Raw genomic sequence first — 57,671 nt, 5'->3', positions numbered from 1 at the left:
CTGTCCTACCGGGGCGATTCACTTCGGCACCAAAGCGGCGATGCATGATATTGCGGCTGAACGTGTTCAGGAGCTGAAAACTCGCGGCTTCGAGAATGCGGGCCTGTACGATCCTCAAGGGGTTGGCGGCACGCATGTGATGTATGTTTTGCATCACGCTGACAAGCCGCAGTTGTATCATGGCCTGCCAGAGGACCCGAGTATCAGCTCGGCGGTTAAATTCTGGAAAGGGGTATGGAAGCCGCTGGCTGCTGTCGGCTTTGCTGTTACCTTTGCCGCCAGTATCTTCCACTATGTCGGCGTAGGGCCAAACCGCGTCGAAGAGGAAGAGCCAGAGCAACCGCATGATGAGGAGACGCGCAAATGAGGAAGGAAAAGCCAATTCAGCGCTATAGTGCGCCGGAGCGGATTAACCACTGGATTGTGGCGTTCTGCTTTATTTTTGCCGCCATCAGCGGGTTGGGGTTTATGTTTCCCTCCTTTAACTGGCTGATGAATATCTTCGGTACCCCGCAGTTGGCACGGATCCTTCACCCTTTCGTCGGGGTGATTATGTTCGTGGCATTCTTGCTGATGTTCCGGCGTTACTGGCGACATAACCTGTTCAACCGGGAAGATATCGTTTGGGCAAAAAACATCCACAAAATCGCGATGAATGAGGAAGTGGGTGATGTCGGGCGCTATAATTTCGGCCAGAAGTGTGTGTTCTGGGCAGCAATAACCTTTCTGGTGCTATTGCTGGCCACGGGAGTGGTGATCTGGCGGCCTTACTTTGCCCCATCGTTCCCTATCCCGTTGATCCGCATTGCACTGTTGGTGCATTCGCTGTCTGCTGTGGCGTTGATTATGGTCATCATGGTGCATATTTACGCCGCGCTATGGGTAAAAGGCACCATTACTGCCATGGTCGAGGGTTGGGTACCTGCCGCCTGGGCCAAGAAACATCATCCGCGCTGGTACCGTGAGGTCCGCGAAAAACAACAGGAAGATAAACCCAGATGAGTATTCGCATCGTTCCTAAAGATCAATTAGGAGCATCATGCGAGAAGTCAAAAACGGCGGAAACTATTCCGCCGTTACTTTTCGCTAATTTGAAGAGCCTTTATACTCGCCGAGCGGAGCGTTTGCGCCAACTGGCAACAGACCATCCTCTGGGCGACTATCTTAACTTTGCCGCCGGTATCGCGCAGGCGCAGCACAATGCTTGCCACGATAATCCATTGGTACTGGATCTTAACCAGGCATTGACGCAGAGCGCCAACAGCGGCAAGCCGCCATTGGATATCAGCGTTTATCCACGCAGTGAACACTGGCACCATCTCCTGACTTCGTTGATTGCCGAGTTACGTCCACAGGCGCAAGATCATGTCTTGACCGTGCTGGAGAACCTGGAAAAATCCTCATCCCATGAGTTGGAACAGATGGCCGACCACTTGCTAAAAGGGGAATTTGGCAAAGTGGGTAGTGATAAAGCGCCGTTCCTTTGGGCGGCTTTGTCGTTATACTGGGCACAAATGGCCAGCCTGATCCCGGGTAAGGCCAGAGCCGAATATGGTGAACAGCGTCAGTTCTGCCCGGTTTGCGGCAGTATGCCGGTGTCCAGTATGGTGCATATTGGTACTGTGAATGGTTTGCGTTATCTGCACTGCAACCTGTGTGAAAGTGAGTGGCATGTGGTGCGGGTGAAATGCAGTAATTGCGAGCAAACGCGCGATCTCAACTACTGGTCATTAGAGAGTGAACAGGCCGCAGTGAAAGCCGAAAGCTGTGGCGATTGTGGAACCTACCTGAAACTTCTCTATCAGGAAAAGGACCCAAAAGTAGAGGCAGTAGCTGATGATTTGGCCTCGCTGGTGCTGGATGCCAGAATGGAAGAAGAGGGGTTTGCACGTAGCAGCATCAATCCATTCCTGTTCCCAGGGGAATAAACGGCGGTTCTTCTCCCCATGCAGCAAATGTGTGGGCGAGAAGAGGATTCAAACCCTCTTGGCAAACTTAACAACCGAGTGAGCATGAGCACTGAAACCCAGCAACTCTATAGCCAGTTACCCGCTATCGATCGCTTATTACGCGATCCCGCTATTGAACCTGTTGTCGCTAAACATGGCCAGACGCTGATCAGCGAATTATTGCGCCAAATGCAAGCACAGGCGCGTGACACCATCAAGATACAACAGCAGATGCCGGCATGGTGTCAGGATTGGCCACAGGCATTACAGGTGCGCCTGAACCAACAACTGCGTTTGGCGTTGCAACCGGTGTTTAATCTCAGTGGTACCGTACTGCATACCAATCTGGGGCGCGCATTGCTCCCTCAGGTGGCGATGGATGCGGTAGTGAGCGCCATGGGGAACGCGGTGACGCTGGAGTATGATTTAGATGATGCTGGTCGTGGGCACCGTGATCGCGCTATTGCCGATTTGCTCTGCCAGCTTACCGGGGCGGAAGATGCCTGTATTGTCAATAATAACGCGGCTGCGGTGCTATTGATGTTGGCCGCAGTGGCGCCAGGGCAACAGGTGATAGTGTCGCGCGGTGAATTGGTGGAAATTGGCGGCGCGTTCCGTATCCCAGATGTGATGCGTCAGGCGGGTTGCCAACTGGTGGAAGTGGGCACCACCAATCGCACACATTTGAAAGACTATCGTGCCGCTATCAATGAGCAAACCGGTTTGCTGATGAAAGTACACACCAGTAATTACTGTATTCAAGGGTTTACTGCAGCGGTGGAGGAAAGTGAGCTGGTGGCGTTGGGGCGCGAACAGGGTATTCCTACTGCCACGGATCTGGGGAGTGGTTCGCTGATCGATATGGTGCAATATGGCTTGCCCGCCGAGCCGATGCCACAACGGTTGATTGCCGACGGCGTTGATTTGGTCTCTTTTTCTGGTGACAAGCTGTTGGGAGGGCCACAAGCTGGAATTATCATTGGTAAGAAGGCATTAATTGACCGTTTACAGCAGCATCCGCTCAAGCGTGCATTGCGCGTTGGTAAAATAACCTTGGCGGCATTGGAAGCGACGCTGCGCCTGTATCTGCAGCCGGAGTTATTGGCAGCACATCTGCCGACCTTGCGTCTGCTTACCCGCCCACAACCGGCGATACAGCAAATCGCTGAACGATTGCAGAAGCAATTGGCGCCACGGTTTGCTGGCCGTTTTGAATTACGCTGCGAACCCTGCTGGTCACAGATTGGCAGTGGCTCCTTGCCGGTGGATCGTTTGCCGAGCTATGCCTTGACCTTTACCCCACTTGATGGTCGGGGAGCAACCTTGGAAAGCCTGGCACAGCAGTGGCGCAGCCTGCCACAACCGGTGATTGGTCGCTTAAAGGATGGCAAGCTATGGCTTGATCTGCGTTGCCTGGAACAGGAAGAGGCACTACTTGAGGCCTTGAACTGATGATTATTGCTACCGCTGGTCACGTTGACCATGGCAAAACTACCCTGCTACAGGCGATCACCGGCATTAATGCCGACCGCCTGCCGGAAGAAAAACGCCGAGGTATGACAATTGACCTTGGCTACGCCTATTGGCCACAGCCAGATGGTCAGGTACTCGGTTTTATTGATGTTCCCGGCCATGAGAAGTTTCTTGCCAATATGTTGGCAGGTATTGGTGGGATTGATCATGCCCTGCTGGTGGTGGCTTGTGACGATGGCGTGATGGCGCAAACTCGCGAACACTTGGCGATCCTGCGTTTAAGCGGCAGGGTGCAATTAACGGTGGTTTTGACCAAGGCTGACCGAGTAGAACCGCAGCAAGTCGCACAAGTACAGGCCCAGGTGCAGGCTGAGCTGGCACAACAGGGCTGGCATGATACCCCGCTGTTTATTACTGCGGCGACGCAGAATGAGGGTATCGATGCCTTGCGTCAGCACCTGTTGGCACTACAACCCACCGAACATTGGCGAAGCCGCCGTTTTCGTTTGGCGGTGGATCGGGCGTTCAGTGTCAAAGGGGCCGGGTTGGTGGTCACCGGTACGGCACTGGGGGGGCGTGTCGCGTTAGGTGACAGCTTATGGTTGACCGGTGCAGAAGCGCCAGTTCGGGTGCGCGGGTTACACGCACAGAATCAAGTGGTGGAGCAGGCATTTGCTGGGCAACGTATTGCGTTGAATATCAGCGGTGATGTCAGCAAAGAGCAGCTAACGCGCGGTGATTGGTTGCTGGAACAACGCCCCACTATGCCAGCCGAGCGTATTCTGGTGGAGATTGACGCTGATGTGCCGTTACAACATTGGCAACCACTGCATATTCATCATGCTGCCAGCCATATCACGGGGCGTATTGCGCTGTTAACCGGCAATCTGGCGGAATTGATCCTTGATCGTCCACTCTGGATGGTGGAAAACGATCGTCTGGTACTGCGTGATATCGGTGCCCGGCAAACCTTGGCTGCGGCTCGGGTGTTGTTGCTCTCATCCCCGAAACGGGGCAAACGCCAGCCCGCGTATCTGGCTTGGCTGGCCGAACTGGCTCAAGCGCCAAGCGATGAGCAAGTATTGCGTTTGCATCTGCCTGGTGGGGCGTTGGATTTGGCTGCCTTCGCCTGGGCTCGGCAATTGACTGATGACGGCTTACGCGGGTTGTTGGCGAATTCAGAATTGTTGATCGCCGGTCAAATGGCATTGGCTCCTGCCATTGTGCAGGAAAAAGAACAGAAATTGCTGCAGGTATTGGCTGAATACCATCAACAACATAGTGACCAATTAGGTTTGGGGCGTGCCCGCTTGCGCCGTATGGCATTACCGACGCTGGATGAAGCGCTGGTATTTATGATTATTGATCGGTTGCTGGCTGCGGGTGCACTGCGTAATACGCGTGGTTGGTTGCATCTCCCTGAGCATGGTTTAGCGTTCAGTAGTGAGCAGCAAGCACTTTGGGCCCGAATTGTCCCCCTGCTGGGTGAAGACCCTTGGTGGGTGCGGGATTTGGCATCCTCATTGGGTGAAGATGAGAGCCAGATCCGCACTACATTACGTAAAGCGGCCCAGCTTGGCCATGTGGCCGCCGTGGTGGTGGACCGCTACTATCCAAGCCAACGTATTGAACAGTTTGCCGCCTTAATTCGTGAGCTGAATACTGCTCAAGGCGGGGCCACCGCCGCTGATTTCCGTGATCAATTGGGCGTGGGGCGTAAGCTGGCGATCCAGGTGTTGGAATTCTTCGATCGCAGTGGCTTTACGCGCCGCAAAGGGGACCAGCATTTACTGCGCGATAGCGGTTTGTTTGGCGGGTGAACCCATCCGGCAGCGAATTTAAACTGTGACCTTCTTCGCGCCTTTGATGCTAATTTCGTCATGCTCGGTGCTCTTCACCTATCCTTAAGATAGAGATCTTCTCCCAAATTCTGCTTTTTATATTTCCCTTCGTCATCCAGGTTGCAGGGTATCGGTACCTTTACTGCCTGCAACCGGAATGAACTTGGGTATGCACATTCAATTAGCGGTCAATTGGCCGTGAACGAGCTTACTGTCTGTGGGCGGTAAGGTCATTGCTGCGTATTAAGGAGATAGAAATGGCAGATACCACGAAGACAAGTCACATCACACCTGAAAATACCGGTTCCCCGCTGAAATTAAAAAAACGTTATGACAACTTTATCGGGGGGGCCTGGGTAGCACCCGTGCAGGGGGAGTATTACACCAACCTGACACCGGTCACCGGGCAGCCATTGTGTGAGGTGGCAAGCTCTTCTGCGCAAGATATTGAACTGGCACTGGATGCGGCTCACGATGCCAAAGCAGCCTGGGGCAAAATGTCGGTACAGGGGCGCGCTAATTTACTCAACCGGGTGGCTGACCGTATGGAGCAGAACCTCCATTTGCTGGCCACCGCAGAAACCTGGGACAACGGAAAACCGATTCGCGAAACCGAGAATGCCGATGTGCCGCTGGCGATTGACCATTTCCGCTATTTTGCTGCCTGTGTGCGTGCGCAGGAGGGCGGCATCAGTGAGATAGATTCTGAAACGGTCGCGTACCATTTCCATGAGCCACTTGGGGTAGTGGCGCAAATTATCCCTTGGAACTTCCCGCTGCTGATGGCTTGTTGGAAGATGGCCCCGGCGTTGGCGGCAGGTAACTGCATTGTGCTTAAACCGGCCAAACTGACCCCACTGTCGGTGCTGGTGTTAATGGAACTGATTCAGGATATTTTACCGCCGGGCGTGATCAACGTGGTTAATGGGGCCGGAGGCGAGATCGGCGAGTATCTGGCAACCTCTAAACGTATCGCCAAAGTCGCCTTTACCGGTTCCACGGAGGTGGGGCGCCAAATTATGGGCTATGCGACCCAGAATATCATCCCCGTGACGTTAGAGCTGGGGGGCAAATCCCCTAACATTTTCTTTGCCGACGTGATGGATAAAGAAGATGCCTATTTTGATAAGGCGCTGGAAGGATTCGCGCTGTTTGCCTTCAATCAGGGGGAGGTTTGTACTTGCCCGAGCCGTGCTTTGGTGCAGGAGTCGATCTATGAGCGCTTTATGGAGCGGGCGATCAAACGCGTAGAGAGCATCCGTACCGGTAATCCGCTGGATGCCGCTACTCAGATGGGGGCGCAAGTCTCTGAAGGGCAGATGAAGACCATCCTTAATTATATTGATATTGGCAAACAAGAGGGGGCGAAGGTGCTAACCGGTGGCCGCCGTAAAGTACTGGATGGCGGGCTGGGTGCCGGCTATTACCTGGAGCCAACGATTTTGTTCGGCAAAAACAGTATGCGGGTATTCCAGGAGGAGATTTTTGGCCCGGTATTGGCCGTGACCACGTTTAAGGATATGGATGAAGCGCTGGCGCTGGCAAACGATACTGACTACGGCCTGGGGGCTGGGGTATGGAGCCGTAATGGTAATATTGCCTACCATATGGGGCGCAATATCCAGGCCGGGCGTGTCTGGACTAACTGTTATCACGCCTATCCGGCCCATGCGGCGTTTGGGGGGTATAAACAGTCAGGAATTGGCCGTGAAACCCACAAGATGATGTTGGAACACTATCAGCAGACCAAATGTCTGCTAGTGAGTTACTCGGAAAAACCACTCGGTCTGTTTTAATCTCGAACACAGGGGCACCGCGTGCCCCTGTGTTCGCTTAGACAGCGGTATTACTCCCATGGTGTTTCTTGAGGAACAGCACAACCAGCAGCAACCAGCACAAACCGCTGAGCAGATTAAACAGGTTAAATAGCCCGTTCCCTCCCCAGACATAAGCGAATTTAGCCAGTTCGATGCCGATGGTGAATATCGCCATACTCAACATCCCCATCGCGGCGGACACCGACCCTTTACTGATATCGCTGGAGAAGAGCGTCAGGCGGTATAATCCGGCATTAGCCAGGCCAATACCGTATGCATAAAAGCTCAGTCCGGCGGTCATCCAGAGATAGCTATGAGCAGAAAACAGTGTCGCTGATGCGGCAATCAACAACCCTAATAACATCGGCCAAGCACCGAGTTTAATTGGCTGTTCAATACTGTATTTGCCTGCCAACCGTGCCAGGGTCAGGTTACCGAGGATCAGCGCGCCGAATATCGGGATCTGTAATAGCGCATAATTTAAGGTGGAAAGCGACTCACCACTGATCAGGATCACTGGCGACTGCGCAATCCAGGTCAACAGCGGCAAACTGGCAAAACCAATCGCCAGTGAACCGCAGAGAAAACGGCGATTCGCCAGGATTTGGCGATAATCGCGCCACAGGTTGGCGGCAGAAAAGCGTTCTCCCAGTAGGGTGGCGGTTTCCGGCATGGCTTTCCACAAGCCAACAAAGGCAATGGCCGCCAAGATGGCAAAGAGCACAAACATGCTTTGCCAAGGGGCGATATCGATCCATGCTGCACCGGCTAACGGCCCAAGTAACGGGGCTATCAAGGCCACATTGGCCATTAGCGCGGTGATTTTGATACAGACCGACTCTTCAAATGACTCCTGAATGGCGGCATAGCCGACGGCACCAATAAAGCACAGCCCAATCCCTTGCAGGAAGCGCATAATAAGAAACTGCTCGATGTTGGTGACCAGCAAAATAGCCAGGCAGGCAACGATAAAGAACGCTATCCCAGCCAACATTACCGGGCGGCGACCACGGCGATCCGATAGCGGGCCAAGCAGCCACTGCAGGAAAATACCCCCAGCCAGATAAGCGGTCATTGACGTGGGAACCCACTCAGCACTGGCATTGAGCTCGGCAACTACCGTCAACATGCCCGGTTGGATCATATCGTTGGCAATATAGGTGGTGAATTCGAACAGCACCAGACAGAGTGGGAATAACAGCGCCTGTCGGCCAAGACGCACCGCAGAAGGTAATGACTTTTTCATTTTTATTTTACTGACAACAAGGGGAAATTAGGAACTGCCAAGGCAAGGATAAGCCATCAGAGCGAGTTATGGCGGCTATTCTGCCGCCAATTATTCACCTTGGCAATAATTGTTTAAGGCGTTGTGATGCGGATTTTGTCAGTTACTGCTGACCCTTCGCTTTTTTTTTAGCGCTCGGTGAATCACTTTCCAGCGCTTTCAAGGCCTCTGCGGCCTGGTCATTAGGGGCTTCAATGGCCGCAGCCGCCCGCAACCAAAAAAGGGCCTGTTCTTTATCTTGGTTTACACCCACGCCATCACGGTACATAATTCCCAGTTGATATTGAGCATAGGGGGAAGGGTCCTCTTGCTCGGCGGCAGCAAGGAACCATTTGGCTGCTTCCACTTCCTTTTTTTCGACCCCGTTACCTTCCAGGTACATGAACGCCAAATCATATTGAGAATCGCCATCGCCCTGTTCTGCGGCCCGTTGAGTCCATATAAAACCTTGCTTATTGTCTTCTGGCACACCATCACCATGACGATACATATTGGCAAGCTTCACTTGAGCGTCGATATAATCCTGCTCTGCGGCTTTACGAAACCATACCGCCGCTTGGGCTTTATCCTGTTTTACCCCTAGGCCTTGGTAGTAGTGGTAACCTAACCGATATTGGGCCTCAACAACACCAAGTTCTGCGGCTTTATGGAACCAGATGACAGCTTGTGTATCACTTTGTGGTACGCCTAGGCCTTGTTGGTAGCGATAGGCGAGTTTAGTTTGATTGTAGACATCGCCCTCTTCTGCTGCTTTCATAAACCAGGCTGCCGCTTGTGCTTTTTCCTCTCCGATGCCTTGGGCTTCATATTCAAGCTGCTGTTTCGCTTCTGCATTACCTTTTTCCGCCGCGGCACGAAACAACGTTATGGCCCATTGATGATCTTTTTTTACCCCCTGGCCTCTTTCATATCGGTAGCCGAGTTGTAGTTGGGCCTCAGCATTACCCCTCTCCTCTGCCTTGCGCAACCACGCTAAGGAGGTTTTATCATCTTGTTCTATTTGTTCGATGAGGTCGCATTCTTCGCAGTCATATTCTAAGGCATTACCACGTTCGTATAGGTAAGCGAGTTGCAGGTAAGCATCCACATTTAATGATTCTGCGGCCATGTTAAACCACACCAACGCCTTGCCCTCATCTTGTTCTCCCCCCAGCCCTTGTAAGTACATCATACCGCGCTGGTATTGCGCATCCCCCGACCCATGGTTGGCGGCTTTTTCAAACCACTGCGCGGCTTGAGTATAATCTTTTACGCCATTCACGCCTTGTAGGTAAGTGATGCCCAATTGGTACTGAGCATCCATTAAATCCTGGTCAGCGGCTTTGCGCAGCCACTCTAGCGCCAACGCATCATTCTTTGCGACACCTTGGCCGGTTTGGTACATCAGACCCAGCTCGAACTGAGCCACTCTATCGTTCTGCTCTGCAGCCTTGCGATACCACAGGATGGCTTGCGCGGGATCTTTTGCCACCCCTTGACCGACCTTGTACAGGTCAGCTAGCTTGCCTTGGGCAAGCACATCCCCTTGCTCTGCTGCTTTTTGATACCAAGTGAGGCCTTGGGTATAATCTCCCGCTAACAAGTAGATATTACCCAGTGAGTTTTGGGCCTCGGTATGCCCTTGTTCCGCTGCTTTGCGCAACCAAGCTATGGCTTGCTGACTATCTTTTTCCACACCTTGGCCACCTGCATATGCTTGGCCTAGTTCAAACTGAGCATTCACATCCCCTTGTTCTGCGGCTTTACGAAACCACTTCGCCGCTTGCGCAAGATTTTGCTCTACCCCCAGAGCATTGCTATACATGAAACCTAGCTGGTATTGGGCTCTGGCATCGCCTTGTTGTGCTAAAGGCGACCATTGTTTCAATGCTTCGCTGTAATCGTCTCTACTGTACGCGGCAGCCCCTTCGTCATAATTGGCTAACGCCGGGGTATTCAGACACAGTAAAACAAGGCCGGTGGTGAGTGTGTAGCGCAAAGTGGTCAGCATGGTATGCCTTCTAAAACAAAGAGAAACGGTTGGCGATGGGAAAAACAACACATGAAAAGCAGAGCTCACTATAGAAAGTCAGTAAGTTTAAATCAATAAAATAAGAAATTAACATAAAAATCAATATGTTATTAAAATATAGAAACGCAATTGTGATGTGCCAGGAACGGACGGATAGGTTAATAACTTGGCGTTGTGGTGACAACGCCAAGGGTTTTAGCGGTAAGAGATTACATTAGCGGTTGCAGGCAGCGATACAACTCACGGAAGGTAGCCCGTTGCTCGGTATAGTACTGGTGTCGCTCTGCATTGGGTTTATGTACCTGCTCCAGTGGTAATTGCGGTAATAGTGCGCTTAATGGCTGCTCGGGGTTGAGGGCAATCTGGGCCAGGCGAGCGGCCCCTAACGCTGGGCCGACATCCCCCCCGGTACGGTATTCCAACTGTTGACCGCTGATATCCGCCAGCATCTGCCGCCAGAATGGGCTACGTGCCCCACCACCAATCAAGGTAATTGATGAAGGCTGCAGACCACTGGCATGCAGCACGTCCATACCGTCAGCCAGGGCAAATCCCACCCCTTCCAGCACCGCACGCGCCAAGTCATTGGGGCCATGTTGGTGAGTCAACCCCCAGAAGGCACCTTTGGCATTGGGGTTGTTATGTGGGGTACGTTCACCGGACAGATAGGGCAAGAACCACAGTGGCGCGGCCGCTGGTGTCGCCTGCTCAACGTTGCGTAGTAAAGTGGCGACACTGTCCACATTGGTGAGCTGGCAAGCCCAATCCAGACAAGCGGCGGCGCTGAGTATCACTGACATCAGATGCCAGGTTTGCGGTAAGGCATGACAAAAACTGTGTACTGCGCGCGCTGGGTTACTGAGAAAACCGTCACTAACGGCAAAATAAACCCCAGAGGTTCCCAGTGACAACATGGCTTGCCCGGCTTGATATAAACCGACACCCACAGCACCTGCCGCATTGTCACCGCCACCCGCTACCACTGGTACCGATGGTATGCCCCAACGCTGAGCCAGTTGGCAATGTACCCGGCCAGTGATCTGGTTACCTTCAAACAGTATGGGCATTTGTCTGCGGGTTAACCCACAGGCATTGAGCAGCGTATCGTCCCAGTCACGTTGGGCGACGTTCAACCACAGGGTGCCAGCCGCATCGGACATATCGCTGGCAAACTCGCCAGTGATGCACCAACGCAGATAGTCTTTCGGCAATAACACCTTGTCGATTTGGTTGAAGAGTTGTGGCTCGTTTTCTTTTACCCATAGGAGCTTTGGAGCGGTAAACCCCGGCATCATCAAATTACCGGTAATGTCGCGCGAATTAGGAACCGCTTGCTCCAGAGTTTGGCATTGGGTAAAGCTACGGCCATCGTTCCACAGGATCGCCGGACGCAGTACCTGTTGTTGCTTATCTAATAAGGTGGCGCCATGCATTTGGCCGGTCAGGCCAATGGCTTTAACTGCTTGCAGATTATGTTGCTTGCCTAATGCCAGCATGGCGCGGTCAGTGGCCTGCCACCAATCTTCAGGGGATTGTTCAGACCATAAGGGGTGAGGGCGTGAAATAGGTAAGGGTTCACTATGGCTGGCCAGCAACTGGCCTTGTTCCCCGAGCAGGATGATTTTTACGCCGGAAGTGCCGAGATCGATACCAATATACATAAGCACAAGTCCTTTAAGGCGAGGCGATTGAGGCCACCGCGCAACAGTGAATTAGCCGAACAAGTAACGGTTCACCAGGTTCTCCAGTTTTTCCTGCTGCCCACTGGCATGCTGGGGGGCCAAGGTCTGTTGTTCAGCGTACTGTGCCAACTCAGCAAGTGACAACTTACCTTGCAGGATTTGCTGGCCCAATTCGCCATTCCAACCCGCATAACGTTTTGCCACCAACTGGTGTAGCTTGCCGTCTTCGATCATCCGGGCTGCTACCTTCAATGCCAGTGCCATGGTATCCATTGCCCCAATATGACCATAGAACAGGTCATATTTATCGGTGCTTTGACGGCGTACTTTGGCATCAAAGTTGAGTCCCCCGGTGGTAAAGCCGCCCGCTTTGAGGATTTCAAACATCACCAGCGCGTTCTCTTCTACGCTATTTGGGAACTGGTCGGTGTCCCAACCCAGTTGTGCGTCGCCACGGTTGGCATCCACCGAGCCAAAAATCCCCAATGCGATGGCAGTTGCTATTTCGTGGTGGAAAGAGTGACCTGCCAGCGTGGCGTGGTTGGCTTCAATGTTCACTTTGATCTCTTTTTCCAAACCGAACTGCTTGAGGAAGCCGTAGACGGTAGCGACATCATAATCATATTGATGCTTGGTTGGTTCCTGGGGTTTAGGTTCGATCAGCAGTGTGCCTTGGAAGCCAATTTTATGCTTATGCTCAACCACCATCTGCATAAAGCGGCCAATCTGTTCACGCTCCTGGCGCAGATCGGTATTGAGCAATGTTTCATAGCCTTCACGTCCTCCCCACAGCACATAGTTTTCCCCCCCCAAACGCTGAGTGGCGTTCATGGCGGTGAATACCTGGGTCGCCGCCCAACTGAAGACTTCAGGGTCTGGATTGGTCGCGGCACCTGCACCGTAGCGCGGATGGGTGAAGCAGTTAGCGGTGCCCCAGAGGAGTTTCACCCCACTACTTTGCTGTTTCTCCGCCAACACGTCGGTCATAATGGCAAAGTTGTTCAGGTACTCTTTCAGTGTCGCCCCTTCAGGTGAAACGTCGATATCATGGAAGCAGTAGTAAGGCACATTCAGCTTATGGAAAAACTCAAAAGCGACATCAGCTTTGCGTTTGGCTAGCGCCAAGGCCTCCCCGGATTGCTGCCAAGGGCGATCAAAAGTTCCTTTACCAAACATGTCTACACCATTCCAGCAGAAAGTATGCCAGTAGCAAGCGGCAAATCGCAGATGGTCAGCCATGCGTTTACCCAAGATGATTTCGTCGGGGTTGTAGTGGCGGAATGCTAATGGATTGGTGCTATTGGTACCTTCGTAACGAACTTGTTCAAGCTGATCAAAATAGGATTGCATGAGTGACTCCTCGCTAACAATGCCCGGTGTAAAAGGGGCGGGATGCGTTAATCTTCAGAGTAATTAATGCAATGCTCAATTACGTTATTTCACACTTAAATTCACAGAATTATTAAATGTGCGCCGGATCTCATTATTGCTTCAATTGATGCTATTAACCCTTGGGGCTGGCTGCCTCGTTATTTCACCGCATAGAGCTCGATGGGTTTGTCACTGACGGCTTGTAGTTTGCATGAGTATAAAACATGATCGCTATCATAAATTTAACATTAAACCAAAAATCATAATTGGCCGATAAAAATCTGTAATTGCTGAATACACCATAAGTGATAACAATCCATGGGAAGTTTCGTAATTTATCCCGTTTCCTTTCAATTTATGTTGTCTGAAAGTGAGCGGAACACTATTTCCCTACACAACTAAAGGGTTATAAGATGAAATTCAAATCACTTCTTCTTTCTGCTTGTACACTTCTGCTGTTAGCCAGCCAAACGGGATACAGCAAAGAGATTAAAATCGGTATGTCCATTGATGATCTACGTTTAGAGCGCTGGCAAAAAGATCGCGATATTTTTGTAAAAAAAGCCGAGTCGCTGGGGGCGAATGTATTTGTCCAATCTGCCAATGGCAATGAAGAGACCCAGATGGCGCAGATCGAAAATATGATCAACCGTGGTGTCGATGTACTGGTGATTATTCCTTATAACGGCCAGGTGTTGAGTAATGTGATCAGTGAGGCAAAGCGTGAAGGGATCAAGGTTCTGGCTTATGACCGCATGATTAACAACGCGGATATCGATTTTTATATCTCGTTCGATAATGAAAAAGTGGGCGAGATGCAGGCTCAAAGTCTGGTGCAACGGGTACCGCAGGGTAACTATTTCCTGATGGGCGGTTCGCCGGTAGATAATAACGCCAAGCTGTTCCGCAAGGGGCAAATGACGGTACTACAACCTTTAATCGACAGTGGGAAAATCAAAATTGTCGGTGATCAGTGGGCCGACGGCTGGCTGCCAGAAAATGCGCTGAAGATTATGGAAAACGCCCTGACCGCCAACAACAATCATATTGATGCGGTGGTTGCTTCTAACGATGCGACGGCTGGTGGTGCTATTCAGGCTCTGGCTGCACAAGGGTTGGCAGGTAAGGTGGCTATTTCTGGTCAGGATGCTGATTTGGCGGCGGTAAAACGTATTGTGGCAGGCACACAAACGATGACGGTGTATAAACCGATCAGCAAATTGGCGAATGAGGCGGCAGATATCGCGGTACAACTGGGTAAAGGGGAACAACCTAAATCCAACGCCCAATTAAATAATGGCAATAAAGAGGTCCCAGCCTGGTTATTAACACCGGTTCAGGTGGATAAATCTAATATTGACAGCACTATTATTGCCGATGGCTTTCATAAGAAATCCGATATTAATTAGTTCCTGGCAAACTCGTCGTGGGGGGAGTAAATAATGCCCTGCCTGTTAGAAATGAGAAATATCACTAAACAATTCGGTGCAGTGAAAGCGGTAGATAATATCAGCCTGCAATTAGAGGCAGGTCAGGTATTATCTTTATGTGGTGAAAATGGCTCAGGAAAATCAACGTTGATGAAAGTGCTGTGCGGAATATATCCGCACGGCAGTTATCAAGGGGACATTTATTTTTCCGGCGACCTTATCACCGCGAAAACCATTCGTGACACCGAGCAGAAAGGGATTGCCATCATTCACCAGGAGTTGGCCTTGGTGAAACAGATGACGGTGTTGGAGAACATGTTTCTCGGTAACGAGTGGGGCCGTTTTGGGTTGATGGATTACGACGGGATGTATCTGCGTTGTCAACGTATGTTGGCACAGGTCAAGCTGGAGGTTGATCCCAATACCCGGGTGGGTGAGCTGGGGTTAGGGCAGCAGCAACTGGTGGAGATTGCCAAAGCCTTGAACAAACAGGTGCGTTTGCTGGTGCTGGATGAACCCACCGCGTCATTAACCGAAAGTGAAACCGCCACATTGCTGACGATCATTGCCGACCTGCGTGATCACGGTATTGCCTGCATTTATATCTCACACAAACTTAACGAAGTGAAAGCCATCTCCGACGCTATCTGTGTGATCCGGGATGGTAAGCATATCGGTACTCGGCAAGCGGTTGGAATGAGTGAAGACGAGATCATTGCCATGATGGTGGGCCGTGAGCTGACCGAACTCTATCCACAGGAGCCCCATACCATTGGTGAGGTGGTCCTGCAGGTGGAAAACCTGACCGCCTGGCATCCGGTTAACCGACATATTCGCCGGGTAGACAATGTGTCCTTCACTCTGCGGCGTGGTGAGATCCTCGGTGTGGCCGGGTTGGTGGGGTCTGGGCGTACTGAAACCATGCAGTGTCTGTTTGGTGTTTACCCGGGGCGTTGGCAGGGCAGCATCACCATTGAGGGGCAAGTGGCGACCATTAATCACTGCCGTCAGGCGATGGGCTATGGCATCGCGATGGTGCCGGAAGATCGCAAACGTGATGGCATTGTGCCGGTGATGGGGGTGGGAGCCAATATGACATTGGCGGCACTGGATGATTTTAGCGGGGCCTTGACGGTGCTCGATGATGCGCAGGAACAGGCCACCATTCAGCAATCATTAGCACGATTACGGGTAAAAACTTCCTCCCCGGAATTGGCCATTGCCCGGTTGAGCGGGGGCAATCAGCAAAAAGCGATTTTGGCGAAGTGCCTGTTGCTGAACCCGAAAATCCTCATTTTGGATGAGCCGACGCGTGGCATTGATATTGGTGCCAAGCAGGAAATTTATAAGTTAATCAATCAACTGGTACAACAAGGGATTGCCGTGATTGTGGTTTCTTCCGAATTACCGGAAGTATTGGGATTAAGCGATCGGGTGCTGGTGATGCACCAAGGGCAGATCAAAGCCGATTTGGTGAACCGAAATCTGACCCAGGAACAAGTCATGGAAGCGGCCTTGAGGAGTGAAACACATGTCGAAAAGCACGCAATCTGAAGCAAGTTTACCGCCGATGGTGCAGGAAAATAGGGTGCAGAAAAAGCCTTTGCTGGGGCTAAAAAGCGTCAATCTGCAAGTGTTCGTGATGTTGGCGGCGATGGTCGTCATCATGTTGTTTTTTACCTTTACCACCGAAGGGGCCTATCTCAGTGCCCGTAATATCTCTAACTTGCTACGCCAGACGGCGATCACCGGCATTCTGGCGGTGGGCATGGTATTTGTGATTATTTCGGCAGAGATTGACCTTTCCGTGGGTTCAATGATGGGGCTATTGGGCGGGGCGGCGGCGATATTCGACGTTTGGTTTGGTTGGCCATTGCCATTGACCATTGTGGTTACGCTGTTGGCTGGGGTGCTGCTGGGGGCCTGGAATGGCTGGTGGGTGGCCTATCGCAAGGTACCGTCGTTTATTGTCACGCTGGCGGGGATGCTGGCTTTTCGGGGCATCCTGATTGGGATTACCAATGGCACCACGGTCTCCCCCACCAGCAATGCCATGTCGCAGATTGGTCAGAGCTATTTACCCAATGGGGTAGGGTTTGGTATCGGTGCTGTCGGGTTGATGCTGTTTGTTACCTGGCAGTGGCGGCGGCGCAGTAAACGCGCACAGTTGGGTTTACCTGTCACCACCGTCAATGGCGATGTGACTCGGCAGAGCATCATGGCTGTATTGGTGCTAGGGGCTATCTATCTGCTAAATGATTACCGCGGTGTGCCAACGCCAGTGCTGATCCTGGTGGCTCTGATGCTGGCGGGGATTTTTATGGCAACGCGTACTGCTTTTGGCCGGCGGATTTATGCCATCGGCGGCAATATTGATGCGGCGCGGCTTTCTGGTGTTAACGTAGAGCGCACCAAACTGGCCGTATTTGCGATTAATGGCCTGATGGTGGCGATTGCTGGGTTGATCCTCAGTTCACGTTTAGGGGCAGGCTCCCCTTCTGCGGGCAACATTGCCGAATTGGACGCCATCGCCGCCTGCGTGATCGGGGGAACCAGCTTGGCCGGGGGCGTCGGCAGTGTGGCCGGTGCGGTGATGGGGGCATTTATTATGGCTTCCCTCGATAATGGTATGAGTATGCTGGATGTACCGACGTTCTGGCAGTACATCGTCAAGGGGGCAATTCTGTTACTGGCGGTCTGGATGGATTCGGCCACTAAACGTCGGGTATAGCGGCTACTTCACGACTGTGGTGGCATTTTTCCTGCTCTTTGTCAGGTTGCGCCATGCAGAGAGCGGGTATATTTCTAGGGAAGCCCATGTTCAAGAAACGCTACCGTATTACTCTGCTGTTCAATGCCAATAAAGTGTATGACCGCCAGGTAGTGGAGGGGGTTGGGGAGTATTTGCAGGCATCACAAAGTGACTGGGATATTTTTATCGAAGAGGATTTTCGTTGCCGTATCGATAATATCAAAGATTGCTTAGGGGATGGCGTCATCGCTGATTTTGATGATCGGAAGATTGAGCAATCGTTACACAACGTCAATGTGCCGATTGTCGGTGTTGGCGGGTCTTACAATCGCCAACAGGATTACCCGCCAGTGCATTACATTGCCACCGATAACTACGCCCTGGTGGAAGCGGCGTTTATGCATCTGAAAGAGAAGGGGTTGAACCGCTTCGCCTTCTATGGTTTGCCGGTCGCCGTGGGCAAACGTTGGGCACAAGAGCGTGAGTATGCCTTCCGCCAGTTGGTGGCGGCAGAGCAGTATCAAGGGGTGGTGTATCAAGGGATGGAAACGGCCCCTGAAAACTGGCAATACGCGCAGAACCGGTTGGCGGACTGGGTACAAACACTGCCTCAGCAAACCGGGATTATTGCAGTGACAGATGCACGCGCACGCCACCTGCTGCAGGTGTGTGAGCATTTGGATATACCGGTGCCAGAAAAACTCTGTGTGATTGGTATCGATAACGAAGAGTTGACCCGTTACCTCTCACGGGTGGCGCTCTCTTCGGTGGTGCAGGGAACCCGGCAGATGGGCTACCGGGCTGCCAAGTTATTGCATCAGCTCCTTGATCAGCGGCAACTGCCATTGCAACGGATCCTGGTGCCACCGGTGAAGGTTATCGCGCGGCGTTCTACCGATTTCCGCTCCTTGCGTGACCCGGCGGTGATCCAGGCGATGCACTATATTCGTTACCACGCCTGCAAAGGGATCAAGGTGGAACAGGTGCTGGATGCTGTGGGCATGTCGCGCTCTAATCTGGAAAAACGCTTCAAAGATGAAACCGGCCAAACCATCCATAATGTGATTCATGAAGAGAAACTGGATCGCGCCCGCAATTTGCTCACCGCCACCTCGTTGTCAATCAACGAAATTTCACAAATGTGCGGTTACCCTTCGCTACAGTATTTCTATTCTGTATTTAAGAAAGGCTATGACATGACGCCGAAAGAGCACCGAGATCGCTATGGTGAAGTAGGATATTGAAGGCAAGGTCTGGCGTGATAGGTTTAATAGCCACTATGACTCAAGTTGCCACTTGCCAGCAACTTGAGTGAGTCTAATGAACCTGGCCAGCATGGTACTAACCACCCTTCGTTGGTTACTCGATATCGAGCGGATCTTCAGAAAGGATGATGCCGGTATTATCAGCGTAGAGATGGTCGCCAGAGAAGAAAGTGACACCGCCAAAGTTAACGCGGATATCGCTCTCACCAATGCCATCACTGGCTGCACCTGCAGGAATAGCGGCCATGGCTTGAATACCAATGTCCAACTCGGATAAGTCGTCCACCTGGCGTACCGCACCATAAACCACGATACCTTCCCAGGCGTTCTGAACCGCCAGACGAGCCAATTCCGCATTGATTAATGCACGGCGTACTGAGCCGCCACCATCAATCAACAACACACGACCAAGACCATTTTCTTCGAGCAGTTCAAACAACAGGCCGTTATCCTCAAAGCATTTCACGGTAGTAATTTGACCGCCAAATGAAGTACGCCCGCCAAAATTAGAGAACAGAGGCTCAACTACGTTGACCTCTTCCTGGTAGATATCACAAAGTTCGGAAGTATCGTATTTCATCGTATTTTACGTCGGTTTGCCGCTGGAATAATCAGTATATCCCTTTATTCGCCCTGTTGGCAAAATCATCACGGCATTCAGGTGAATACCCGTTAACTGAGAACCACCCCGATGGCAAATAGCACATTGGCTAACAAGGCGATTTTGACTATCTGCCCCATAAGTGGGCGCATACCTGTGGTCGTAGGGTCACGTAGCACGCGTAGGCCGTGTCGGAATAGAGCCGGAATAGCAAATATAAACAGCCAGCCCCATAAGCTGTGCAAATTAAACAGAGCAAACAAAGCAAAGCACAGCATGGCACCCATTAGTAGTGAAACATAATAGTAACGTGCTTTCTGTGGGCCAAGGTGGACGGCCAGGGTATTTTTACCGTTGGCACGGTCGCTTTCGATATCCCGTAGATTATTGATGTTCAGTACCGCTGTGGCTAATAGTCCGCAGGCGGTTGCTGGCAGCATAACGATGCTGTCGAAGGTGTGCGTTTGCAGATAGTAACTGCCAGCCACACTGAGCCAGCCGAAGAATATCAATACTGAAATATCCCCCAATCCCATATAACCGTAGGGCTTGTTACCAACGGTATAGGCAATGGCAGCAATGATCGCCAACCCACCCAGGATCAGGAATCCCACTACATCACTCAGCGTATCGCAGGCAACGGCAATCAGCCAACTGCCTGAAATAACCACCATAATTACCGTCAGCACCAATGCTCGCTTCATCTGACTTTGGGTAATGATGCCTTTTTGCATACCGCGTAATGGACCAATGCGGTCTTCTTTATCACTACCCTTAATCGCATCACCATAGTCATTGGCCAGGTTGGAGAGTATCTGCAGTAGACCGGCGGTGAGTAGAGCCAACAATGCCACGACCGGTTTCAGACTATCTTGCCAAGCCGCGATAGCAGAACCAACAACGATGGAGGCAAAGGCCAAGGGTAATGTTCGTGGCCGCAAACTTTCCAGCCAGGCTTTGGCCGATGTAGTGGTTAATAAGCTCATTTTTCACTTCAGTAAGTCAACAGATGGGAGGTTAGACCTCCCACATAGATAACTAGCAGTGCAATAATACAGCAAACTGATTACAGGATAAAACGACTCAGATCTTCATCCGCGACCAGTTCATCCAGGTGACTACGCACATAATCGGCATCAATGGTAAACGATTGGCCATTACTTTCACTGGCATCGAAAGAAATATCCTCCATCAACCGCTCTAGTACCGTGTGTAGACGACGTGCGCCGATATTTTCGGTGCTTTCGTTCACCTGCCAGGCTGCTTCAGCGATACGGCGGATGCCATCGGTGGTGAACTCAATGGTGACACCTTCGGTTGCCATTAAGGCTTTATATTGTTCCGTCAGCGATGCGCTCGGTTCCGTCAGGATGCGTTCAAAATCTTCAGTGGTCAGCGCTTGCAACTCCACACGGATCGGCAGGCGCCCTTGTAATTCCGGGATCAGATCGGCAGGGCTGGCAGTTTGGAATGCACCGGAGGCAATAAACAGAATATGGTCTGTTTTCACCATACCGTGCTTGGTTGACACGGTACAACCTTCCACCAGTGGCAGCAGGTCACGTTGTACTCCTTCACGGGAGACGTCAGGGCCGGAGCTTTGGCCGCTGCGCTTACAGATTTTGTCGATCTCGTCGATAAAGACAATACCATGTTGCTCAACGGCTTCTATCGCTTGCTGTTTTAATTCTTCCGGGCTGACCAACTTGGCGGCTTCTTCTTCCACCAACAGTTTTAAAGCATCCTTGATCTTCAGCTTGCGTGGTTTTTGCTTCTGCCCACCGAGATTCTGGAACATGGATTGCAGTTGGTTGGTCATCTCTTCCATACCCGGCGGCGCCATGATTTCTACCCCGATAGGGGCGCTCGCCAGGTCAATGTCGATCTCTTTATCGTCCAACTGACCTTCACGCAGTTTCTTACGAAATACCTGGCGTGCGGCAGAGGGTTCACTTTGCTCTTCTGACTGACCCCAGTTGTTTTTCGCTGGTGGGATCAGGACATCGAGAATGCGTTCTTCAGCCAGTTCTTCGGCGCGAATGCGGTTTTTTTCGATGGATTGCAGACGTACCATTTTTACCGCAGCATCGGTGAGATCGCGGATGATAGAGTCAACTTCCTTACCCACATAGCCTACTTCAGTGAATTTGGTCGCTTCTACTTTGAGGAACGGCGCATTAGCCAATTTGGCCAGGCGACGGGCGATTTCGGTTTTACCGACACCCGTTGGGCCGATCATCAGGATATTTTTCGGGGTCACTTCATGACGCAACATTTCATTCAGTTGCATACGGCGCCAGCGATTACGCAGGGCAATGGCAACAGCACGTTTGGCTTGTTTCTGGCCAATAATGTGACTGTCCAGTTCACTGACGATCTCGCGCGGGGTCATTTCAGACATGTTATTCGATCCTTACGCTTTGGAAGGTAATTCTTCAATAGTGTGGAAATGGTTGGTGTAAATACAGATGTCTCCAGCGATACAGAGAGATTTCTCTACAATTTCGCGGGCGTTCAATTCAGTATTTTCCAACAGTGCGCGAGCAGCCGACTGGGCATAGGGGCCACCGGAACCGATTGCAATCAAATCATTTTCTGGCTGAATCACATCACCATTACCGGTAATGATCAATGAAGCATTTTCATCTGCAACCGCTAACAGCGCTTCCAGTTTGCGCAGCATACGGTCAGTACGCCAGTCTTTTGCCAGTTCAACCGCGGCTTTCACCAGATGGCCCTGGTGCATCTCCAGCTTGCGCTCGAACAGTTCGAACAGGGTGAAGGCATCAGCCGTTCCGCCAGCGAAACCAGCAATCACTTTATCGTTATATAGGCGGCGAACTTTTTTGACATTACCCTTCATCACGGTATTGCCCAGAGTGGCCTGACCATCGCCCCCGATCACTACCTGGCCATTGCGGCGTACACTTACAATTGTTGTCACGAGCAAACCCTTATTGCCGAGGGAAAAAAGCCCCCGTCGCTCTGTGGGAGCAGAAGCGACGGGGAATAATATTGAGAGTATAGACTCGCTGTCATTCAAGTGGCGGGGCCGCTGTGGTACCAGTGGGATTCTAATCCGTCTTGAACCATTGACTACCGAGTTGCCACCTGTCTACCAGTTGAATGAACCCGGCCGTACCTCTTGGTTAACCGTGCTGTTCACGGGTAATAAAGGGAGACGACCACCGAATAGAGATGGGGGATGGTTGACATTTTTCAACCCCCAACCGCAAGAGGAATACAATCTGACATTCCCATGCCTTTTAAACGAGCCAGGGCTTTGTCTGCTGCGGCACGGGTACTGTATGGCCCAAGCATCACACGGTTCCAGCCACCACCCGCAGTGATACGACTTTCGACACCGCTAAACGCTAATTGCGCTCGTACCGATTCCGCCTGCTCAGTGGCGTGGAATGAGCCACACTGTATCATCCACTTCTGCTTCGACTCAGGCTTGGTGTCCTGCTTGGCGGTTTCTTGTGGCTTGGTTTCTGGTTTCGGTTGTGGCTTCGGTTCCACCTGTCGGGTTTGAGCTGGTGGGGTAACCGGCTTAGGTTGCGTCACCACTGGTTTTGGCTGCTGCATAGGCTGTGGCTGAACCGCACTATCGCCATTGTTGAATGGGTTACGGGGTTGCTGTGTTACCTGTTGTTGTGGTGCTGACTGTTGTGGTGCTGACTGTTGTGGTGCTGACTGCGGATGTTCAGTGTTGCGCACCTGGGATGGGGCATTGTAAGGCACTTCAGACAACTGCGTTGGCCGCTGCTGCATATCAGCTTGCATTTGCTCGAGCAGTTGGCGCTGTTCATTGGTTATTTGAGTTTTGGAATTCACTTCACCACCGGCGGTTGGCTGGGTGGGTGACTGGACACCAATCTGGCGATTCTCCAGTTCTTTGATGTAACGCCAGCGCTCTTCCGGTTTTGGTGGCAGGCTATTCGCCGGGTGATTCCCATGCGAAGGAATCAGTGGTGCATCCCCTGGTTTGTTATGGGTAATAAAATAGAGGCCACCGATAAAGACAACCAGCAGGGCAACCGCCAGCGTCACCATGGTTTTAGATACTCCCGGGGAATTGCGTCTTTTACGGCTGGGGGCCTTGCGTCGCGCGGGTCCTGAGCGCCCTCGGCCTACATAGTCTCTTTGTGCCACTATAATTCCGCTGTATCCTGATTAAAGTTAAGGCCTATTGGTTTACCGTTATCTTGCAGGCTGTCGCGCGGTGACTGGGTTTATGCCCTTGACTACTCACCAGAGTAGCGGGTTCCGCGTCTGTTTGTTTACCACCGACCTGCAACTTCAATGGGCTGTGTATGTACCCGTTCTACTTCGAATTGCTTGAGTATAGGCTATTTTTCGGTCACTAAAAGGCGACATTCTGCGGGTTTGCCCCACAGGGCTGCGCTGATAAAATGACCACAACAATCATGCTTAAATCACGCTTAAATCATTCAGACGCCGGTCAGACAGGCGTCTGATTAGTCATGTTACTTAACTCAAAAATATTTGACTAGCATTTAAGAGCGGCGGTGCTGCCTCTGATGATCAATTCACTGTCTAAAAGCCGGGAACCGCTGTTAACCACCTGCCCATGCAATTGTTCCAACAGGAGCAGCATGGCCTGCTGACCAATCTGAAAACGAGGCTGTGCCACTGTCGTCAGAGGGGGGTCACAATACTGTGCCTGTTTTATATCGTCGAAGCCGATAATGGACAAGTCTTGTGGCACCCGTAGACCCATTTTTTTAGCCTGGGAGAGCGCACCAATGGCCATGACATCATTATGGCAAAAGATTGCCGTGGGTGGTTTCGGCAGTGCCATCAACGAGGCTAATGCCTGTGCACCTGCCTCATAAGTAAAATCACCACGGGTAATATAACTACTTTCGATATTAATGCCATTGCGGCGTAATGCCTGGATATAGCCCTGTAGCCGATAATGGCTGAGTGGCATCTGCTCGGGCCCGGCGATGCAAGCTATCTGCTTATGGCCCAATTGCTGTAGATAATGTACCGCTTCAAAGGCGGCGGTCAGGTTGTCGATATGAACGGTGGGCAGTTCCAGTTCCGGTGCAAATTCATTGGCCATCACCATCGGTGGGAGATTGCGCTGCTCTTCTTTGCCCGCATCAAAAGGGAGATTGGAGCCAAGCAGCAACATGCCATCAATCTGTTTGGTGATGATCAGATTGACGAAGGTTCTTTCCTGTTGGTTCTGTTGGGCACAATCGCCGATCAGTACCAGATAGCCCTGTTGCACCGCAGTCTGTTCGATTCCCTGGATCACATCGGCAAAAAACGGATCGCAGATATCAGGGACGATGACCAGAATGGTGCGGGACTCATTGCGTTTGATATTACGTGACAGAGTGTGAGGGGAGTAACCTACGGCTAACACAGCCTGTTCTACTTTCTGGCGTGTTGATGTTGAGACCTTTTCCGGGTTCATCAGCGCACGCGATACGGTTGCAGTTGAAACACCGGCCATATCGGCAACGTCCTTCATGGTGGCCATGGGCAATTCTTTCTTGTGTTGCAACGCCTCTCTCCTTGCATTATCCCTAAGTCAACGCAGTTACTTCAGCTATTTCATCAAGCAGGCGTTTGGTGGTGTGACGGTTTAGTCGAGCCATCTACGCTGGGGGCCTTCAGTGACTCATCCCCTCCTTGCATTACTGCCATAGGTTACTTGAATGAGCTTGAGTATAAACAGATTACGATCTGCTTTTATTGCTTAATTTGCATAAAAAGTGTGATACGGGAAGGTTTTCCCGTGTTAGATCGCAAATTGGTAAGATTAACCTCTGCCTTACCCCGCTCAACCAGGTTGTTTTCAACTCAACTATCGCTGGGGTCAACGTCCAACGTCCATTTCACTTTACGTGCTTGTGGCAACGTATCAATCAATGGCAAGGTGTTTTTGAACAACTGCTGTAACAGACGTCGGGAAGGGTGTTGTAACAGTAATTGCCAACGGAAACGGCCCCCACGTTTGGCTTGCAATGCAGGAACCGGGCCCATCACCCACAATGCGTTATCCTTCAGTGGGCTGGCTTCCAGCAGATTGCGTAATTGTTGCAGGAACAGTGGTGCCTGTTGATTGTCGTGATCTTCCGAACGCACGATGATGTGGTTGGTATAGGGGGGCAGGAAGACACTTTGGCGTTCAGCCAATGTTTGCTTGGCGAAAGCGTCGTAACCTTGTTGCAGCAGAGTCTGCAGTAACGGGTGTTCCGGGTGGTGGGTTTGCAGCAGCACTTCACCCTGCTTGCCTGCTCGCCCGGCGCGGCCGGAAACTTGAGTATAAAGTTGGGCGAAACGCTCGGCGGAACGGAAGTCCGCCGAGAATAGCGCACCATCAACGTCCAGCAGCGCAACCAGTGTGACATCGGGAAAGTGGTGGCCTTTTGCCAGCATTTGCGTTCCGATCAGGATGCGCGGACCACCGCGTTGAATATCCGCCAGATGCTGTTCCAGTGAGCCTTTACGGCTGGTGGTATCGCGATCAATTCGAGTGATAGCGGTTTCCGGGAACAGTGTGACCAGCTCGTGTTCCAACTGTTCCGTACCCACACCGATGGCGACCAGATGGGTTGAGCCACATTGTGGGCATTGGTGTGGTACTGGGCGCTGGCTATCGCAGTGGTGGCAGCGTAATTGGCGATGATTCTGGTGGAGGGTGTAGTAATGGTCACAGCGCTGGCATTCAGCGATCCAGCCGCATTCATGACACAATAACGCCGGGGCATATCCGCGCCGGTTAAGAAATAGCATCACCTGATTACCGTTCTTCAGATGGTGCTGCATGCTTTTCAACAGCGGTTGAGAAAGCCCGACTTTCAGTGGCAGGCCCTTCAAATCGATCAGATGCTGGTTAGCGGCTTTAGCATTACCCGCTCGCTGGGTCAATTTGAGTTGGCGATATTTGCCTAATTGTACGTTTTGCAGTGTTTCCAACGCCGGTGTTGCCGTGCCCATCACGATGGGGATGCCCTCTTCCCGAGCACGGAATACGGCGAGATCACGCGCGTGATAGCGCCAGCCCTCTTGCTGTTTATAAGAGCTGTCGTGTTCTTCGTCGATGATAACGATGCCAAGCTGAGAAAAGGGGGTGAACAACGCCGAGCGAGTGCCAATAACGATGGCGGTTTCGCCGCTGCGCGCCCTTAGCCACACCGCCAGTCGTTCGCTGTCGTTCAGCCCGGAATGCAGTACGTCCACCGGTGCTTTAAAGCGTTCACGAAAGCGGGCAATGGTTTGCGGTGTCAGGCCGATCTCAGGAACCAGTACCAGAGCCTGCCTGCCTTTCGCCAGGATGTTTTCCAACACGCTGAGGTAAACCTCCGTTTTACCGGAGCCGGTGATCCCCGCCAACAACCAGGCGGCAAATTGATCATCTTCACTGCGAATCGCCCCTACGGCGGTGGCTTGCTCGGTATTGAGCCTAAGCCGCTCCCCCAGGACTTTAAAGTTTGGCCGCCAATCTTGTTTCGGTATCACTTGCGCACGTAGCACCGCCAAGTCTTTGACCCGTAGCGCTTGAAGTGCGCTTTCTGTCAGTGCCAATTCATTGACTTGGTGGCGATATATCGGCTGTTGCAGCAGTGCCGCCAGTGCTTGTTGCTGTTTCGGAGCGCGCTTGAGGCTCTCCAGTGGTGTGGCTCGCCCTGGTTCAGTGGCGATCCATTGCCATAGCGGCTCGCTTTCTGCCGGTTTGCCCTGGCGCAGCAGAATGGGTAATGCATGGAACAGCACTTCACCAATGGGGTAATGATAGTATTCACTGGCCCAGAGTAAGATATGCCACAGGCTGGCAGAGAACAGCGAATCGTTGTCCAACAGCGTGTCGATAGACTTGAGCTTCTCCAAGGGCAGTTCGCTGCTTTCACTATAACCGGTGATAATGCCTATTGCCCGTTGTTTTCCCCAAGGGACACTGACCCGTGCGCCACAGACTGGCTGCTGGCCTGCTGGCAGCAGATAATCAAAGGTGCGGGCAAGAGGAACCGGCAGAGCAACGTGTACAACAGGCATGTGGCTATCCAGAGGGCAAAAGATGCGGGCTAGTTTACACTGTAGGCCGCCAAATGTACGGATCCGATTGCGCAGTATATTTTATTCTGTATAATTTGCCGCCTTTGATATAATTCCATATCAAATATGATGATTAACTACGTGTGGTGTCTGGCGGAACACGGCTGGATAGCGACACGGCCTTAACTGAGGTTCCCCCATGCAAAAAGGTATTCACCCAAAATACGAAGAAGTTACTGCGAACTGCTCTTGCGGTAATGTGATCAAGATCCGCTCTACTGTGGGTCATAATCTGAACCTGGACGTTTGTGGCGAATGCCACCCGTTCTATACTGGTAAGCAGCGTGATGTTGCTTCCGGTGGTCGCGTTGACCGTTTCAACAAGCGTTTCAGCGTACCAGGCAGCAAGAAGTAAGTTTTCTTGCAGTCAGACAAAAGGCGCCTTGGGCGCCTTTTGCATTTTTGTCTGTTGGCTAGGCTATCAATATTCCCAGGTATCAGGGTCCACCCCTAATTCACGCATCAGCACTTTTGCGACTTCCGGGATTTCATCACTCCGCTCTTTACGCAGATCTTCATCATCGGGTAATGGCTGACCAGTAAAAGCATGTAGAAATGCTTCGCATAGCAATTCGCTGTTTGTCGCGTGGCGCAGATTGTTGACCTGGCGGCGGGTCCGTTCATCAGTCAGGATCTTCAAGACCTTCAGCGGAATGGATACCGTGATTTTTTTTACTTGCTCGCTTTTTTTACCGTGTTCAGCGTAAGGGCTGACATACTCGCCGTTCCACTCAGCCATGGGACACCTTAAGATTTGTTTGGAAATTACAAAATTCTAAAAACCAGCCAATTATGCCCGATTTTCGTTGTTCTCACTCAATAAATATCAATTTTACACGACAAAGGTCATTGAATAGTATCGATGAAATCTCTATCCCACCGATACCCTTCATACTGCAAGGGGTCGTGGTGTTGGTTGCGTTATCTGGCTCATCCCTCGCGGGGGAGCGGCAGTACAGTTTAAAAACCGATTGCGCTTCTGTTCTGCAACCTGAATAAATCCGAATAGAAGTACAATATCCGAATAGAACTACAATGTTAGCGGGTATTTTCTTTTTGCTCAATCTATACGCAAAGAAGTTTAGATGGCTAGATGTATTGACGTCTATTTCTGCTGGGGTTAATCTTTAGGCTTCATTCTCCCACTTTCCGAGAGCCGAGATACCCTATGACACATAAACCAGCCACGATTGCCGTGCGTAGCGGCCTGAACGATGATGAGCAGTACGGTTGTGTTGTCCCACCGATCCATCTTTCAAGTACTTACAATTTCATCGACTTCAACCAACCTCGTGCTCATGATTATTCACGCCGTGGAAACCCGACCCGTGATGTGGTGCAACGTGCGCTAGCAGAACTGGAAGGGGGCGCCGGTGCGGTGATGACGGGAAGCGGTATGTCGGCGATCCATCTGGTGACGACGGTATTGCTCAAGCCTGGCGACCTGCTGGTGGCACCTCATGACTGCTATGGTGGCAGTTACCGTCTGTTTGATAGCCTCAGCAAACGTGGTGCGTATCAGGTGTTGTTTGTTGATCAGAGCAACCCCGTTGCATTGCAGCAGGCATTGGCACAAAAACCGAAAATGGTATTAATCGAAACGCCCAGTAACCCGTTATTACGTGTGGTGGATATCGCGGCAATCTGCCAAGCCGCACACCAGGTGGGGGCATTGGCGGTTGTCGACAACACTTTCCTCAGCCCTGCCTTGCAACAGCCACTGGCACTGGGGGCTGATCTGGTGGTGCATTCTTGTACCAAGTACCTGAATGGTCACTCCGATGTGGTGGCCGGCGCGGTGATTGCCAAGGATCCGGAGCTGGCGGTGGAACTGGCTTGGTGGGCGAACAATATCGGCGTGACCGGGGCGGCATTCGATAGCTATCTGTTATTGCGTGGCATAAGGACTTTATCACCACGAATCAAAGCCGCACAGCATAATGCCGAAGCAATTGTCAGTTATCTGCAACAGCAACCCTTGGTTAAAAAGTTGTATCATCCTTCCTTGCCGGAAAACCCAGGCCATGAGATTGCCTGCCGCCAGCAGCGCGGGTTTGGTGCCATGCTCAGCTTTGAGCTTGATGGTGATGAGGCGTTGTTACGCCGTTTTCTCTCTGCGCTGCAACTGTTTACTTTGGCGGAATCACTGGGTGGGGTAGAAAGCCTGATCTCACATGCGGCGACCATGACCCATGCCGGGATGGCGCCAGAAGCGCGCGCCGCTGCTGGCATTTCTGACAGTTTGTTACGTGTTTCTGTGGGTATTGAAGACAGCGAAGATTTGATTAGTGATCTGGAACAAGCCTTCCAGGCAGCGGCAACGAGGTAAGCATGAATGCAATTGCGGTAGCAGGACCGGTGAGTGGGCGGCAGCTACATAAATTTGGTGGCAGTAGTCTGGCTGATGTGAAGTGTTATTCACGGGTTGCCGGGATTATGGCGGAATATAGCCGACCTGGCGACCTGATGGTGGTTTCGGCTGCTGGTAGCACGACGAATCAACTGATCAACTGGTTAAAACTAAGCCAGAGTGATCGCTTGGCGGCACATCAGGCGCAGCAGACGCTGCGCCATTATCACAGTGAACTGATCAGGGGGTTATTACCGTCTGAGCGTTCACAGCCATTGGTTGACGAGTTTATCCGCGATCTTGAGCGTTTGGCCATTTTGCTGGATGGTCACGTTGACGATGCTGCCTATGCCGAAGTGGTGGGGCATGGGGAAATCTGGTCTGCCCGGCTGATGGCCGCCGTATTGAACCAGCAGGATATGCAGGCGATATGGCTAGATGCCCGTGATTTCCTGCGCGCTGAACGTGCTGCACAACCGCAGGTGGATGAAGGCCGCTCTTATCCACTGTTGCAGCAACTGTTGGCACAGCACCCTGGCAAACGCCTGGTGGTGACTGGCTTTATCTCGCGTAATGACGCCGGTGAAACGGTGTTGCTCGGGCGTAATGGTAGTGACTATTCTGCAACGCAAGTTGGTGCATTGGTGGGCGTAGAGCGGGTCACTATCTGGAGCGATGTCGCGGGTGTTTACAGTGCGGATCCGCGCAAAGTGAAAGATGCCTGCCTGTTGCCGCTGTTGCGTCTGGATGAAGCCAGCGAATTGGCACGTCTCGCGGCACCGGTTCTGCATACCCGGACATTGCAGCCGGTATCTGGCAGCGATATTGATTTACAACTACGTTGTAGCTACCAACCTGAGCAGGGCTCGACACGTATTGAACGTGTGTTGGCCTCCGGTACCGGTGCCAAGATAGTCACCAGCCATGATGATGTTTGCCTGATTGAGTTCAGTGTCGCTCCGCAGCGTGACTTCAAGCTGGGGCGGCAAGAGCTGGAACTGGTGCTCAAGCGTGCACAGATAAAACCCTTGGCGGTGGGGCTGCACCCCGATCGTAGTCTGATCCAATTGTGCTATACCTCGGAAGTAGCGGGGAGTGCACTGGACATCTTACAGGCGGCGGGGTTGCCCGGTACGTTACAACTGCGTGAAGGCTTGGCGCTGGTGGCGTTGGTCGGCGCTGGCGTTGGTAAGAATCCGCTGCATAGCCATCGCTTCTATCAGCAATTGAAAGATCAACCGGTAGAATTTATCTGGCAAGCAGAAGATGGCATCAGCCTGGTAGCTGTATTACGCCAGGGGCCCACCAGTCTGTTGATCCAGGGCTTGCACCAGACGCTGTTCCGAGCGGAAAAGCGCATTGGGCTGGTGTTGTTTGGCAAGGGTAATATCGGCTCGCGTTGGTTGGAATTGTTTGCTCGTGAACAGACCAACCTCTCTGCGCGTAGTGGCTTTGAATTTATTCTGGCGGGGGTGGTGGATAGCAGCCGCAGTTTACTGGATTACCAGGGGCTGGATGCCAGCCGTGCGTTAGCGTTCTTTGACGAAGAAGCCCAGCAGTTGGATGAAGAATCCCTGTTCTTGTGGATGCGAGCACACCCGTTTGATGATTTGGTGGTTCTTGATGTCACTGCCAGTGGCAATCTGGCGGATCAGTATCTGGATTTTGCCAGTTATGGTTTTCATGTGATCAGTGCCAATAAACTTGCCGGGGCGTCCAGTGGTGCCAATTACCGTCAGGTGCGTGATGCGTTTGCCAAGACCGGGCGTCACTGGTTGTATAACGCCACGGTGGGTGCCGGGTTGCCGGTGAATTATGCGGTACGCGATCTACGCGACAGCGGTGACAGTATCTTGGCGATCAGTGGTGTTTTCTCCGGTACCCTCTCTTGGTTATTCCTGCAGTTTGACGGCACGGTGCCCTTTACTGAACTGGTGGATCAGGCCTGGCAGCAAGGGTTGACGGAACCGGACCCACGGGCTGATCTGTCGGGGCAGGATGTGATGCGCAAACTGGTGATCTTGGCGCGGGAAGCGGGTTATGACCTTGAGCCTAACCAGGTTCGTGTTGAATCGTTGGTGCCAGCAGGTGCCGAGCAAGGTTCTATCGATCAGTTTTTTGAAAACGGCGATACCCTGAATCAGCAAATGTTGCAGCGTTATGAAGCCGCCAACGAAATGGGCTTGGTGCTGCGTCACGTGGCGCGTTTCGATGCCAATGGTAAAGCGCGTGTGGGGGTTGAGGCGGTGCGACCAGAACATCCACTGGCTTCGCTGTTGCCTTGTGACAACGTGTTTGCCATTGAAAGCCGTTGGTATCGGGATAACCCACTGGTGATCCGTGGCCCAGGGGCTGGGCGCGATGTTACCGCCGGGGCAATTCAGTCTGATCTTAACCGTTTGGCACAGTTACTTTAAGTCGCCCTATCCGTCGTCATTCAAGCTGCCAGGGCTATCCTCGCCACTTGAATGATGGCGCTTGTGACCCCGAACATGAAATTTTTTCACATAGCGTGAGGATTAATCATCGTCTTACGCTTACTTTCCTGTTGACTCTTCAGGCAACATCCGGCATTTTCTCTTTAGACGTCTAAACGTATAGACGCTTATTTGGCGATATTGAGATAAGAGGCGGGCAGGGAATGAGTTTTTTTCACGCAAACCAGCGGGAAGCGCTGAATCAGAGTTTGGCAGAGTTAAATGGCCAGATTAATGTGTCGTTCGAGTTTTTCCCTCCGCGTACCAGCGAGATGGAAGAGACCTTGTGGCAATCGATTGATCGCCTGAGCAGCCTCAAACCCAAATTTGTTTCCGTTACTTACGGTGCCAACTCAGGTGAACGTGATCGCACCCATAGCATCATCAAAGGGATTAAAGAGCGCACCGGCCTGGTTGCCGCCCCGCACTTAACCTGTATTGATGCTACTCCATCACAGCTTATTGATATTGCCACTGATTACTGGAATAGCGGTATTCGTCATATTGTCGCTCTGCGCGGTGATTTACCCCCGGATAGTGGCAAACCTGAAATGTATGCTGCCGACTTGGTCACGCTGCTGAAAAGTGTTGGCGATTTTGATATTTCGGTAGCGGCTTATCCAGAAGTTCATCCAGAAGCAAAGAGTGCCCAGGCAGACTTGATCAACCTCAAACACAAAATTGATGCGGGTGCTAACCGTGCTATAACCCAATTTTTCTTTGATGTAGAAAGCTATCTGCGTTTTCGTGACCGTTGCGTGGCGACCGGAATTGATGTGGAAATTGTGCCGGGTATTCTGCCCGTCTCCAATTTCAAACAACTACAGCGCTTTGCCACCATGACTAACGTGCGGGTGCCAAACTGGATGAGCAGCATGTTTGCCGGGCTGGATGATGACCCGGAAACGCGCAAGATGGTCGGTGCTAATATTGCGATGGATATGGTGAAGATATTAAGCCGCGAAGGGGTAAAAGATTTCCACTTCTACACGCTTAACCGTGCGGAAATGAGCTATGCCATCTGCCATACGTTAGGGGTTCGCCCGGCGGTTTGAATAAACGCGGATATAACACTGATAATACCCAAGGTACTGTAATGGCAGTACCTTGGGTTGAGATTGAGTATCACCTAGCCAGTGTTACGCATCCCGGCAGCAACACCGGCGATAGTGACCATCAGCGCCTGTTCAACTTGGGGATCCGGTTGTTCCAACTGGCGTGAGCGGTACAGCAGCTCTGCCTGCAGAACGTTGAGCGGATCGGTATAAACATTACGCAAGGCGATAGATTCAGCGATCCACGGTAGCGCTTCCATCAAATGATCGTCATTGGCGATGGTCAGCACGGCCTTGATATCGCTCTCCAACTGATCACGTAACTGTTTGCCCAATGGCCACAGTGACTTATCCACCAAGCGCTGATCATAGTATTCCGTCAACCAGAGATCGGTCTTGGAAAACACCATTTCCAGCATAGCAATGCGGGTAGAAAAGAACGGCCAGTCGCGGCACATGGCTTCTAACTGGTCTTGCTTGCCCGCTTTCACTGCTTCTTGCAAACCCGCACCTGCACCCAGCCAGGCTGGCAGCATTAGGCGATTCTGGGTCCAGGCGAAGATCCATGGAATAGCACGCAGGCTTTCTACGCCGCCGTTCGGGCGCCGTTTGGCCGGGCGCGAACCCAGGGGCAGCTTAGCTAGCTCCTGTTCTGGTGTCGCCGCACGGAAATAGGGGACAAAATCCGGATTTTCACGCACATAACCCCGGTACATTTTGCATGAAGTCTCGGACAGTTCGTCCATTAATGTGCGCCATTCTGGCTTGGGTTCCGGTGGCGGCAGTAGGTTGGCTTCCAAAATCGCACTGGTATACAGCGCCAGACTACTGATGGTGACTTCAGGCAGACCGAATTTAAAGCGGATCATCTCCCCTTGTTCGGTAACACGTAAGCCACCTTTCAGGCTGCCTGGTGGTTGCGATAGCAGTGCAGCATGAGCCGGCGCACCGCCACGGCCAATGGAGCCACCACGACCATGGAACAACGTCAGGGCGACGCCTGCTTTTTCACAGGTTTTGATCAGCGCATCCTGTGCCCGGTATTGCGCCCAAGAGGCGGCCATTACCCCGGCATCTTTCGCGGAGTCGGAATAACCGATCATCACCATCTGCTTGCCCTGAATAAAGCCACGATACCAGTCAATATTCAGCAACTGTGTCATGACATCGTCGGCATTGTTCAGATCGTCAAGCGTTTCAAACAGTGGCGCGACGGGCAGAGCGAATGGACAACCGGCTTCTTTCAGCAGCAGATGCACCGCTAATACATCAGACGGGGTGCGCGCCATCGAAATGACATAAGCGGCAATGGAACCTTGTGGTGCTTCGGCGATCACTTTGCAGGTTTCCAGTACTTCTTTGGTTTCGCTGCTGGGTTCCCATTTCAAAGGAATCAACGGGCGCTTGGAGCTTAACTCACGGATCAAAAATGCCTGCTTATCGGCTTCTGACCAGCTTTCATAATCCCCTAGCCCCAGATAGCGTGTCAGTTCGGCGAGGGCTTCAGTGTGGCGAGTGCTTTCCTGGCGAACATCGATACGAACCAGCGGGACACCGAAGCAGCGCACGCGGCGTAGCGTATCCAACAGTTGGCCGTTGGCAATGATGCCCATGCCACAGGCGACCAATGAGCGATAACAGGCATATAACGGTTCCCACAATTGCTCATTGTTTTCCAGCAGGTTGTGCGGGCGCAGAACACGTTGACCTTTCAGGCACTCTTCAAGGTAGTCCTGAGTGCTCATCAACTGGCTGCGTAGTTGCTTCATTAATTCGCGGTAAGGTTCTTGTACTTCGTCACCACCCGCCAGTGCACGCAACTCTGGCGTACATTCGGTCATTGATAGCTCGGAAACCAATACCTGAATATCACGAGTAAACAGGTCACAAGCTTTCCAGCGGCTTAATAACAGCACATGGCGAGTGATTTCAGCAGTAACATTGGGGTTACCATCGCGGTCTCCCCCCATCCAGGAAGTAAATCTGATGGGAACCGCTTCTACTGGCAGGCGGTAATCAATGGATTTTTCCAACTGTTCGTTAAACTCGCGCAAGAAAGCGGGTACGCCTTCCCACAGACTGTTTTCCACCACAGCAAAGCCCCATTTGGCTTCATCAACCGGTGATGGGCGATTTTTACGCATTTCATCGGTATGCCAGGACTGTGCCACCAACTGGCGCAGGCGGCGCATGATTTTATTGCGCTGATAGTCGGCCAAATCGTTATGGTCCAACTGACTGAGACAGGTGTTAACCTCAACCAGTTTGTGGATCAGGGTACGACGGGTAATTTCGGTTGGGTGAGCGGTCAACACCAATTCGATGGAGAGATCAGCCACCGCATTCTGTAATTCTTTGTCGCTGATTTTTTTGTCTTTCAGCCGAACAAACAGTTGAGCCAAGGCTTCTGGGTTGCTGAGGGCTTCACCATGGGGCGAAATACTATGATATTGCTCAGCAACGTTAGTCAGATTCAGGAATTGGCTGAAAGCACGAGCAACGGGCAGCAGTTCATCATTAGACAGGTTTTGTAGCGTCGATAACAGCTCCTGACGATGGACTTCACTACCTGCACGTGAAGATTTGGACAGCTTACGGATAGTTTCAACCCGATCGAGAATATGTTCACCCAGCGCTTCTTTAATCGTATCGCCGAGCAATTTGCCGAGCATACTGACATTACTGCGCATTGCCGAATATTGTTCGTTCATATGACCCTGACCCACTCCTCTGTAAACTCATCATCTCCTGGCTATGGCGTTACTGCCTGCCGCCTGAAAGTATTGAGTACATAATTTTCATCTTGTAAGTAAATTTCACGTGTCTGGTGAAGACAACTCACTTCATCGTGCCACGTGCTGGCCTAATCATTAATTGACACTATTTTTAGCAAAAAAACATAAAAATCAGCGTATTTTCTGAAATTTAATTACAGCCCATCGGTTATCAGTTTGGCTTATCACCCGACGAACTACCTCTTTAGAGGTAAGTAATGGACTGTTACTTGCTGTTTATCCATCAGTTATTGTTGGCAAAAATGGTCGACCAATTCTGCTAGCAACCTACGGGTTGGCTCAATAAACGCCATATCAAGATATTCGTCAGGTTGATGCGCCTGGTTGATCGAACCCGGCCCTAACACCAGCGTTGGGCACACATTCTGGATAAACGGCGCTTCGGTACAGTAGTTAACCACTTCGGTACGGGAGCCGAGCAACTTCTCAATGACCGCGACCATGTGGTGGTCGGTAGGGCATTCATAACCCGGAATGGGCGGATGCAGTTCATCAATGGTTAAACGGCCCGGCCAGCGTTGGATAACGGGAGCCAGTGCCTGGTGTAGCAGCTCGTTGATGTTATCCAGTGTCATACCGGGTAATGGGCGAATATCCATATGTAATTCGCAACAGGCACAAATACGGTTGGCCGCATCTCCGCCGTTGATATGACCGAAGTTCATGGTTGGATAGGGCACGGCAAAGGCGGGATTGTGGTAGCGCTCCTGCAGTGTCTTGCGTAATGTCATCAGATGCCCGATGGACTCATGCATCAGATCGATGGCATTCACGCCACGAGCCGGGTCGCTTGAATGACCAGACTGACCCACGATGCGGATCGCATTGGAAATATGGCCTTTATGGGCACGTACTGGCTGCAGAGATGTCGGCTCGCCAATAATGGCAAAGTCTGGGCGGATTTTGCTCGAGGCGGCAAAATAACGGGCCCCGGCCATGGTGGTTTCTTCATCTGCCGTAGCCAGAATATACAGCGGCTTAGTCAGTTTTCCGGGGTCAATATCGCGTACTGTATCGAGCACAAAGGCAAAAAAGCCTTTCATATCGGCAGTACCCAGCCCATAAAGCTTGTTGTCGTGTTCGGTTAAGGTAAAGGGGTCGCGTGTCCAGCGGCCCTGGTCATAGGGTACGGTGTCGGTATGACCGGCCAGCAGCAACCCACCGGGGCCTTCCCCCATACTTGCCAACAGGTTGAACTTGTTGCGGGTGTCTGGCACCGGTTGTACATCGACACGGAAACCCAGATCGCTAAACCAACTGGCCAGTAAGTTGATTAATGTTTCATTACTCTGATCAAGGTCAGCATCGGTGGCACTGATCGATTCTGTGCTTATCAGTGCCCGGTACAACTCAATAAATGAGGGTAATTTCATCTTCACTGTTGACAGCCTTTGGTTAGGGTAGTATCAATATTCATGCATTTATTCTGAATAAAAATACATTAAATAAGAGCGTAAAGGAAACGACGCCTGGATGTTGTTCAAAACATCAACGCTCAACCATCGGGGTGACCGGCACAATTATGCGCTTAAACCCTGCGACCAGAGTCACCCATGACTCTTACTGTTAGCCAAGAAGGTGAAAGGCCACATGTTGAATACGCTGATTGTTGGTGCCAGCGGTTATGCCGGAGCGGAGCTTACGGCTTACCTGAATCGTCATCCACATATGAACATAACCGCTTTAGCGGTTTCAGCGCAAAGTGCAGATGCAGGAAAATTACTTTCTGACCTGCATCCTCAATTAAAAGGTATCGTTGACCTGCCATTGCAACCCCTGGTTGACCCTGCCGCTGCCGCAAAAGACATTGATGTGGTTTTCCTGGCTACCGCCCATGAGGTGAGCCATGACATCGCCCCCATCTTTCTGGCAGCGGGTTGCGTGGTGTTCGATCTCTCCGGTGCATTCCGTATACAGGATAGCCAATTCTATAGCCAATATTATGGTTTTCAACACCAGCATGAACAGTGGCTGTCTCAGGCAGTTTACGGTCTGGCGGAGTGGCAGGGTGAAAAACTCAAACAGGCGCAGTTGATTGCAGTACCTGGCTGCTACCCGACCGCAGCACAATTGGCCTTAAAACCGCTCATTGATAAACAACTACTGGATCTGACGCAATGGCCGGTGATTAATGCCGTCAGCGGTGTGAGCGGTGCGGGCCGTAAAGCCAGTGTTGCCACCAGTTTCTGCGAAGTGAGCCTTCAGCCTTATGGCCTGTTTAACCATCGTCATCAGCCAGAGATAGCAACTCATCTAGGGGTGCCGGTGATCTTTACCCCCCATTTAGGGAGTTTCCCGCGCGGAATTTTGGCCACCATCACCTGCCGTTTGAAAGCCGGTGTCACCGCACAAGATGTGGCGGCGGTTTACCATGGGGCCTATGACGATAAACCGCTGGTACGGTTGTATGACCAAGGTATGCCCGCGCTGAAATCTGTGGTGGGGCTGCCGTTCTGTGATATCGGTTTTGCTGTTCAGGGTGAGCATCTGATTACCGTGGCAGCAGAGGATAACCTGTTGAAAGGGGCTGCGGCGCAGGCGGTGCAGTGCCTGAATATCCGTTTTGGGTTCCCGGAAACCCAGTCATTAATCTAATATTTACCCCATAGGCGTTCAGTTGTCGCCAAGTCGCCACGTTAACCGTGGCGCCGAAATTTTGACGGCAGTGACACCGCGTGGCAACTTGTAAGAGAGAGTATAAGCGTGAGTACACAGCAATGAATCCATTGATTATCAAATTAGGTGGTGTGCTATTAGACAGTGAAGAAGCGCTGGAGCGTTTGTTTACTGCGCTGGATACCTACCGTCAGGAGCATCAGCGCCCGCTGGTGATTGTCCATGGCGGTGGTTGCCTGGTGGACGAGCTAATGAAACAGCTCTCTTTGCCGGTGGTGAAGAAGAACGGTTTGCGCGTTACACCGGCTGAACAAATCGATATTATTACCGGTGCGCTGGCGGGTACTGCCAACAAAACCCTGCTGGCATGGGCGCTGAAGCACAAAATCAACGCTGTGGGCTTGAGCCTGGCAGACGGTGGCAGTGTGGCGGTTACGCAGTTGGATCCTGAGTTGGGCCATGTGGGGCTAGCGTTACCGGGTTCACCGGTGCTGCTCAATATGTTGCTCACGGCGGGTTACCTGCCAGTGATCAGCTCTATCGGTATTACTGCCGAAGGCCAACTGATGAATGTGAACGCTGATCAGGCGGCGACCGCTCTGGCAGCCACGCTAGGGGCTGATTTAATCCTGCTGTCAGATGTCAGTGGTATTCTTGATGGTAAAGGGCAGCGCATCGCAGAAATGACGGCGCAAAAAGCTGAACAACTGATTGATGAAGGCATTATCACCGATGGCATGGTGGTGAAGGTCAATGCGGCTCTGGATGCGGCACGAACACTTGGCCGCCCTGTGGATATCGCTAGTTGGCGCAATGCTGAACAACTTCCAGCTTTGTTTAATGGTGTGTCGATTGGCACCCGGATCCTCGCTTAAATTTAGAATTGAAAGGGAATAACACAATGCAAAACCAAGGTATCAAGAAAATTGTTCTGGCGTACTCCGGTGGTCTGGATACTTCAGCGATCATTCCATGGTTGAAAGAGAACTACGGTGGTTGTGAAGTGATCGCTTTTGTGGCGGACATTGGCCAGGAGCGTGGTGATCTGGAAGGTGTTGAGCAGAAAGCGTTACAGTCTGGTGCTTCAGCTTGCTATGTGGCTGATCTGCGTGAAGAGTTTATCCGTGATTATGTTTATCCGGTATTGCAGACCGGGGCACTGTATGAGGGCAGCTATTTGCTGGGTACCTCAATGGCGCGCCCGATCATTGCCAAAGCTCAGGTCGAACTAGCGTTGAAAGTGGGTGCAGATGCGCTGTGCCATGGTGCGACCGGTAAAGGTAACGACCAGGTGCGTTTCGAAACCACCTATACCGCCTTGGCACCTCAACTGAAAGTGGTGGCACCGTGGCGTGAGTGGAACCTGCGTTCCCGTGAAGCGCTGCTGGATTACCTGAAAGAGCGTAATATCCCGACTACCGCTTCACTGGAGAAAATCTACAGTCGTGACGAAAACGCCTGGCATATCTCTACGGAAGGGGGCGTGCTGGAAAGCCCATGGAATGCTGCGAATAAGGATTGCTGGGTATGGACTGTGGACCCACAGGAGGCACCAGATCAACCGGAGCAGGTGACGGTGACGGTTGAAAAAGGTTGCGTAGTGGCGGTCAACGGTGTGGCGATGAGCCCATACAAATGTTTGGAAACCCTCAATGTAGTGGGTGCCAAACACGGTGTTGGCCGTATTGATATCGTTGAAAACCGCTTGGTGGGCATTAAATCCCGTGGTTGCTATGAAACCCCAGGTGGCACCATTATGGTGGCGGCCCTGCGTGGCATCGAGCAGTTGGTTCTGGACCGTGACAGCTTTAAGTGGCGTGAACAACTGGGCCTGGAAATGTCCTATGTGGTTTACGATGGTCGCTGGTTTGCTCCGTTGCGTCGCTCCATTCAGGCTTCTGCACAGGCGTTAGCGGAAGAAGTGAATGGTGAAGTGGTGCTGCAACTGTATAAAGGCCAAGTCACGGCAATTCAGAAAAAATCAGCCAACAGCCTATACTCGGAAGAGTTCGCGACCTTTGGTGAAGACGAAGTTTACGATCACAGCCATGCGGGCGGTTTTATCCGTTTATTCTCTCTCTCTTCACGTATTCGCGCGTTGAACGAGAATAAACGCTAATCTGCGATGAGAAGGGCGCACCGATGGGTGGTATTCGTCACTGGTGCGCCAGGTTATAAAGAATTACGTTAATAGTAACAAGATCAGGGGCGCACAGGCTGCGCCCTTGCGCATACTTAAACAGGGGCAAGATTATGGCACTTTGGGGCGGACGGTTCAGTCAGGCGGCAGACCTGCGGTTTAAACAACTCAATGATTCTCTGCGCTTCGACTATCGCCTGGCGGAACAGGATATTGTGGGTTCCGTTGCCTGGTCAAAGGCGTTGGTGACCGTCAACGTACTGACGGCAGCAGAACAACAGCAACTTGAACAGGCACTGCAGGTGCTATTGAAGGAAGTACAGGCCGACCCGTTAGTGATTCTCAACAGCGATGCTGAAGACATTCACAGCTGGGTAGAGCAGAAGCTGATCGAGCAAGTCGGTGATCTGGGCAAGAAACTGCACACCGGCCGTAGCCGTAATGACCAGGTAGCGACGGATCTGAAACTATGGTGTAAACATCAGGTCAGTGAGTTGCATCAGGCGATTATACAATTGCAGCAAGCGCTGGTGATGACGGCGGAAGCCAACCAGGATGCCGTAATGCCGGGCTATACCCACTTGCAGCGTGCCCAACCAGTGACTTTTGCCCATTGGTGCCTGGCTTATGTTGAGATGCTGGCGCGCGATGAAACTCGCTTGCAGGATTGCCTGAAACGTCTGGATGTCAGCCCATTAGGCAGTGGCGCTTTGGCCGGAACTGCCTATCCCATCGACCGTGAACAGCTTGCGGGTTGGATGGGTTTTGCTTCTGCTACCCGTAACAGCCTGGATAGTGTTTCTGACCGTGATCATGTCCTGGAGCTGCTGTCTAATGCGGCCATCAGTATGGTGCATCTGTCGCGCTTTGCTGAAGACCTGATCTTCTTTAATAGCGGTGAAGCGGCATTTGTCGAGCTTTCAGATCGTGTGACCTCGGGTTCATCCTTAATGCCACAGAAGAAAAACCCGGATGCGTTGGAGCTGATCCGTGGTAAATCTGGCCGTGTGCAAGGTGCCTTGACGGGCATGATGATGACGCTTAAAGGCTTGCCGCTGGCTTATAACAAAGACATGCAGGAAGATAAAGAAGGGCTGTTTGATGCGCTCGACACCTGGATGGACTGTTTGCAGATGGCAGCGTTAGTGCTGGATGGTATTCAGGTAAAACGCGCTCGTTGCCAGGAAGCGGCACAGCAAGGTTATGCCAATGCCACCGAGTTGGCTGATTATCTGGTTGCCAAAGGTGTGCCGTTCCGCGAAGCGCACCATATTGTTGGTGAAGCCGTGGTAGAAGCGATTCGTCAGGGGAAACCGCTGGAAGATTTGCCGCTGGCTGACCTGCAAAAATTCAGCAATGTTATTGGCGATGATGTTTATCCGATTCTGTCGCTGCAATCCTGCCTGGATAAACGAGCAGCCAAAGGCGGCGTTTCTCCTTTACAGGTTGCCAGTGCCATTAGCGAAGCTAAAAAGCGTTTGTTTTAAACTGAGTTGAGGCAGCCTATTGCTGCCTTGAGGGATTTATCCGGCAAGCCGTGCGCACAGATAGCGATTTAGACTAACGCCTTCTTCCATGGCGCTGGTGGCCAAGCGCCGGTGCTGTTCCGGCGTCAGGCGCAGTACCAGTTTGCCACTGAAATTTTTCTCTGCTAGCGCTTGCGGTGGTGTTTCGCCGTTGGTGGCCATGTCTGTTATCACCTGTGCCACTAGCTGTTCAATACCATCCAGCGCGGCGGTGCGGGTTGAAGCCAACCAAGACAGAGAAGGGAATTCTGTACATAACCCAACGTATTCGCCGTCTTCTGCTGACCAGGTGATCCGGTAAGTATAATGCTCATGTATTTCCATGTTGTTCCTCCAATCTGACTAATGCAGCTATCACCTGCCTGACTTGATAAACCTTTGCCATACCGCTGTCCGCACGTTGGATGTTAACTCGCGGATCCCCCGGCCATGGCATGCTGTAAACCTTGTGACTACCACTACTCATCCGTGGAGCGCCAAACCAACGGTTGCAGATTTTTACCAATTCATGAAATTTGATATTGGCCTGCCGTTGGCGAAGACATCTCGATGATGTTGCTAAGTTCTTTCATCCACACACCCTTATGACAGTATCATTATTAGTATCACAATAAAAGTCTACGGATAAAAATGACGGCTGAATAAGCGTTCGGCAACGGCTGGGCAATTAATCTGCTGTGTATTACGCAAAATAAACGCGTGGTGGGGGCCTAGTATTAAGGCGAGAGAATTCTCACCCGTATTCCTCTTGATTTTCGCCCTGCTCTTTTGATAGTTAAAATCATTTGTTATCATTCTATTTATCGCTATTAACTATCACTCGCGGGAAAACCATGAATATTCGTGATTTGGAGTATCTGATTGCTTTGGCTGAGCACCGCCACTTCCGGCGGGCAGCGGATTCGTGCCATGTCAGCCAACCCACATTGAGTGGGCAGATCCGTAAACTGGAAGATGAACTGGGCGTGATGCTACTTGAGCGGACCAGTCGTAAAGTGTTATTCACTCAGTCGGGGTTACTGCTGGTGGAACAGGCGCGTACTATCCTGCGGGAAGTGAAAGTGCTGAAAGAAATGGCCAGCCAGCAGGGTGAAGCGATGTCCGGGCCAATACATATTGGCTTGATCCCTACCGTGGGGCCGTATCTGTTACCACACATTATTCCGTTGTTGCATAAAACCTTTCCCAAGCTGGAAATGTATCTGCATGAAGCGCAAACCCACCAATTGCTGGCGCAACTTGATAGCGGCAAGTTGGATTGCGCCATTCTGGCGTCGGTAAAAGAGACCGAAGCATTTATCGAAGTCCCCTTATTTGATGAGCAGATGAAGTTGGCTATCTATGCTGATCACCCCTGGGCAGGGCGTGATCGTGTTGCGATGGCCGATTTGGCCGGGGAAAAACTGCTGATGCTGGAAGATGGCCACTGTTTGCGTGATCAGGCGTTAGGCTTTTGCTTTCAGGCGGGGGCAGATGAAGATACCCACTTTCGCGCTACCAGCCTGGAGACGTTGCGTAATATGGTGGCGGCGGGTAGTGGCATTACCTTGCTACCGGCATTGGCGGTGCCGCGCGAGCGTGAACGTGATGGTGTTTGTTACCTGGATTGCGACCAACCGAAGCCGCAACGTACCATTGCGCTGGTGTATCGCCCGGGCTCCCCGTTACGTAGCCGCTACGAACAGTTAGCCGAGGCGATTCGCGAGCATATGCAGCATTATCTCAGCACGGTTTTAGAACAGACGATTTAAACCGTTGAGTGCGGCCACGCGATAGGCTTCAGCCATGGTGGGATAGTTGAAGGTGGTGTTAACAAAATACGCAATGGTATTACCTTCACCTTTCTGTTCCATGATGGCCTGGCCGATATGAATGATCTCTGCCGCTCGTTCGCCAAAACAGTGGATGCCGAGGATTTGTAGTGTTTCCCGGTGAAACAGAATCTTTAGGCTACCCACATTCATCCCGGCAATTTGTGCACGCGCCAAATGTTTGAATTGTGCCCGACCGACTTCATACGGGACTTTCATGGCGGTGAGTTGTTGCTCGGTTTTCCCGACAGAGCTGATTTCAGGAATGGTGTAAATGCCGGTGGGGATATCTTCGATCAAATGCCCGTGCCCTTCGCCACCAGAAATGGCCTGTGCGGCGATGCGGCCTTGATCGTAAGCGGCAGAGGCCAGACTGGGATAACCGATAACGTCACCTACGGCGTAAATATGGGGCACTGCGGTTTGATACTGGTTATTGACCTTCAGCAGGCCACGGCTATCGGATGTTAACCCCACGTTCTCCAACTTCAGTGAGTGGGTATTGCCGGTGCGGCCATTGGCGTAGAGCAGACAATCCGCTTTCACTTTTTTGCCGGATTTGAGATGAACAACCACGCCGTTATCGGTACCTTGGATCTGATCGAACTCTTCGTTGTGGCGGATCACCACGCCGTTATTCCAGAAGTGATAAGAAAGAGAGTCCGACATTTCCTGATCGAGAAAGGCCAGCAGACGATCACGGGTATTGATCAGGTCCACTTTTACGTTCAAGCCACGGAAAATTGAAGCGTATTCACAGCCAATCACGCCGGCACCATAGATAATGATATGGCGTGGTTCGTGGTTCAGCTCCAGAATGGAATCGCTGTCGTAAATACGGGGGTGCTTAAAATCGACGTTACTGGGGTGGTAAGGGCGTGAACCACTGGCAATGACGATATGGTCAGCGCGAAGGATATCTTGTGAGCCATCCTGATATTTTACGCTGATGGTATTGGCATCGATAAAGCAAGCATCACCGGCAAACAGTTTGCATTGGTTACGTTCGTAAAACCCTTGTCGCATGCGTGTTTGCTGGTTAATCACATTGTCTGCGTGGTGCAAAATATCAGGAAAGGTGGCACTGAGTGTGCGGGCGTTGTTGTAAAGTGGGTTCTGGTTGAATTCGATAATGCGACTCACCGCGTGGCGCAGGGCTTTGGAGGGGATGGTTCCCCAGTGAGTGCAGCCGCCACCGACGTTACTGTATCGTTCCACCACCGCTACGTGGGCACCTTGCTTCACCAGCCCCATTGCAGCACCTTCACCGCCAGGGCCTGAGCCAATAACAATGGCATCAAATTGATAGTTTTGTTGCATGTTAGCGTGACCTGTCTATACAAAAAAACAACCTTATCTTAACATTGTGAGCGGCTATCCCCAAGTTGATTCAGATTGAGTGCAGGTTGCAACTTGGGATCAAGTGGGCATAAAGCGTGTTTGTTAAATGCGCCGATGATAAATTTGCTATATTGCCAGTTCAGCAGGGTGAGATTTAGAGAATGGAAGTATTCGGATATGCATATAGGCATCAGAGCACAACAAAAAGAACGGACGCGTCGGTCGCTCATCGAGGCTGCCTTTAGCCAGCTCAGTGCCGAACGTAGTTTTGCTAGTCTAAGCCTGCGCGAGGTCTCACGAGAGGCGGGTATTGCCCCCACCTCGTTTTATCGCCATTTTCGTGATGTGGATGAGCTGGGGCTGACCATGGTGGATGAAAGCGGCCTGATGCTGCGCCAGTTAATGCGCCAGGCACGCCAGCGTATTGCCAAAGGTGGCAGCGTTATCCGCACCTCGGTGTCTACTTTTATGGAGTTTATTGGCAATAATCCTAATGCATTCCGACTATTGCTGCGTGAGCGCTCGGGGACATCGGCGGCATTCCGTGCTGCGGTGGCACGAGAAATTCAACATTTTATTGCTGAACTGGCCGATTACCTTGAGCTGGAAAACCATATGCCCCGTAGTTTTACCGAAGCACAAGCGGAAGCGATGGTTACCATTGTGTTCAGTGCCGGTGCGGAAGCGTTGGATATTGATAGTGGTCAACGGCGTCAGCTTGAAGAACGATTAGTGTTGCAATTGCGGATGATTTCAAAAGGCGCCTGTTACTGGAATCGCCGCGAACAGGAAAAAGTCTCTGTATCCCAAGATTAACAAGGTGAAAACGATGGAAAAACCAAACTGTGAGAATGGCACATTATTGCTGGCTTTAATTACTGGTTTGTCGATGAACGGCTCTTTTGCTGCACTATTTAGTTCGGTGGTGCCGTTTTCTCTCTTCCCATTGATTGCGTTAGTGCTGGCGGTGTATTGCCTGCATCAGCGCTATTTGAACCAGCCGATGTTGGAGGGGATGCCCAAACTGGCTGCCGCTTGTTTTCTGTTAGGTATTTTCGGCTACAGCACCATGATACGTGTGCAATTTCCACAGATAGGTTCCAACTTTATCCCCTCTATTCTCTGCGTAGCACTGGTATTTTGGATTGGTTTCAAACTAAAGACACGTAAAGTGCCAGAAGACAATTCACCACAATAAACAAATCGCCACAATAATACCTGCGGGCAAGTGCCGCGCCACTTGCCCGCAGGGCTACCGCCCTATTGCGATAACGTGGTCTATTCAAAAAACAGGCTTCCCGTTCCAAACTCACCCCAAGTAAGCCTCAATCAATGCGGCTTACTTGCTCACTGAGTCAGTGAGCAAACCACTGGCTTAAAATTACGGTCTACATTTATCTCTCCGTGCATAAGCTATAGCTTATACATTCAAGAATAACGGCGGGATCGGGGATTGAGGGCCAACCATGCGAAAACGTACGGAAAGCGGGAGTAAGAGAGCGTAAAAATCAGCCATGGAGACCGTGTAAGAAAGCATTAATTCCCGGAGTGATTGGCAGGATGCCAAACCGTGATCGACTCAGGCGCCATGTTGCAGCCGTGTGTCTGCACGTGCGGCCGTCACTCTGGCGCGGATCTGTTCTTCATATTCGGCCTGTGACAGTTCTTCGTTAGTGAGACGTTGCAGCAGTGTTGCTTTGTCTGCGCCTCCCGTAGGCAATATTCTGGGCAGACTCTCTGCCAGTTCCCGCAGGAAGTTGGCATTTTCGTAGTGTGAGGTGTTGCTCATGGTGGGAGTGTAGCCGGGCAAAGCCCGAAAATCGTATATTGGTGAAGGGCCAGGAGCGGCGCTTTGACGGCTCAGAAGGGGGACTTGTGTCTAAACAGGGCTTACATCATCTGTTTGACGTAAAACAGCGGTCAAATCATCTGGTTGCATAGGTATGCATCAGGTTAATATTTATCAGGCGGGTTTCCGGTGGGTTTCATCCCTTAGCTACCGGAAACGCCGCCAGAGACATTCTGGCGATGCTTGGAACTAGTTTTATGTTAAATTCAAAGTGTGGCTATCAGGAATAACATGCGGCTGGGTGAGAGGCATTGATTGAATGAGAGGATAGCTTCAATTATTGATTGAGTGAGAATCCCGCCATTGTTTGATCATCTCTTTCGTGACTTCTTTTTTGTAGCAGATCGGTGAATACCCTCCAGCTTTACTCCATGCGCTGCGACCGCCACAAGAGCTGCCATTTCTTGCAGTGTTAAAGGGGCATGCACACGTTCCAGGATAGGCTGCTATTGATTCATTAATGATGGACTGTTTTACCTGTTCGTCTGACACTGTATCTTTTGCTATGGCGATATTGTTAAAAAACAGAGACGTGACTAAAGCTGACAATAGACACAAATGTACAGTCTTAAGCATTCGAATGATCTCCTTGGAATAATCCTAGGAGATTTATACATTTTATGTATAAAAAAACAACAAATATCAGTTTTTATTATAGATGTTATGTTCAATCAGAGTGATCTGTAGGTATAAACAGCCCCGCAGGGCTTTTTGTAAAGACTAACGAAGTGATTCTACTTCTCTTTGAAGTAGTGATTGTTTTTGCTTGGTGGGAATTTATCACCTTTGCTCACATGGTGATCATATTCAAAACCGGCATATGAGTTATCGGTATCATGATATTGACCATATGTACCTGTTTTGGGACATCTTGCCCAGACCGATATTTTGCCATCTGTCTTTCCTCACTTACTCGTTTGAGGGACTAAGTCCTTGGCGGTACGAAATTATGCCGCGTATTATCTATGTAAGCGGGCTAATCAGTGTTTCAATCTATTGGTGAATTATTTTTATGCTTATTCGATTGCGTTCACATTTTCAGTAATGCCGATAACGGGTGTTATGGTAAATTTAGTTCTACTGATTGGAGCTATCACCGTTATTTTATTAAAAAGGAATATTAATTAATGTCATCAGAACAATTCTGCAATGAAATGATAAAAATTGCTAAGACAGTCAGCAGAGATGAATTTGATCTTGTCATATCGCGCCCACCGTCACAGGAATCTACTGATCTGGTTGAAAAAACCACAGGCATCAAAATTCCTGGTAACTTTCTGGCTTTCTCTCAGAAATACAATGGACTAAGTATTTTTGCAAAAGAGGAAATATGGCCTGAACCTGAGTTTATTGAAGTTCGTCAGGCGTGGGAGTTTCAGTCTGGCGTTATCCTCCTGGGTATTGAGGCAGAACAACTCCCGGAATGGGCAAACATTATGAGTATCTATGACGAGTTTGTAGAGCGTTTCGGTATCAAGGATATTTTGCCACTGCTAAGGGTTTATGGGAGGAAAGGACACTTCTGGGGAGCAAGGAAGGATGGCGCTTTTGTTGAAGTTGATGGCGATGAAGTGACCATTGAAAATAAGGCCTTTATCGAGGTTTATTCAGAACAAATTCAGAGTTTGATAGAAAGAACACATGAATGGATGGCTAGGAAAAAATAACGCTGAGCGTCATCTATGAATCACAGTCATGTGTGCACCGAACCCAGCCGAAAATGGTAAACAGGTAAGGTAGTTGGGGTCGCTGCAGAATTCGGGATGAACCCTAAGTATCTCTGGATGGTATAGTTTGATTTTCTATCACCACAGGAGGATTTAATGGGAAACTATTCTGACTTTGAGACTGATTTTATTGAAAGAACGCTGGCCCTAATCGATCAATACAACGCCATGATTGAGGGCAAGCCATTCCCTGAGCAGTACAACTACACGCTTACGCTGAACTGTCTTCTGGGTCTAATCGTGATGCCGAAAGAGCGCGCTGTTTCTTACCTACCGTCAGACCGTTTAACGCTGAAGCTTAAAGCTGAAATTGGATTAAACCAGTCGCAGTTACCGGGTGAGGAAATGAACTTAAGAGAGCTAATTCATAAAATGCGAAATTCTGTGGCGCATTTCTGTGTTCAGGTTGAATCCATCAGCGATGCACGCTTGGTTGATCAGATAGTCTTTAAAGAGACACATGGTGCAGGCCGTGCCTATGCAATTTTCAGCGCCCCGGAGCTTCTACCCTTTCTAAAATATTATGCGGCTTTGCTGCTCGCCAATATGAGAAGCCACCGAGGCACCCCAGCTTCTGACGGTGTGTAAGGAACGTAATTATGTTTACTCTCGATTGTTCAACACGATCTCAGGCGCTGCTTACGCTTTCTACCGGTTTTGGTTGTAGCGTAATGGAGCTAAAGAATGTGTTGTTATCGCTCGATATTGAGCAGATTTACGAGACAGATCATTCCATTATGGTCGACTCACAACAGTATCTGAGAGAGTACGTATGTACGGAACTGGGTTCTACGGGTGAGTTCACCACCGCATACTGGTTTCACGGTACCCGCACTTTAGCTGACAATACTTTTGAAGAGGGTTTACTTGCGCTGAACCAGGCTGAGTCACTGGTGATGGACATGCTGGTAAATCTGGCACCAGACGCTGAGGTTAAAGAGAAATTGCAGGCCTGGAATTTTCATGCTGGCGTACCTGACAAACTCTTCCGGTTGCGAACTACAAACAAAATGCACTGGGGGCCATTCGGGCATCTTGTACGGGAGATCCATCTTCATACCCGAAAACTCTGGCAGCACGATTATATGCGTCTGCCGGAACTGGTAGAGGATGTCTGCAATGCTTACCAAAAAAAGCATGGGCAAGATCTTACAGGACATTATCTTAAGGTGCTGAAACCTTGCATAGTCTGTTTCAGGGCGGATATTGATTATGAAGAAGGTGCGCTTGAAGCTGCGCTTAGTTACGCATATACGTCTGTTAGAGAACTGCCGCCGGATAGCGGCGCTGTGTTCGGTATTGATCGACATGGTATATCCGTTTCTGGCGATGCAATTGTGAACGTTGAATTCACAAATTCGCATGAGATCTATGGCAAAATCTCGTAGCGTTGAAGATGTCATCCATACTGAGTCTATATGTGACAAAATTTATTACAGATAACATGAGTTTGTGACGGATAATCTAAGGCGCCTCATTTTTTTCGTTTAAGTTTCTGAATTTAATGAACTAAAAATTCAGTCTTTTTTGTTTCTCTACTGATTATGTATTGTTTTTATTAAATACGCAGTGTGACATACGAGCGAAAGATGACATCATTTATAGCTACTTCATTACTCAAAATCGGTCCTTGCCTTAGCTCTGTACTTGTAGAGGAAATGCTGAAAACCCTGGGAGTTAACCGTGATACCGCGCGCAAACAGATTTCCCGGGCTGCTTCTGCAGGGCAGATTCACTGTGTTGATAAGCTTTTCCCCAAGCGCGAGCGATTTGTTTATCTGAAACAGCAGTATGGTACCGGGCGCTACTGGTCCAGTCTCAATACGGCCCTTCTTGATACCGGCTCGGCCTACGGTCTCGCACTGAGTTGCCTCAGGGCGCGCGGGGGGATCCTGCCGGTCAGAAATTTTTCTGCGGCCTGCGGTTCGCCGGTAGCAATGAAAAACAGATTATCCTGGAAGTCAGTTTTGGATGGTCTGCTTCAGTACAAAATGGTCAGGGTCGTTACGTTACCAGGTCTGGGTGAGTGTGTTGCGCTGACAGAAAAAAATGATAACGGTTATCTGCGTGCGCTCCATCCCCTGAAAGCCAGGCTGCTCACCGAGTCAGTTCTGATGAAATCCCTGGGGCAGTGGATCCGTAACAATGGCATCATTAGTTACGACACGCTGCGTACGCGAGAGGAACTCAATTCGGATCAGACTCCCTGCGTGGCAAATTTTGATTTTGACGTCACTGCAGCATCTTATCTTAATCCTCTTCTGCAGTTCTCCCGGTCAGGTGAAATCCGGCCTGGTTTCTTTGTCTGCGATATGCTTTTGGGCTGTAAACTCAGTCTGGTGCATCTCAAGCCCTTTATTACAAAATGTCGCTCTATAAACAGCCTCAGGAACAGCCCCAGATGCCTGTTTATGTTCATCGCCGATGAATACAGTGAAGAGGTATTTCTGGAAATGAAGCGTGCCGGGATAATACCCGCCACGCCGGAAAATCTGTTCGGGAAAGACTTTGCTGATGCACTTTTGCAGCTACGGGATCTTGTCGGCTCCATAACGCTCAGCTTAAAGGATAATATAGCCGCAATAGATGACATCATGTCCAAGCTGGCGAATATAGCCGGCGCGACTAATCAGCTTCAGGGGGATTTGTTTGAATATATTGTCGCAGAGACCTTGCGTATAGACAGTAAGGATGTTGAGGTTGGAAAAATATGTAAATCTCATAAGGGGGATACGGCAGAATGTGATGTTCTTAGTCTGAAGGGAAATGCGAAAATTACCTTCATTGAGTGCAAGGGCTATAAGCCATATTCGACGGTGAGACATGAGGATGTGAAGAGATGGATTGCTAAGCAGGTGCCGGTATTCTTTAGCTATGCAAAAAGGGAATATCCCAACGCTGAAATTAACGTTGAATTATGGACTACCGGGAAGCTTGGTGAAGATTCGAGAGAGTCTCTTCGTAAATTTCAAGAACAGAATTCAATTAATCAACGTTATAACATAATCGTCATGGAGCCGCATGACATTCGCGCCAGAATAAATGCGACCTGGAATGACGCGCTTATCCGTGTTTTTGAAAAACACTTCCTAAGTTATCCAGAAAAAATCGTTCGCCGTAAACATGTTCCCGAGCCGATCAGGCTTGCAGGTCATGATGATACAATAGAATTTGATTTCTGAACCGGTCAGTCCGTTTAATCAGACTTAGATTCAACTACCAAGTGCGTAACTTGCGATAGCTGAGAAGGAAAGGTTAGCTGCTGGTAAGCTCACCTTTTGCTTTCCAGCAAGAGATGCACAAAATGAGACAATATCGACAACTGACCAAGGGTCAACGATGCCAGATCGAAGCCCTAAAGAAAAGCAGTTGCTCGCAAAGTCGTATCGCTAAACTGCTAAGCATCAGTCAATCCACTGTTTCCAGAGAGCTCAAGAGAAAAACACGATTGAGCGGATTGTAGTGGTCAAGAAAAATTGGTCACCGAGTTGCGAGCATGCCCATTAATTGCCGCTCTGATTCATTGGGCGTCAGGCCACTATTTGCATTCAATGCGCTCTAGCATCACACCCGCTTCCATATGGTGGGTGTAAGGGAACTGATCAAACAGTGCCAGGCGGGTAATTTTGTGTGTGGCTTGCAACGTGTCGAGGTTGGCACACAGTGTTTCCGGGTTGCAGGAGATATAAAGGATGCGCGGATAGGCTTGTACCATCTTTATTGTTTCAGCATCTAACCCACTACGCGGAGGATCGACGAAAATCGTCTCGCAGTGGTAACTGCTCAAGTCGATCCCCTTTAACCGGTTGAACTCACGTACTCCCTGCATCGCTTGGGTGAAATCTTCGGCGGCCATACGGATAATCTGTACGTTGTCGATATGATTGGCAGCGATGTTGTATTGCGCTGCAGCCACCGACGGTTTAGCGATCTCAGTGGCCAACACCCGTTCGAAGTTGCGCGCCAGTGCCAGTGAGAAGTTACCGTTACCGCAATACAGTTCCAGTAGGTCGCCTTTTGAATCCTGAGTTACTTCTAGCGCCCATTCCAACATTTGCACGTTGATCGCCGCATTGGGCTGAGTGAAGCTGTTCTCCACCTGCCGATAAATCATATTACGGCCGCCAACGGGCAGGACTTCATCAATATAATCCTGATCCAGTACCACCTTCATTTTTGAGGCTCGGCCAATAAGTTGGAGGTCGAACCCCTGTGCACGTAAGGTATCACGCAATGCTGAGGCCGCTTGCTGCCACTGCTCGTCTAATTTGCGATGGTACAGTAAAGAGGCAATGATTTTCCCGCTCTGGGTAGAGAGATAATCAATTTGGAATAATTTATGGCGAAGCACCGGGTTGGGCTTGAGTGCTGCCATTAACGCGCTCATCAGGCGGTTGATCAGCTCACTGGCCGCAGGGAAAGAATCTACACGAATGCGTTGTTTGGTCTGCTGATCAAACATGATGTGATACATATCTTCTTCATCATGCCAGATACGGAACTCTGCCCGCATGCGATAGTGGCTGACTGGCGAGCGAAACACTTCCGGCTCGGGTGCCATAAACGGAGACATCATGGTCTTCAGGCGGGCAGTTTTTTCTGCCAGTTGATCATCATAGCGTTCAGTGGGCAAAGTCTCGGGCGTCATGGTTCATTCTCGTCAGGCTAATTGGAACAGCGGCGATTGTAGGGCATCGTTCGATGAAGTCCAACTTTGTCCGGTGCTAATTTGAAACACAATTGGCAATCTAGACATCCATTTTTATTGGCGGTAGCATGAGCGTCCGGTCTCAAGCAGCGAGTGAAAAGGGAATCCAGTGCAAATCTGGAGCTGACGCGCAGCGGTATGGGGAAGTCACGGCGATAGCGTTTTAATCTTGAGTTGATGCTCGGGTTTATTCAAGGTGCAGATAGCGGCAATAGTGTAACAAGTCGGCCAGCATAACGGCTCTGCAGCCTAAAAAACCAAGGGTATATCAGGTTTAAACAACATAGACACTGTCCACTGCTGGATGGGAAGTCATCGCCCGGTGCGGGTTGCTAATGGCAATCAGCAAATCCCAAGCCCGAAAACCTGCCGGTGTACGTCGCAATATCCATAGCTGTCGCGATTATCGGCCGTGGCTCTGCGGCATCCGCCAATGATAAGTTTGGATGCTTTTCGTAATGACAATGATAAAAAATGTACTGCTGGTGGTGGTTTCCTCCACAACAGCACTTTCAGCATGGGCGCAAGACAACACCGTAACCAATGATAGTGACAACCTGGTGGTGACAGCCAATCGCTTTCCTCAGCCAGTTTCCTCCGTGTTAGCTCCCACCTCTATTGTGACCCGTAATGATATTGAGCGTTGGCAGGCTAAAAGCCTGGTTGATGTTATGCGCCGTTTGCCAGGGGTGGATATCGCGCAAAATGGCGGGATGGGGCAGAGCTCCGCACTATTTATCCGTGGTACAGAATCACGGCATGTCCTGCTATTGATTAATGGTGTCCGCTTGAACCAGGCAGGGATCAGTGGCTCTTCTGATCTGAGCCAAATCCCCATTTCACTGGTACAGAGAGTGGAGTTTATCCGTGGCTCCCGCTCGGCAGTCTATGGCTCAGACGCGATTGGTGGGGTGGTCAACATTATAACCACCCGTGAAAAGAATGGTTCTACCCTTTCGGCTGGCATCGGCTCCAATGGTTTTCAGGCTTATGACGGCGCGACCCAGCAGCAATTGGGTGACAAAACTATCGCCACCATGGCGGGTAATTACACCTATAGCAAAGGTTATGATGTGGTCGCCGGTCTGCCGGACAGCTTTGGTAACCCGGCACAACCGGATCGTGATGGTTTTATGAGCAAGTCGCTGTATGGTGAGCTGCAACATCAATTCAGTGGGCAACTGCAGGGGTTTGTGCGCGGCTATGGTTACGATAACCGCACGTCCTATGATGGTTTCTATAGCTTTAACGACCCGGTAAATTTTGATGCATTACCGGATACCCGCCAGCTATACAGTCAGTCTTGGGACAGTGGCTTACGCTATCACCAAGGTATTTATGCCACGCAATTGACGGCCAGTTATAGCCATAGCAAAGATTATAATTATGACCCGAAATATGGTCGTTATTCCGTTTCGTCTACGCTGGATGACACCACGCAATATAATCTTCAGTGGGGCAACAACGTCAAGGTTGGGCAAGGTAGCATCAGCACTGGGGTCGATTGGCAGGAGCAAAAGCTGGAACCCGGTACGGCTTATATCACGGATAGCAAAAGCCGGCGCAATACCGGTCTGTATCTAACAGCTCAGCAGCAAATTGATACGGTGATTTTGGAAGGCGCGCTACGTGGCGATGATAGCTCGCAGTTTGGTTGGCACAATACTTGGCAAGCCAGTACTTCATGGGAGTTTATTGAAGGTTATCGAGCCATTATCTCTTACGGCACAGCATTCAAAGGGCCAAATTTGGGCCAGCTTTACGGCGGTACTTGGGGCAACCCGGACCTGAAGCCTGAAGAAAGCAAACAGTGGGAAGGCGGTTTTGAAGGCTTGACCGGTCCGGTAAGCTGGCGGGTAACGGGATATCAGAACGATATCGATAACCTGATCGACTACGCTCAAAAAGGGGGTGAGTTTGCTTATTACAATGTGGATCAGGCGAAGATTAAAGGGGTTGAAGCCACGGCGTCATTTGACACCGGCCCGCTGACTCATCAACTTTCTTATGATTATGTCGATCCGCGCAATCGCAAAACTAATGAGACACTGCTGCGTCGCTCCAAACAACTGGTAAAATATGAATTGGATTGGCAGGTTTATGATTTTGATTGGGCGGTCACTTATCAATACTTAGGAGAGCGGTATGATAAGAACTATAACGTCTATCCTAACCAGAGCGTCAAACTGGGGGGTGTCAGTCTATGGGATGTTGCTGTCTCATATCCGGTCACCTCACATCTGACAGTTCGTGGTAGAATCGCCAACCTGTTTGATAAAGAGTATGAGACGGCATATGGCTACGCAACACCAGGAAGAGAATACCACCTCACTGGAAGCTATACCTTCTAACACCACTGCGATCTCCCGCCCCTCGGTATTGATCTTTGATTCCGGTGTCGGCGGGCTGTCTGTGTATCAAGAGGTTCGGCAATTGCTGCCGGATCTCCACTATATATATGCCTTTGATAATGTCGCTTTCCCCTATGGTGAAAAATCCGAAGAATTTATCATTGAGCGTGTGCTGGAAATCGTCAGTGCGGTTCAGCAACACCACCCCTTGGCTCTCGTTATCATCGCTTGTAATACTGCCAGTACCGTTTCTTTACCTGCGCTGCGAGAGAGCTTCACCTTCCCGGTGGTGGGGGTCGTTCCTGCCATCAAACCAGCGGTTAAGCTCACAGCTAACGGTATCGTCGGTTTATTAGCAACTCGTGGCACGGTTCAGCGCACTTATACGCGCGAATTGATTGAGCGTTTCGCCAAGGATTGCAAAATCGAATTGTTGGGTTCCTCAGAACTGGTTGAACTCGCCGAGGCCAAGTTACACGGTGAACCAGTACCTATGGCGACACTAAAGAAAATACTACAGCCGTGGTTGAGCATGCGTGAGCCACCTGACACGGTAGTGCTGGGGTGTACCCATTTCCCGTTGTTGGCTGAGGAACTGACGCAGGTATTACCTGAAGGGACGCGATTAGTGGATTCCGGGGCGGCGATTGCGCGTCGGGCTGCTTGGCTGATCGCTACCCAAGAGAATCTGATCTCAACTCAGGAAGAGAACCTGGCGTATTGTATGACATTCAATCAGGCTACTGATGCTATATCACCCGTATTGCAGGAATATGGCTTCAACTCGTTGAAAAAATTGCCACTTTAGATGGCTTTTGATTAAACATTAGACGGTTGAACAAAAAATTGAATTTAGGGGTTGCGGTGAACTGAGAACTCCCTATAATGCGCCTCCACTGCTCGGGAACAACGGCTGACAAGTCGCCTAGGCAGGAAGAAGCAACCCGGTGAAAACACTGTCTCTTGTAGAGAAAAAGGTTGACTCTTCAGCGGGAAAGCGTATTATCTGCCTCCCGCGTTACCAGGAAGTTTTGGTAACCACGCTCTTTAACAATTTATCAGACAATCTGTGTGGGCACTCACAAAGACGATATCCAGTTGCTTCGGCAACAAAAAAATATCAAGTCTTAAAGAGTGACTCATGTAAGTAAAATTCATGCAGTAATCTTTGAGCATCGCTATTAACTTAGCAAATCAAGCTTTTAATTGAAGAGTTTGATCATGGCTCAGATTGAACGCTGGCGGCAGGCTTAACACATGCAAGTCGAGCGGTAGCACAGGGGAGCTTGCTCCCTGGGTGACGAGCGGCGGACGGGTGAGTAATGTCTGGGAAACTGCCTGATGGAGGGGG

46 protein-coding genes, 1 rRNA gene, 1 pseudogene and 1 riboswitch (1 of these 49 running past the window's edge) are annotated in these 57,671 nt (G+C 50.8%); of the genes and pseudogenes, 29 read left to right on the top strand and 19 right to left on the bottom strand.

Going from position 1 to position 57,671, the window contains the following annotated elements; translation table 11 throughout:
- The 6 genes from fdxH to IO95_RS19500 all read left to right on the top strand — a co-directional run.
- Positions 1–367, top strand: the end of a protein-coding gene (gene fdxH / locus IO95_RS19525) for a formate dehydrogenase subunit beta (RefSeq protein WP_023489573.1). 533 nt of this gene lie to the left of the window's left edge; only the last 367 of its 900 coding nucleotides appear in the window; its start codon lies off the left edge, out of view; it ends in the stop codon at positions 365–367.
- Positions 364–1,002, top strand: coding sequence for a formate dehydrogenase cytochrome b556 subunit (gene fdoI, locus IO95_RS19520; RefSeq protein ID WP_023489572.1), 639 nt, complete (start codon positions 364–366; stop codon positions 1,000–1,002). Before fdxH ends, fdoI begins: the two co-directional genes overlap by 4 nt.
- Positions 999–1,928 (top strand): formate dehydrogenase accessory protein FdhE, encoded by a 930-nt coding sequence (gene fdhE / locus IO95_RS19515; RefSeq protein WP_023489571.1) that lies wholly within the window; start codon positions 999–1,001, stop codon positions 1,926–1,928. Before fdoI ends, fdhE begins: the two co-directional genes overlap by 4 nt.
- An 84-nt stretch (positions 1,929–2,012) precedes the next feature.
- Positions 2,013–3,401, top strand: coding sequence for an L-seryl-tRNA(Sec) selenium transferase (selA, locus tag IO95_RS19510; protein ID WP_023489570.1), 1,389 nt, complete (start codon positions 2,013–2,015; stop codon positions 3,399–3,401).
- Positions 3,401–5,242 carry a selenocysteine-specific translation elongation factor gene (gene selB, locus IO95_RS19505; RefSeq protein ID WP_023489569.1) on the top strand — a complete coding sequence of 614 codons (1,842 nt, stop codon included), beginning with the start codon at positions 3,401–3,403 and terminating at the stop codon, positions 5,240–5,242. Before selA ends, selB begins: the two co-directional genes overlap by 1 nt.
- 278 nt (positions 5,243–5,520) lie before the next feature.
- Complete coding sequence (locus tag IO95_RS19500; protein WP_023489568.1) at positions 5,521–7,059, top strand: aldehyde dehydrogenase family protein; 1,539 nt, start codon at positions 5,521–5,523, stop codon at positions 7,057–7,059.
- Positions 7,060–7,096: 37 nt separating this feature from the next.
- Here the strand turns inward: IO95_RS19500 and IO95_RS19495 are convergent, their stop codons facing one another.
- The 4 genes from IO95_RS19495 to xylA form a co-directional block, all read right to left on the bottom strand.
- A complete protein-coding gene (locus IO95_RS19495) occupies positions 7,097–8,326 on the bottom strand; it encodes an MFS transporter (RefSeq protein ID WP_023489567.1) in 1,230 nt (409 codons plus the stop codon).
- A gap of 142 nt (positions 8,327–8,468) precedes the next feature.
- The gene (locus IO95_RS19490) at positions 8,469–10,355 is read right to left on the bottom strand and encodes an SEL1-like repeat protein (protein WP_023489566.1); all 1,887 of its coding nucleotides are present in this window, start codon (positions 10,353–10,355) and stop codon (positions 8,469–8,471) included.
- Between the two features lie 230 nt (positions 10,356–10,585).
- A complete protein-coding gene (gene xylB / locus IO95_RS19485) occupies positions 10,586–12,037 on the bottom strand; it encodes a xylulokinase (protein ID WP_023489565.1) in 1,452 nt (483 codons plus the stop codon).
- A 51-nt stretch (positions 12,038–12,088) separates the two neighbouring features.
- Positions 12,089–13,408 (bottom strand): xylose isomerase, encoded by a 1,320-nt coding sequence (gene xylA, locus IO95_RS19480; RefSeq protein WP_023489564.1) that lies wholly within the window; start codon positions 13,406–13,408, stop codon positions 12,089–12,091.
- A 434-nt stretch (positions 13,409–13,842) separates the two neighbouring features.
- On the opposite strand from xylA, the gene xylF reads away from it, so the two are divergent.
- From xylF to xylR, 4 genes are all read left to right on the top strand, one after another.
- The gene (gene xylF, locus IO95_RS19475; RefSeq protein ID WP_023490838.1) at positions 13,843–14,838 is read left to right on the top strand and encodes a D-xylose ABC transporter substrate-binding protein; all 996 of its coding nucleotides are present in this window, start codon (positions 13,843–13,845) and stop codon (positions 14,836–14,838) included.
- A gap of 33 nt (positions 14,839–14,871) precedes the next feature.
- Positions 14,872–16,413: a xylose ABC transporter ATP-binding protein gene (locus IO95_RS19470; protein ID WP_023490839.1), complete on the top strand. Its 1,542-nt coding sequence runs from the start codon at positions 14,872–14,874 to the stop codon at positions 16,411–16,413.
- Positions 16,391–17,590: a xylose ABC transporter permease XylH gene (gene xylH / locus IO95_RS19465; protein ID WP_023490840.1), complete on the top strand. Its 1,200-nt coding sequence runs from the start codon at positions 16,391–16,393 to the stop codon at positions 17,588–17,590. The genes IO95_RS19470 and xylH overlap by 23 nt, the downstream gene beginning before the upstream one ends.
- A gap of 86 nt (positions 17,591–17,676) precedes the next feature.
- Entirely contained in the window at positions 17,677–18,855 is a 1,179-nt protein-coding gene (gene xylR / locus IO95_RS19460) for a D-xylose utilization transcriptional activator XylR (RefSeq protein WP_037386748.1), read from the top strand.
- Positions 18,856–18,970: 115 nt separating this feature from the next.
- Here xylR and rraA read toward each other — a convergent pair whose 3' ends face one another.
- The 7 genes from rraA to priA all read right to left on the bottom strand — a co-directional run bounded on the left by rraA (position 18,971) and on the right by priA (position 27,514).
- Positions 18,971–19,456: a ribonuclease E activity regulator RraA gene (gene rraA / locus IO95_RS19455; protein WP_023490842.1), complete on the bottom strand. Its 486-nt coding sequence runs from the start codon at positions 19,454–19,456 to the stop codon at positions 18,971–18,973.
- 92 nt (positions 19,457–19,548) lie between these two features.
- The gene (locus IO95_RS19450) at positions 19,549–20,463 is read right to left on the bottom strand and encodes a 1,4-dihydroxy-2-naphthoate polyprenyltransferase (RefSeq protein WP_023490843.1); all 915 of its coding nucleotides are present in this window, start codon (positions 20,461–20,463) and stop codon (positions 19,549–19,551) included.
- Positions 20,464–20,543: 80 nt separating this feature from the next.
- Positions 20,544–21,878, bottom strand: coding sequence for an HslU--HslV peptidase ATPase subunit (hslU, locus tag IO95_RS19445; RefSeq protein ID WP_023490844.1), 1,335 nt, complete (start codon positions 21,876–21,878; stop codon positions 20,544–20,546).
- 12 nt (positions 21,879–21,890) lie between these two features.
- Positions 21,891–22,421: an ATP-dependent protease subunit HslV gene (gene hslV / locus IO95_RS19440; protein WP_023490845.1), complete on the bottom strand. Its 531-nt coding sequence runs from the start codon at positions 22,419–22,421 to the stop codon at positions 21,891–21,893.
- A 275-nt stretch (positions 22,422–22,696) separates the two neighbouring features.
- A complete protein-coding gene (gene ftsN, locus IO95_RS19435) occupies positions 22,697–23,632 on the bottom strand; it encodes a cell division protein FtsN (protein WP_037386744.1) in 936 nt (311 codons plus the stop codon).
- Between the two features lie 358 nt (positions 23,633–23,990).
- Entirely contained in the window at positions 23,991–25,019 is a 1,029-nt protein-coding gene (gene cytR / locus IO95_RS19430) for a DNA-binding transcriptional regulator CytR (protein WP_023490847.1), read from the bottom strand.
- Positions 25,020–25,318: 299 nt separating this feature from the next.
- Positions 25,319–27,514: a primosomal protein N' gene (gene priA, locus IO95_RS19425; RefSeq protein WP_023490848.1), complete on the bottom strand. Its 2,196-nt coding sequence runs from the start codon at positions 27,512–27,514 to the stop codon at positions 25,319–25,321.
- Between the two features lie 199 nt (positions 27,515–27,713).
- On the opposite strand from priA, the gene rpmE reads away from it, so the two are divergent.
- The gene (rpmE, locus tag IO95_RS19420) at positions 27,714–27,929 is read left to right on the top strand and encodes a 50S ribosomal protein L31 (protein ID WP_023490849.1); all 216 of its coding nucleotides are present in this window, start codon (positions 27,714–27,716) and stop codon (positions 27,927–27,929) included.
- 66 nt (positions 27,930–27,995) lie between these two features.
- Here the strand turns inward: rpmE and metJ are convergent, their stop codons facing one another.
- Positions 27,996–28,313 (bottom strand): met regulon transcriptional regulator MetJ, encoded by a 318-nt coding sequence (gene metJ, locus IO95_RS19415; RefSeq protein ID WP_023490850.1) that lies wholly within the window; start codon positions 28,311–28,313, stop codon positions 27,996–27,998.
- A 429-nt stretch (positions 28,314–28,742) separates the two neighbouring features.
- On the opposite strand from metJ, the gene metB reads away from it, so the two are divergent.
- The 3 genes from metB (at position 28,743) to metF (ending at position 33,456) form a co-directional block, all read left to right on the top strand.
- Positions 28,743–29,903 carry a cystathionine gamma-synthase gene (gene metB / locus IO95_RS19410; protein WP_023490851.1) on the top strand — a complete coding sequence of 387 codons (1,161 nt, stop codon included), beginning with the start codon at positions 28,743–28,745 and terminating at the stop codon, positions 29,901–29,903.
- 2 nt (positions 29,904–29,905) lie between these two features.
- Positions 29,906–32,341, top strand: coding sequence for a bifunctional aspartate kinase/homoserine dehydrogenase II (locus tag IO95_RS19405; protein WP_023490852.1), 2,436 nt, complete (start codon positions 29,906–29,908; stop codon positions 32,339–32,341).
- A gap of 224 nt (positions 32,342–32,565) precedes the next feature.
- Positions 32,566–33,456: a methylenetetrahydrofolate reductase gene (gene metF / locus IO95_RS19400; protein WP_023490853.1), complete on the top strand. Its 891-nt coding sequence runs from the start codon at positions 32,566–32,568 to the stop codon at positions 33,454–33,456.
- Positions 33,457–33,530: 74 nt separating this feature from the next.
- Here metF and ppc read toward each other — a convergent pair whose 3' ends face one another.
- Both ppc and argE read right to left on the bottom strand, forming a co-directional pair.
- The gene (ppc, locus tag IO95_RS19395; protein WP_023490854.1) at positions 33,531–36,167 is read right to left on the bottom strand and encodes a phosphoenolpyruvate carboxylase; all 2,637 of its coding nucleotides are present in this window, start codon (positions 36,165–36,167) and stop codon (positions 33,531–33,533) included.
- 311 nt (positions 36,168–36,478) lie between these two features.
- Entirely contained in the window at positions 36,479–37,624 is a 1,146-nt protein-coding gene (argE, locus tag IO95_RS19390; RefSeq protein WP_023490855.1) for an acetylornithine deacetylase, read from the bottom strand.
- 217 nt (positions 37,625–37,841) lie between these two features.
- Here argE and argC point away from each other — a divergent pair, with 217 nt between their 5' ends.
- The 4 genes from argC to argH all read left to right on the top strand — a co-directional run bounded on the left by argC (position 37,842) and on the right by argH (position 42,494).
- The gene (gene argC / locus IO95_RS19385) at positions 37,842–38,846 is read left to right on the top strand and encodes an N-acetyl-gamma-glutamyl-phosphate reductase (RefSeq protein WP_023490856.1); all 1,005 of its coding nucleotides are present in this window, start codon (positions 37,842–37,844) and stop codon (positions 38,844–38,846) included.
- A gap of 122 nt (positions 38,847–38,968) precedes the next feature.
- Positions 38,969–39,742 carry an acetylglutamate kinase gene (gene argB / locus IO95_RS19380; protein ID WP_023490857.1) on the top strand — a complete coding sequence of 258 codons (774 nt, stop codon included), beginning with the start codon at positions 38,969–38,971 and terminating at the stop codon, positions 39,740–39,742.
- Between the two features lie 26 nt (positions 39,743–39,768).
- The gene (locus IO95_RS19375) at positions 39,769–40,986 is read left to right on the top strand and encodes an argininosuccinate synthase (protein WP_023490858.1); all 1,218 of its coding nucleotides are present in this window, start codon (positions 39,769–39,771) and stop codon (positions 40,984–40,986) included.
- Positions 40,987–41,120: 134 nt separating this feature from the next.
- Positions 41,121–42,494 (top strand): argininosuccinate lyase, encoded by a 1,374-nt coding sequence (gene argH / locus IO95_RS19370; RefSeq protein WP_023490859.1) that lies wholly within the window; start codon positions 41,121–41,123, stop codon positions 42,492–42,494.
- 36 nt (positions 42,495–42,530) lie between these two features.
- Here the strand turns inward: argH and IO95_RS19365 are convergent, their stop codons facing one another.
- Complete coding sequence (locus IO95_RS19365; protein ID WP_023490860.1) at positions 42,531–42,857, bottom strand: type II toxin-antitoxin system HicB family antitoxin; 327 nt, start codon at positions 42,855–42,857, stop codon at positions 42,531–42,533.
- A 509-nt stretch (positions 42,858–43,366) separates the two neighbouring features.
- Here IO95_RS19365 and oxyR point away from each other — a divergent pair.
- A complete protein-coding gene (oxyR, locus tag IO95_RS19360; protein ID WP_023490861.1) occupies positions 43,367–44,284 on the top strand; it encodes a DNA-binding transcriptional regulator OxyR in 918 nt (305 codons plus the stop codon).
- Here oxyR and sthA read toward each other — a convergent pair.
- On the bottom strand, positions 44,267–45,664 hold the full coding sequence (gene sthA, locus IO95_RS19355) for a Si-specific NAD(P)(+) transhydrogenase (protein WP_023490862.1): 1,398 nt from the start codon (positions 45,662–45,664) through the stop codon (positions 44,267–44,269). The two genes, oxyR and sthA, sit on opposite strands and share 18 nt — an antisense overlap.
- Before the next feature lie 204 nt (positions 45,665–45,868).
- Between sthA and fabR the strand changes: the two genes are divergently transcribed.
- Positions 45,869–46,501, top strand: a complete 633-nt coding sequence (gene fabR / locus IO95_RS19350; RefSeq protein WP_037386761.1) for an HTH-type transcriptional repressor FabR — start codon at positions 45,869–45,871, stop codon at positions 46,499–46,501.
- Between the two features lie 13 nt (positions 46,502–46,514).
- Positions 46,515–46,883, top strand: coding sequence for a YijD family membrane protein (locus tag IO95_RS19345; RefSeq protein ID WP_023490864.1), 369 nt, complete (start codon positions 46,515–46,517; stop codon positions 46,881–46,883).
- Between the two features lie 399 nt (positions 46,884–47,282).
- Here IO95_RS19345 and IO95_RS19340 read toward each other — a convergent pair.
- Together IO95_RS19340 and IO95_RS19335 are read right to left on the bottom strand one after the other, a co-directional pair.
- Positions 47,283–47,474, bottom strand: a pseudogene (locus IO95_RS19340) (plasmid stabilization protein); the annotation flags it as partial.
- Between the two features lie 333 nt (positions 47,475–47,807).
- The gene (locus tag IO95_RS19335) at positions 47,808–48,110 is read right to left on the bottom strand and encodes a hypothetical protein (RefSeq protein ID WP_023490866.1); all 303 of its coding nucleotides are present in this window, start codon (positions 48,108–48,110) and stop codon (positions 47,808–47,810) included.
- A 551-nt stretch (positions 48,111–48,661) separates the two neighbouring features.
- On the opposite strand from IO95_RS19335, the gene IO95_RS19330 reads away from it, so the two are divergent.
- From IO95_RS19330 to IO95_RS26535, 5 genes are all read left to right on the top strand, one after another.
- The gene (locus IO95_RS19330) at positions 48,662–49,201 is read left to right on the top strand and encodes a hypothetical protein (RefSeq protein WP_023492744.1); all 540 of its coding nucleotides are present in this window, start codon (positions 48,662–48,664) and stop codon (positions 49,199–49,201) included.
- Between the two features lie 156 nt (positions 49,202–49,357).
- Complete coding sequence (locus IO95_RS19325) at positions 49,358–49,849, top strand: HEPN family nuclease (protein WP_023492745.1); 492 nt, start codon at positions 49,358–49,360, stop codon at positions 49,847–49,849.
- Positions 49,850–49,860: 11 nt separating this feature from the next.
- Positions 49,861–50,649, top strand: coding sequence for a hypothetical protein (locus tag IO95_RS19320; RefSeq protein ID WP_023492746.1), 789 nt, complete (start codon positions 49,861–49,863; stop codon positions 50,647–50,649).
- Between the two features lie 201 nt (positions 50,650–50,850).
- Positions 50,851–52,443 carry a hypothetical protein gene (locus IO95_RS19315; RefSeq protein WP_037386739.1) on the top strand — a complete coding sequence of 531 codons (1,593 nt, stop codon included), beginning with the start codon at positions 50,851–50,853 and terminating at the stop codon, positions 52,441–52,443.
- Positions 52,444–52,556: 113 nt separating this feature from the next.
- Entirely contained in the window at positions 52,557–52,724 is a 168-nt protein-coding gene (locus IO95_RS26535) for a helix-turn-helix domain-containing protein (protein WP_081878594.1), read from the top strand.
- A 75-nt stretch (positions 52,725–52,799) separates the two neighbouring features.
- Here IO95_RS26535 and trmA read toward each other — a convergent pair whose 3' ends face one another.
- The gene (gene trmA, locus IO95_RS19310) at positions 52,800–53,909 is read right to left on the bottom strand and encodes a tRNA (uridine(54)-C5)-methyltransferase TrmA (protein WP_023489860.1); all 1,110 of its coding nucleotides are present in this window, start codon (positions 53,907–53,909) and stop codon (positions 52,800–52,802) included.
- A gap of 120 nt (positions 53,910–54,029) precedes the next feature.
- A riboswitch (cobalamin riboswitch) is annotated at positions 54,030–54,358 on the top strand.
- 69 nt (positions 54,359–54,427) lie between these two features.
- Here trmA and btuB point away from each other — a divergent pair.
- The 3 genes from btuB to IO95_RS19295 form a co-directional block, all read left to right on the top strand.
- On the top strand, positions 54,428–56,320 hold the full coding sequence (gene btuB / locus IO95_RS19305; protein ID WP_023489859.1) for a TonB-dependent vitamin B12 receptor BtuB: 1,893 nt from the start codon (positions 54,428–54,430) through the stop codon (positions 56,318–56,320).
- Positions 56,265–57,128 (top strand): glutamate racemase, encoded by an 864-nt coding sequence (gene murI / locus IO95_RS19300; protein WP_023489858.1) that lies wholly within the window; start codon positions 56,265–56,267, stop codon positions 57,126–57,128. Before btuB ends, murI begins: the two co-directional genes overlap by 56 nt.
- Before the next feature lie 395 nt (positions 57,129–57,523).
- Positions 57,524–57,671 (top strand): 16S ribosomal RNA (locus IO95_RS19295); the annotation flags it as partial.

This window comes from Serratia sp. DD3, assembly GCF_000496755.2.
This window is presented reverse-complemented; position numbering and strand designations above follow the sequence as displayed.

Bases quoted from the DNA above. Each gene is read 5' to 3' on its own strand.
- fdoI (WP_023489572.1), top strand. From the start codon at position 364: ATGAGGAAGGAAAAGCCAATTCAGCGCTATAGTGCGCCGGAGCGGATT.
- fdhE (WP_023489571.1), top strand. From the start codon at position 999: ATGAGTATTCGCATCGTTCCTAAAGATCAATTAGGAGCATCATGCGAG.
- selA (WP_023489570.1), top strand. From the start codon at position 2,013: ATGAGCACTGAAACCCAGCAACTCTATAGCCAGTTACCCGCTATCGAT.
- selB (WP_023489569.1), top strand. From the start codon at position 3,401: ATGATTATTGCTACCGCTGGTCACGTTGACCATGGCAAAACTACCCTG.
- IO95_RS19500 (WP_023489568.1), top strand. From the start codon at position 5,521: ATGGCAGATACCACGAAGACAAGTCACATCACACCTGAAAATACCGGT.
- IO95_RS19495 (WP_023489567.1), bottom strand. From the start codon at position 8,326: ATGAAAAAGTCATTACCTTCTGCGGTGCGTCTTGGCCGACAGGCGCTG.
- IO95_RS19490 (WP_023489566.1), bottom strand. From the start codon at position 10,355: ATGCTGACCACTTTGCGCTACACACTCACCACCGGCCTTGTTTTACTG.
- xylB (WP_023489565.1), bottom strand. From the start codon at position 12,037: ATGTATATTGGTATCGATCTCGGCACTTCCGGCGTAAAAATCATCCTG.
- xylA (WP_023489564.1), bottom strand. From the start codon at position 13,408: ATGCAATCCTATTTTGATCAGCTTGAACAAGTTCGTTACGAAGGTACC.
- xylF (WP_023490838.1), top strand. From the start codon at position 13,843: ATGAAATTCAAATCACTTCTTCTTTCTGCTTGTACACTTCTGCTGTTA.
- IO95_RS19470 (WP_023490839.1), top strand. From the start codon at position 14,872: ATGCCCTGCCTGTTAGAAATGAGAAATATCACTAAACAATTCGGTGCA.
- xylH (WP_023490840.1), top strand. From the start codon at position 16,391: ATGTCGAAAAGCACGCAATCTGAAGCAAGTTTACCGCCGATGGTGCAG.
- xylR (WP_037386748.1), top strand. From the start codon at position 17,677: ATGTTCAAGAAACGCTACCGTATTACTCTGCTGTTCAATGCCAATAAA.
- rraA (WP_023490842.1), bottom strand. From the start codon at position 19,456: ATGAAATACGATACTTCCGAACTTTGTGATATCTACCAGGAAGAGGTC.
- IO95_RS19450 (WP_023490843.1), bottom strand. From the start codon at position 20,463: ATGAGCTTATTAACCACTACATCGGCCAAAGCCTGGCTGGAAAGTTTG.
- hslU (WP_023490844.1), bottom strand. From the start codon at position 21,878: ATGTCTGAAATGACCCCGCGCGAGATCGTCAGTGAACTGGACAGTCAC.
- priA (WP_023490848.1), bottom strand. From the start codon at position 27,514: ATGCCTGTTGTACACGTTGCTCTGCCGGTTCCTCTTGCCCGCACCTTT.
- rpmE (WP_023490849.1), top strand. From the start codon at position 27,714: ATGCAAAAAGGTATTCACCCAAAATACGAAGAAGTTACTGCGAACTGC.
- metJ (WP_023490850.1), bottom strand. From the start codon at position 28,313: ATGGCTGAGTGGAACGGCGAGTATGTCAGCCCTTACGCTGAACACGGT.
- metB (WP_023490851.1), top strand. From the start codon at position 28,743: ATGACACATAAACCAGCCACGATTGCCGTGCGTAGCGGCCTGAACGAT.
- IO95_RS19405 (WP_023490852.1), top strand. From the start codon at position 29,906: ATGAATGCAATTGCGGTAGCAGGACCGGTGAGTGGGCGGCAGCTACAT.
- metF (WP_023490853.1), top strand. From the start codon at position 32,566: ATGAGTTTTTTTCACGCAAACCAGCGGGAAGCGCTGAATCAGAGTTTG.
- ppc (WP_023490854.1), bottom strand. From the start codon at position 36,167: ATGAACGAACAATATTCGGCAATGCGCAGTAATGTCAGTATGCTCGGC.
- argE (WP_023490855.1), bottom strand. From the start codon at position 37,624: ATGAAATTACCCTCATTTATTGAGTTGTACCGGGCACTGATAAGCACA.
- argC (WP_023490856.1), top strand. From the start codon at position 37,842: ATGTTGAATACGCTGATTGTTGGTGCCAGCGGTTATGCCGGAGCGGAG.
- argB (WP_023490857.1), top strand. From the start codon at position 38,969: ATGAATCCATTGATTATCAAATTAGGTGGTGTGCTATTAGACAGTGAA.
- IO95_RS19375 (WP_023490858.1), top strand. From the start codon at position 39,769: ATGCAAAACCAAGGTATCAAGAAAATTGTTCTGGCGTACTCCGGTGGT.
- argH (WP_023490859.1), top strand. From the start codon at position 41,121: ATGGCACTTTGGGGCGGACGGTTCAGTCAGGCGGCAGACCTGCGGTTT.
- IO95_RS19365 (WP_023490860.1), bottom strand. From the start codon at position 42,857: ATGGAAATACATGAGCATTATACTTACCGGATCACCTGGTCAGCAGAA.
- oxyR (WP_023490861.1), top strand. From the start codon at position 43,367: ATGAATATTCGTGATTTGGAGTATCTGATTGCTTTGGCTGAGCACCGC.
- sthA (WP_023490862.1), bottom strand. From the start codon at position 45,664: ATGCAACAAAACTATCAATTTGATGCCATTGTTATTGGCTCAGGCCCT.
- IO95_RS19345 (WP_023490864.1), top strand. From the start codon at position 46,515: ATGGAAAAACCAAACTGTGAGAATGGCACATTATTGCTGGCTTTAATT.
- IO95_RS19335 (WP_023490866.1), bottom strand. From the start codon at position 48,110: ATGCTTAAGACTGTACATTTGTGTCTATTGTCAGCTTTAGTCACGTCT.
- IO95_RS19330 (WP_023492744.1), top strand. From the start codon at position 48,662: ATGTCATCAGAACAATTCTGCAATGAAATGATAAAAATTGCTAAGACA.
- IO95_RS19325 (WP_023492745.1), top strand. From the start codon at position 49,358: ATGGGAAACTATTCTGACTTTGAGACTGATTTTATTGAAAGAACGCTG.
- IO95_RS19320 (WP_023492746.1), top strand. From the start codon at position 49,861: ATGTTTACTCTCGATTGTTCAACACGATCTCAGGCGCTGCTTACGCTT.
- IO95_RS19315 (WP_037386739.1), top strand. From the start codon at position 50,851: ATGACATCATTTATAGCTACTTCATTACTCAAAATCGGTCCTTGCCTT.
- IO95_RS26535 (WP_081878594.1), top strand. From the start codon at position 52,557: ATGCACAAAATGAGACAATATCGACAACTGACCAAGGGTCAACGATGC.
- trmA (WP_023489860.1), bottom strand. From the start codon at position 53,909: ATGACGCCCGAGACTTTGCCCACTGAACGCTATGATGATCAACTGGCA.
- btuB (WP_023489859.1), top strand. From the start codon at position 54,428: ATGACAATGATAAAAAATGTACTGCTGGTGGTGGTTTCCTCCACAACA.
- murI (WP_023489858.1), top strand. From the start codon at position 56,265: ATGGCTACGCAACACCAGGAAGAGAATACCACCTCACTGGAAGCTATA.